Origin of the sequence: Enterococcus sp. DIV1368b (assembly GCF_050529595.1) — a bacterium.
Classification (GTDB): domain Bacteria; phylum Bacillota; class Bacilli; order Lactobacillales; family Enterococcaceae; genus Enterococcus_B; species Enterococcus_B mundtii.
Window position 1 is genome coordinate 3,057,844 of sequence record NZ_CP172883.1, and the last position, 57,671, is coordinate 3,115,514.

Here is a 57,671-nt window from a genome sequence, read left to right on the forward strand (position 1 = left end):
ACTTTGCATCACGATTGGTACACCAGCTCCGGGATGTGTACTGCTACCACAGAAATAAAGATTCTCAGCAGAAGCAAATTTATTGTGAGGTCGATAATAGTTACTTTGTTTTAAGGTTGGTTTCAACCCAAATGTTGCACCATTATAGGCATTGAAGTTTTTTTCAAAGTCTTTTGGTGTATAAAAACTTTCTGAAACGATATGCTCTTCAATATCAGTAAAGTCCGTCTTTTCTTTTAATAGCGTCAATACTTTTTGACGGTATTCTTGGACTTTCGCCTCTGACCAATCTTCATATTTTGAAAGTTCTGGAACTGGTACTAATACATATAAGCCTTCATGGTTTTCTGGGGCTAATGATTCATCCATGATCGTAGGTCGGTATAAATAAAAGGATGGATCTTCCGGTAAACGACCATCTTCAAATAAATCATCCACATTTCGTTTGAAGTCATCTGCGAAGTAGATGCTGTGGAGATAGTCCCCCGGATATTTTTTATCTAGACCTAAGTATAGTAAGAAACAAGAACAAGAGTATTCCATCTTATCGATTTTCTTATCCGTATATTTCCCACGATTCTTTTCATCAGGAATCAACTCTTTCATTGCATAAGGGAAATCAGCACCACAAACGACCGCATCTGCTTCTATTCGTTCCTGTCCGATTCGAACACCTTTTGCCACTTTATCTTCAATGATCAATTCATCAACGGGTGTATTGTAATGGATCGTTCCACCTAATTCTTCTAATAAGTTAGCTAGTGAGGTTGCTAAAGTATACATACCTCCCTTAATAAAATGAACTCCGTAGAAGAGTTCGATCATGGGGATGATCGTATATAACGACGGACCTTGGTATGGGGAAACACCGATGTATAAGGTTTGGAACGCCAATGATTTTCGCAACCGTTCATCTTTGACAAATTTAGCAATCGATGAATACGCATCACTAAAGGTTCTTAGACGAATCCCTGCCCATAGTGATTTAGGGTTATAGAAATCCCAAAAACCACGAAAGGATTTAGTAATAAATGCTTCTTTGGCTATGTTATAACGCTTGTAGATATCCGCTAGAAACGCATAATAGCCTTGTGCATCTTCTTGGGAAATCGCTTCGAGCGTTTTGGTCAATTCAATGAGATCATTTGAAAATTCGATTGGTTCTTCTTTATTGAAATAGAGTTTCAACATAGGATCGACTTTTTCCATCGGAATGTAGTCATCCGGATCTTTCCCACAAAATTCAAATACTTCGCGATAGATTTCAGGCATCATCACGATTGTTGGCCCCACATCAAACGTGAACCCATCTTTTTTGATTTGATTCATCTTGCCGCCAGGGCCACTTTCTTTTTCGTACAATGTTACTTCATAGCCTAATTTTTGCAAGCGTACAGCTGCACTTAATCCCGCAACTCCTGCACCTGTTACAATGACTTTTTTCATGACATCCACCTACTCAATTCTTGTTCTATAAATTTTTATCATCTGATAAATTTTAGGATATCATTAAATTTGTTATGTCATAAAATAAAACGCTCAAATAACATATGTTACATTAAATTTTCTTCATTTTTCTTTGTTTTTAATTTATTTTTTATCATTTTTCACTCAGTATTATTTACGCGTGAAATATACGATCTAGATAGCCATTGTCAGCTAACCCCGAATAAACAGCCTTCAAAAGCCAATTCATTAAAAAAGCTATGACATCCGAAAATATTTTCATATTTTTAGATGTCACAGCTTTTTTGGTTGATTACTTTTATCACAACCTCAACTGTTTATTCAGTTTTATGTTGAAATTCATCTAATCGTGCACGAACTTCATCCGTAGATTTCGTGTCCATCAATTGCACACGTAAATCGTTGGCTCCTGGAAATCCTTTGACGTAGATTTTGAAGAAACGATGTAAGCCTGTGATCGAACGTGGGATCTCTTGTGCATAATGGTCTTGTAAATCTAGTTGTAAGCGCAGTAAGTCAATAAGTTCTTCTGCTGAATGCTCTCTTGGTTCTTTTTCAAAGGCAAATGGATTTTTAAAAATACCTCGGCCGATCATGATGCCATCTACACCATATTTTTCCGCTAATTCAAGCCCTGTTTGGCGGTCAGGGATGTCACCATTGATCGTCAACTTCGTTTGTGGGGCAATTTGATCACGCAAGGCAACGACTTCAGGAATCAGTTCCCAATGTGCCGCAACTTTACTCATTTCTTTGCGTGTTCGCAAATGAACAGAAAGATTCGCGATATCTTGCTTTAGTAAATGACTGATCCAATCAACCATTTCAGCTTGCTCTGTGTACCCAATACGTGTTTTTACACTTACAGGTAAACCTCCAGCTTTTGCAGCTTCGATCAATTCTGCAGCAACTTCAGGGCGTAGGATCAAGCCACTACCTTTTCCACGCTCTGCCACATTCGGTACCGGACAACCCATATTGAGGTCTATTCCTTTAAAACCCATTTCAGCTAGTTGAATACTCATCTCTCTGAAAAATTCCGGTTTATCCCCCCAGATATGTGCCACCATCGGCTGTTCATCTTCAGTAAATGTCAAACGTCCTTTAACACTCTCTTTGCCATCCGGATGACAAAAACTATCTGAATTAGTAAATTCGGTGAAATACACATCCGGCGCGCCGGCTTTTTGGACAACATGGCGAAAAACCACATCTGTCACATCTTCCATCGGTGCTAATACAAAAAAGGGCGTAGGTAGTTCAGCCCAAAAATTATTCTTCATCAAGTACACTCCATTTCGCTATATACAAAGTTCCATCAAAAAACATTGTTGCCATTATACAAGGAAAAAGAAAAAGAAGCAAAGTAGAGGTTGTGAAAAAAGCGTTTTGACCTGAACAGTAAGATAGAAAATTGTAAAATAGCTTCTCATATTTTTTCAATTTTCGCCTTACTATTGAAGGAGTTGGCTTAACTCGTTCGTTTAGCTTCTTAACCCTCTACCTTTATTGATCAAGTACCAACACGTTGAATACAGCACTACGATGAACAGTACAAGGATCGCAATCGAAATGACGATTGGCACATCTGTGGTGCCTAAGAAACCATAACGGAAACTTGAGATCATATAAACAATTGGATTTACTTTCGAGATGGCTTGCCAAATCGGTGGCAACATCGAAATTGAATAAAACACCCCGCCAAGATAAGTCAAAGGTTGTAACACAAACGTTGGTACAATGGACACATCATCATAAGATTGGGCGAAAATCCCATTGATCAAACCAGCAAGCGAGAATAAGATAGCGGTCATCAATAGTGTTAATACAACGATCGTCCATGAATAGACATGTAATGGTACAAAAAATAGAGAAATCATTGTGACTAATGCACCGACCAAGACACTCCGTCCCAACCCACCGATCACAAATCCCCAGATGATGACATGTGTTGGGACAGGGGCAACTAAAATCTCTTCGATATTCTTTTGGAATTTTTGTGAAAAGAACGAAGAAGAAACATTTGAATAAGAGCTTGTGATGGCGGACATCATGATCAATCCTGGAACAATAAATTCCATGTAGGAGAAACCACCCATATCACCGATTCGGCCTCCGATCATTTTCCCAAAGATGATAAAATACAAAGACGTAGTGATCACTGGTGGTACTAGCGTTTGTACCCAGATACGCATATAGCGATTGGTTTCTTTGATTGCTAAACTTTTTAATGCAGTAAAATAAAGATTAAACATTTTTCTTCGTTGCCTCCATATGATAAGTTTCTTCCGTAATTTTCAAGAAAAGTTCTTCTAAGCGATTGGATTTATTGCGCATAGACAGGACTTTGATCCCTTGCGCACTTAACTGTTCAAAGATCCCATTCACTCCTTGATCACGCTCCACTTCAACCGCAAGTGTGCGTTCATCTTCTAAGATACTTGTATAGCCAATGATCTCTGGCTTTTTATCATAAGGTGCTAAGTCAAAGATAAACGTTTCAAACTGTAATTTGGAAAGCAAGGCTTTCATAGAAGTATTCTCAATCAGTTCACCCGATTGGATGATTCCAATATTCCGACAAAGCATTTCTGCTTCTTCCAAATAATGTGTCGTCAAAATGATCGTTGTTCCTGCGTTATTCAATTCACGTAGAAATTCCCACATTTCTCGTCTTAATTCAATATCGACACCCGCTGTGGGTTCATCTAGAATCAATAATTTGGGTTCGTGCATCAATGCACGGGCAATCATCAATCGTCGTTTCATCCCACCTGAAAGCATCCGCGCACGAACATTGCGTTTCTCCCACAAATTAGATTGTTTAAGGTATTTTTCACTACGTTTCAATGCTTCATTACGGGATACACCATAGTAACCCGCCTGATTCACGACGATTTGTTGCACCGTTTCAAACGGATTGAAATTGAATTCTTGGGGCACTAAGCCGATTTGTTGTTTTGCTCGTACTAAATCTGTATCCAGATCATAGCCAAATACTTTCACTTTTCCCGATGTCTTATTCACTAATGAAGTGATAATCCCGATCGTTGTTGATTTCCCTGCGCCATTTGGTCCCAGTAGTGCATAAAAATCGCCTTCTTCAACCGTCAGATCGATGCCTCGGAGTGCTTCCACACCTGTCCCATATATTTTTCTTAACTCATTTATCTCAAGAGCATATGTCATTTTTTACTAACTCTCCTTATTTTGTCTGATTTACTATTTTAGCATGTAAAGAGGTTGTGAGAAAGCCGTTAAGCTCCGAATAGTAAGGCGGAAATTGAGAAAATAGTTTCTCATATTTTTTCAATTTTTGACTTACTATTGAAGGAGTTGGCTTTCGAACACCGTTTATCTAGGTTGTGAGAAAGCCGTTAAGCTCCATGCAATAAGATGAAAATGAAAAAACCACAAGTCCTTCCAGAAAATAATTCTGTCGTCTCTGTGGTTTTCACTATCAATGATGGTTTTTAACTAAATACTTTCAGTTTGGGCTTATTTCTTACTCCACTACCCGCCATTGACGATGTTGATCAAAAAAGGCAGCTTCTGCTTGAGCCTCTTTCACGATTGCTGTAGGATACTTCAACACATCTAACAAGGCGATGGCATTTCTTGTCTTTGCAGGCCCTTGTTTTAATTTAAAGTCAAAGCTGATTCCTTTTTCAGGAGTTACTTGCTCTTCAAAATGGACATTGGCACAATCTTTTTTCAAGATCTCAGTCAGTTCGATATCGTGTGTTGCGACAAAGGCTAAAGAAGGGTAGTCGCTCAACCAATTCACGATAGCTGCCGAAGACGCGATCCGTTCAATGGTGTTTGTCCCTTTCAAGATCTCATCGACAAAGCAATAGCAACGTTCTTTGGTTTCCACTTGCTGTAATAAGCGCTTGATCGATTTGATTTCTGAAACAAAGTAACTATCGCCTTCAAATAAATTATCTTCGATCGCCATCGAGGTCAAGACATGACCGGGTTGGATCGTGAAAGATTCGGCTAAAGTAGTTTGGATCGTTTGTGCTAAGATACAGTTGATGGCAATACTTTTGACGTACGTTGATTTTCCTGAAGCATTCGAGCCAGTGACCAATGTGTTCTGTTGCCAATCGATTGGATTGACGACTGCCTCTGCAATCAGAGGATGATACGTATCCTCTGCCATGATCCCGCCTTCTGCAAAGACTGGTTGACAAGAATAGGGCATGTAAGTGCGATAATTCAACACTGCCGCAGCTACTTCTAACTCTCCTAGTAATTGCCATAATTGAATCGCTTGTTCCGTTTTCTTTTCCAATCGACTAATGACAAAATGATACGAAATAAATGGCAACATGAACATCATATTGAAGTAGTCAAAAAACAACTCCGCTTCTGAGCCATTTTTCACTCGAAATGAAAAACCGAACTTAGGGATTTCTTTTAAAGGCTGAACATTTTTTTGTAACTCTACTTGTAACGGTGTGGCAAACGTGGCAATTTTTTTCGCCGCAGAAATCGTAGAAACAAGATAGCTCATACTATTAAGTTCTGTTTCGAGTGTTTGCTTTTTTATCAAGTAATAAACCGTATTGAATAACACACTAATGATCGCGATATAAATGCCGATCACTTGTCCAAGTAAAAACAAGCCTAAACCAATGAGTGGTAACATGCCTAAAAAGGCAAATAGCCCAATATGACCAATTCTTTTGCTTTTGCCATCTGCTAAGTATTGTTTGGCAAAATTCCGGTCTTTTTTTCCAAGTCGTGCAAATTGATATTGGATTTCTTCTCTCAACTTAGGATTTTCTTGGTAGAAAGTAATCAACTTTTCTAGACGCTGATCTTGTCCAAAATCAAAATTACGCAGTCGCTGATAAAGCGCTTCTGAACCCACACTTGAATACGTATGATTGACTGTTTCGAATACTTCAAACATATCTAGGTCATACCAAGTCAAGTCATCGACTTCACTGTCCCACGTGCGAAACTTTTTTTCTGTCTGCCAAGCTTCTTTTAAGCTCTCCTCCTTATCAAATCGTACTTGATAGGGAAGCTTCCCCCATTTGTAACGGACATCTGCTCTTAATTTTTTTCGCGAATTGATTTCTAAGACAATTAAGATTCCAATGATGCCGACGATCAGGAGCATGATAAATTCTGTTTGACTCATAAATTTTCTCCAATCTATTGAATACTTTAAGTATAGCACTGATTGGAAACATAAATGGAGTTATAAAAAAAACTATCCTTTTTTTTCGCCGTATTCATGTTGATTCTAGACACCAACTGATTCCATCGAAAAGTACCTTTTGATTTCCTTCATGTTGCAATCCTTCTGAAAAATGTGCAGGAGTCATACAAAAAACTTTACCTTTGCCATACAGATGTCGCCAAGCGGCGATCGATTCACCATAGTGAGAATAGCTGTGCATCAGAACTTCCGTTTCTCCTATAGCTACTTCAGTGAAATAGTGTTCGTCCCATATTTTGTAAGACTTACCGTTTGGTTCTCGATAGGTTACTTCTGTAGGTTTGGGATGATGAAGGAAGCGCCCCCGCAACATCTCACTAAAAGCAGAGTGGATCGGGTAGCTAGAAAGTCCTGAATGATGCGCAATCAGACTTCCACCACCCGCCACATAGTCTGTAACCAACTGATCGTATGTTTCATCCAACCAAAAAGCGTCATTTGTTTCGGGCGCTAACCGATTTTCCTTTGAAAGGAGGAATAAATCAGGTTGCTCATGTAATGCTTTGGTTAGTTGCTCGATCGTCAGATCAGTTATCTTTAGTTCTTGTGGGAAGTGCTTAGAGATCCCCTGAAAATAGTTGACTAACGGATCATGCGGATGGTAAGAATCGCCTAACAACGTGATCATTTTTTTCACTAGGAACACACTCCTTTCACTTAGGTACTCGTTTATTATTTTTCATACATGTGACAAATTTCCTTTGTACATTCGTATACTTTACGATAACGCGCATACACCTTTTGGTAAACTTCCACTTGTTGCGGGTTCGGTTGCACAGGGGATTGGTAGGAAACAAAAACACTTGCACATTCGTTCAAATCAGTAAACCAGCCACAGCCTACTGCTGCTAACATAGCGGCGCCAAGCCCAGGTCCTTGTTCGGTGGTTAAAGTAACGATTGGTCGATTGAAAATGTCCGCTTGCATTTGGAGCCACGTCTGATTTTTTGCGCCGCCACCGACTGATACGATTGTTTCGATTTTTTGTTGTGTCATCTCTTCCATGATCTCTTGGGAGTCCTTTAGAGAGAAGGTGATCCCTTCTAGCACGCTACGGGTAAAATGTTTCAACTCGTGTTGCGTATCTATCCCAATAAAGCTTCCTCTGATTTGGCTATCACTGTAAGGCGTCCGTTCCCCTACGATATAAGGAGTGAACAATAAGCCATTACTGCCTGCATCAACGCTTCCGATTTCTGATAGCAACTCGCTGAATGAACGATCAGGAGCAAAGCGCTGTTTGAACCAACTCAAGCTGTCGCCAGCTGCTAAGGTCACACCCATGGAATACGCGGCGCCTGAGGCATGTTGGAAGAGATGAAGCTTTCCTTGATAGTCTCTGTCCACATTCTTTTCGTATCGTAGGAATACTCCGCTTGTACCGATGGAACATAGTCCCAGACCTTCTTCTAAAATACCAGCGCCAACAGCGCCACAGGCATTGTCGGCACCGCCTGCGATTACTTTGACTGGCTTGGTAAAGCCGTATCTTTCTTTTAATTCCTCTCTCAATGTCCCCACCACTTCAGTAGAAGCCACTAAAGAAGGTAAGATGGCTGGGTCGATCCCAAATACTTCTAAGATTTCTTCGTCCCACTGCTTCGTTTCTTGATTCAACAGTAGCGTTCCAGCCGCATCTGAATCGTCCATATGATACGAACCGGTCAACCAGAAACGCAAATAATCTTTCGGTAATTGTATGTGTTTAACCTTTTCCCAACTCGCTGGTTCGTGTTCTTGAACCCATAAGATTTTCGGTAGTGTAAATCCTTCTAAGGCTTTGTTTTTCGTGTGCTGTAACAACTTATCCCCCATTATTTCAGTGATTCGTTGACATTGTGCTGTCGTACGAACATCATTCCATAAAATAGCTGGTCTTACAACTTGATCTGCTTCATCCAAAAGAACTAAGCTGTGCATCTGTCCAGAAAAACTGATGCCTGCCAATTCCTCTTTAAGATCAGTCACTTCCTCTAATAATTCTTTCAATATTTGATCTGCTGCTTTGAGCCAATCCGCTGGTTGTTGCTCGCTATACCCCATCTGCGGATTGCTCATAGGGTAAGAAGCAACTGCTTCTGCCACTAACTTTCCTTTTCGATCAAACACTAGGCCCTTCAAGGCACTTGTTCCTAGATCTAAACCTAATACATACATGAATCGTTCCCCTTTCCGACAAAAACAAGCGAAAGAAACAGTCCGTTCCATCAAGACACCGCCTGTTCCTTTCCACTGATTACATACGCTTTTTATTCTGTTTCTTCTGTACTTTCTACCGAAGAATCTTCTACTGAGTCTGTTTTCACTTTACTTTTTTCTTTTCCATACTCTTCTAACTCTTCCGCTAACACATAGTTGACATCGATCGGAATCGTTGCGTCAATTGTTTCACCGTCGATTGCTTTCACTAAATTCTCGATCACTTGATAACCGATTTGGTACGCATCTTGGTCAACAATCGCTGTGATTCGTTCGTCCGCTACTCCGCTTAACCAAGTGTCCGTATAATCAAATCCATAATGAAGCACTTGTCCTGCTTTTCCTTGAGATTCTAACGCACTCATCACACCAACATTCGGCCCTTCTGAACCTAATGAAAAGACAGTGACTAAGTCTCTATTGGCCGCAATGTAGCCTTCTAATTGTTTTTTAGATTCTGATGGTTGATCATTGTCTTGAATCGTCGCTAAAAACTTAAAGTTCTCAGCATCTTTTCCATAGATCTCTGCAAAACCTTCTTTCAGTCCTTTTTCACGATCGATCATAGTTGGTTGTGCGACGTCCACACAAACGATTGCGATCGAACCGCCGGTAATGCCTTTTGCCTTCATTTCTTCAGCAGCACGTAACCCTAATTCTTTTCCAGCTGAGACATTGTCTGTACCGACGTAAGCTGTCCGATCTTCAGGATTTTCTAAATCGGCATCAAAGGTGATGACTGGAATATTTTTATCCATGGCTGCTTTGATTGGATCAACAAACGCTTTTTTCTCAATCGGTGCAATGGCGATTCCTGCTACGTTTTTGGCAACTGCTTCTCTGATAAAGCCGATATGTTTCTCTTTCTTACTTGGTTCAGCAGAAGGAGATGTTTTCGTGACCAATGTATAGCCCAATTCTTGTGCCGCATCTTCTGCTCCTTTTTTCATGGGGTTCCAATAAGCTCCGGTGTCTACGATTGGAATGAAATACAAGGTCTTTTCACTATCTGCATCCGCAGAATCACTCGTACTACATCCTGTACCAACTAATAATAACGCAACGAACATACTGATGACCCAAAATGATTTTTTTAACATGGTCTTTTCACTCCTTAGGTTGTAATTATGACTGACGACTTGCTCGACGTTTCAAATAATCAATGATGATTGCTAAAATAATGACTAGACCGGTCACTGTATCTTGTAAAAATGAATTTACCCCCATCAATGTCAAGCCATTTTTAAATACTTGTAAGGTTAAGATACCTGCTACCGCTCCACCAATCGTGCCGATGCCACCGCTAAATGATGTACCACCCATGATAGCAGCCGCCATTGCGAACAAGTCTAAGCCATTCGCATCTTTGGAAGCGCCACCATTTAAATTTGAAACAATTAACAAACCAGCAATGGCTGCTAACATTCCTTCAATCATAAACATCTTGATGATATGTTTATCCGTATCGATACCGGATAATCTGGCTGCTTCTTGATTTGACCCTACCACATAGGTATATCTTCCTAGACGCGTATTTTTCATTATAAAAGCAAATACAATAATGATAATTAAAAAAATCAAGGCATTGCTTTTGAACATATCCGTACCGATCGGCGTTTTCGCTAACCGATTGAACCACTCGTTTTCGGAACCGATAAATTGTTCGTCCGTGAAAAAGCCGAGCATCCCTTTGATGACATAACTTGTTCCTAACGTTAAAATAAACGAAGGCAAATCAAATTTCTTGATCAACAAAGCGTTCACCGCGCCTAACATTGCCCCTGTCAATAATGCTAGAAGCACAACGACTGGCGCAGGCATTCCTTGATTTGCCGCATATAAACCGAGCATTCCTGATGCCATTCCGACATAACCAATTGATAGATCCACATAGCCGCAAATCAAAATCATCGCATAAGCAACAGTTAAAATGCCTACCGGTGGAATTTGTTGGAAGAAATTTTCAATATTGAATGTGCTTAAAAAATTCGCATTTGCAATTGAAAAATATAGGACTAAAGCAATTAACACTAAATAAACAGAGTAGTTCATAAAAAGTGACTTGATCGTTAACTTGTTTCGTTTTTCCATCGTTCTCTCCTTTGTTTACATATCCTCTAACTGAAGAATCGTTAATGCTCATTAAGCGTAGCATAGGTCATAATCAATTCTTGCGCCTCATCTTTTCTGCCCTGATACTCAGCGACGACGACTTCTCCTGTAATCTCACCTTCACGAAAAACATGGATTCGATCGCAGATCCCTAATAATTCAGGGATTTCTGAAGAGACGATCAAAATCGTTTTCCCTTGGCGTGCCAACTCATTGATGATCGTATAGATTTCTGATTTTGCCCCCACATCAATACCTTTTGTCGGTTCATCAAAAATATATACTTGATTTGTGGTATTCAACCATTTTGCTAAAACGACTTTTTGCTGATTCCCACCAGAGAGACTGGCAACTGGACGCGCAATATTGCTGATCTTGATCTTCACGTCTTGTACAAACTGATGAGCCGTTTGATTAAGTGATTCATGTTTTAATACAAATCCACCTAGATTCGTTATCGTGATATTGTCTTGGATCGAGAGACCAAGAAACAAGCCTTGATGTTTACGGTCTTCCGTTAGTAGTCCAATTCCTTGACGAATCGCATCCACCGGTGACTTGATCACTACCGGCTGGTTCGCCAATTTGATTTCACCAGATTTTGCTCGATCTGCACCGAAAATCAATCGCATCGTTTCGGTTCGACCACTTCCTACTAACCCCGCAAAGCCCAATACTTCCCCTCGTCTTGCCTGGAAGCTAACATTTTTCACCCGCCCAAAAGAATCAGAAAGATTCAAAACTTGTAAGTAAGTTTCTCCTAATTGGGTAGGTTGTTTCGGATACAGATCGTTGATTTCTCGCCCAACTAAGCGAGCGATGATCGCTTCTTCAGACAAGTTTTTCACTTCATCGGTCAAGATATATTCTCCGTCGCGCATGATCGTGATTCGTTCACCTAATTCAAAGATCTCTTTCATCCGATGAGAGATGTAAATACTTGATACACCTTTTTCCTTCAATCTGCGAATGATAATAAACAAAACTTCGACATCTTTTTCAGACAAAGAAGTCGTCGGCTCATCAAAAATGATCACTTTAGCATTCAAACTAAGCGCTCTGGCAATTTCAACTAATTGTTTATTGGCAGTAGACAGCGAAGCAACCAGTGTAGTAGGAGAAATCGCAGATCCCACTAGATTCAGCCATTGTTGCGTGTCTTCATATAATTTTTTGAAGTCAACAATTCCTAGCGCCTTATTCTTATAGGGCAAACGACCAATAAAAATATTTTCTGCCACAGACAAATCTTCTGCTAGATTCAATTCTTGATGAACAAAGGCAATCCCTAATTCTTGTGCGAAGTCAGGAGTCATTTTAGGGATTTCTTTCCCTTCAAATATGATTTCTCCTTTGTCCTTATCAATCAATCCCGCAAGAATGTTCATTAAAGTAGACTTACCGGCTCCGTTTTCTCCCATAAAAGCATGGATCTCGCCTTTATTTATCTCAAGTCTTGCTTTTTTCAAGACGTGGACAGGGCCAAAACTTTTTTCAATATTAGACATTGAAAATAAACGTTCTTTTTCCATGAAAGATCTCCCCTCTTACTCCTGAAGCGACCACACTGTCCTATTCACTTTGCTTTTCCCGATAATCAAAATAATCAAAAACAGCTGGCAAATCATATCCTGAGTAATCGATGTTGACCATTCCCACAAACGCACCCGTAAAAAATCCACCATGGGTTTGGTTGACATATTCATCGGATAGTACTTTTGCGTCTAACTGGATCGCTAATTCGATCCATGTTTTTCCGTCAAACGAATAAGCATATGTGTAAGTTTCTCTTCTGACGATCGTTTTGAAATAAACAACTGTTACATCCTCTTGAATTGGAATGACCTGTTCCTGCAAATAACTTTTGAATACGCCTTGATTATTCTCAGTGAGTTCAATGACACGACCTTTTTCTTCATGCCAAGTCACTTGGATCATTGACCAATGTTGCGAATTGTAATAATTCGTCAGCCCTGCCATTTGCTGGAAGGTCGTTGGCGAATAGCTCAATGCAGTTTCTGCTTCAAACTCAAATGCTTGCCAACGTCTAGCAACTAGGGAGTTTCCATGTGTATTGGCTAAACTTCCGGCACCTCGTAATGTCAGCTTTCCATCTTTCAAGATGCCGATGTCCTTCGTAAAAGGAACACGTACTGTTTGAAATTGTGGTGGCAGTTCGCTTTGTTCGAAGTTAGTCCTTTCTGGCAGTTTTTCATAAGGGTGAGGTGTCACTCCTTTAGGTGCTTCCACCTCCATGCTCCCTTGTTTTCCACCAACAATTTCTGGCCACAATTCTTTAGACCATGTCACTTTTTGGATCGCTGTTTCTCTGCCTAATGTACACCAGCCACGAGGATCATGGATGGATTCATTTTTGTGATGCCACGGTCGACCAGTCAAATGGGCAAAATACCATTCGCCTTCTGGTGTATCGACTAATGCACCATGCCCGCATTTTTGCAGTGGATTTTCTGGAGAGTCATAGGCAGTTAAAAAGGTCTCTGCTTGGCTTTCAAAAGCTCCTTCTAAAGTTTTTGACCGTGCCACTACTTCTTGGTGCGTATAGACGGTGCCCCCTTCTGCACAAAACAAATAATAATAACCAAATAACTTATACAGATGTGGGCCTTCCACTAATTTCACGTCAGTCCCTTTCCAAATGATCTTACCTGTTTCCGGCAGTAGACGTTGCTCTTCTACTGAATATTCGGTGCATTTGATCCCGTTAAATGGATGATGGTATTCGCGATGATCCCATTCCATTTGAACTAGGTATTTGCGGCCATCGTCATCATGGAAAAGAGAAGCATCAAAGCCGACACCGTTCAACCGGATTGGTTGACTCCATGGACCAGTGATCTCTTCTGCGGTAGTCAAATAATTTGTACAATCTTTGAACGCTCCATTGACCACTTTGACATCGGTATAAACTAACCAAAATTTCCCATCCGCATAAGAGAGATCGGGCGCCCAAATCCCTCCTGAATCTTCATTGCCCTTCATATCTAACATCTCGACAGAGGCCAATGGACGTGCCACTAAACGCCAATTCATCAAGTCCTGCGACTCATAGATCTGAACGCCTGGAAACCATTCAAACGTTGAGTTGGCAATGTAATATGTTTCTCCCACACGCACAATAGACGGATCAGCATGAAAACCTGTTAATACTGGATTTTTAATTTTCATCGTACACCTCACTCTATTTTTTTAGGAGAATCCCTTTCAACCATCCAAAGGAGTCAGTGACATCTATCCTTAGCTAACTGAATGAGACTCTCCATAAGTTGGATTAAACTAAATAATCATTCAAACAAGATTTGACATATTCGATATGGCTTGATTCCAGCTCGATATCTTTCAACTTCAATGCATAGTCAGTCAAACTTTCCAAATCTTCCTTGTCGTTGATAATGGATTCCCCAATGCCTTCTTGGAACGTAGCATAGCGTTTCTCTTTTAAGGTATCGAAGAAGCGATCCTCTTTTAATTTCGCTGCTGCCTTCAGCCCTCTAGCAAAGGTATCCATCCCTGCGATATGTGCTAAGAATAGATCTTCCATGGCAAAACTGGAACGACGGACTTTCGAATCAAAATTGATTCCTCCTGGTGCGATACCGCCATTTTCTAAGACACCATACATGGCCAATGTGACATCATAGACGTTCGTTGGGAACTCATCAGTATCCCAACCAAGCAACACATCTCCTTGATTCGCATCTAGGGAACCTAACGCGTTGTTGATCCGTGCTACTTCGATCTCATGTTCAAACGTATGCCCAGCTAACGTAGCATGATTGGCCTCTAGATTCAGTTTGAATTTCTCTTGTAAACCATATTTTTGAATAAATTGTAAAGCCGTTGCGGCATCAAAATCATATTGATGTTTACTCGGTTCCATAGGTTTTGGTTCAATCAAGAATTGTGGCGTATGACCGATTTTTTCACTATACGCGATCGCCATTTTGAACAAACGTGCAATATTATCTTGTTCAAACGCCATATCCGTATTCAACAACGTTTCATACCCTTCACGACCACCCCAGAAGACATAATTTTGACCGTTGAGTTTTTTTGATATGTCTAAGCCTTTTTTGACTTGAGCAGCAGCATAGGCAAAGACATCCGCATGATTCGTTGAAGCTGCCCCATTCACGTAGCGTGGGTGGCTGAACATATTTGCAGTATTCCAAAGTAGTTTGATTCCCGTACGCTCCATCTGTTCCTTGATCAAATCTGTGATTTCATCTAAGTTTGCATAGAATTCTTCTAAACTATTCCCTTCAGGCGCGATATCGACATCATGGAAACAAAAATATTCGACACCTAATTTTTCTAAAATCTCAAAAAAGGCCGCTACTCGATTTTTTGCGGTTTCCATTTCAGTCGCACCTATCCACGTTCTTTGATTGACTGGTGAGCCGAATGGATCACTGCCATCTTGTGTCATGGTATGCCAGTAAGCAACAGCAAATCGTAAATGCTCCTTCATCGTTTGACCGGCAACTACCTCTTCTGGATTGAAATGGCGAAAAGCAAAGGGATTGGTTGTCGTTGTTCCTTCATATTGGATTTTTTCTATTTGTGGAAAATAGCTCATATCATATTCCTCCTAATTTATTCATTCTTTATTAGTTAGTTCATCTAACAAACTAACTTAACAAGCATATAGTATACGCTTTCATAATTATAGTCAAGTTATTTTTTTATTATTATCAAAGCATTTATATTCGAATGAAGTTAATTTATTTACTTTACAAAACGAAATAGCTATAGATAAATAACTAGAAAAATAATGAGATTACCAGTATACTTTAGAACGTATCCTCATTACATAATGAATAGGAAGTGATTTACTTTGAAAAATCCAACGTATACTCGACGGAGCCCAAATGAGTCTCTCTGTTTAGAATTGATTATGAATCAACCAGCTCTTTCTCGTGCCGAGCTTTCAGCCATAACTGGACTAACCAAAGCAACTGTGTCCTCCATTGTGAAAAAATTGATCGATGATCAACTAGTCATCGAGACCGGCATTGGAGAATCTAGTAATGTCGGTGGACGTAAACCGATCATTCTTCAATATAACGGAAAAGCTGGGCTCTCTATTTCCATTGACATCGGCTATAATTACATCCATGGTCTCCTTACTTATCTAGATGGGGAAGAGATCCAACATATCCAAAAAAAGCCAATCACATTAGATGAGGAAGCCATCCATCTATATCTTTCAGAAATCTTCACGTTATTTGAACAACATCTTCCGACGACAGAATATGGGATTATTGGAGTAGCAATTGCCGTGCATGGCCCTGTCTACCATGGTGAGCCAATTTTTGGCCCTCATTACAATTTCGATCACATTCCTTTTCGTAAAATAGCTGAAAAACTGAGAAACTATCCTGTCTATTTAGAAAATGAAGCAAATCTTGCAGCTTTAGGTGAGTATAGCTTTACCTCAGATTCGGAAAATCTTGTCAGTATCAATATGCACAGCGGCATTGGTGCAGGAATCGTCAAAAATGGGAATTTAGAGGTTGGTGCACATGGTTTTGCTGGTGAAATCGGTCATCAGATCATCGTGATGGACGGTAAGGAATGTCGCTGTGGCAACCGAGGTTGTTTGGAAATGTACGCTGCCAACAAAGTCTGCTACGATCGATTTGCTCAGAAAAAAAAGTTGGACTATGTCAATGCCATCATCCTTCGAGAATATGTTCAAAACCAAGATCGTGATGCATTACAAGTCGTGGAGGAAAATATCAACTACTTGACGATCGGTATCAACAACTTGATCGCCCATTATGACCCATCGATCATTATTTTGAATAGCTCACTTTATCGCGAAATACCTGATATGATCGAACAATTAAAAGGGAATCTGCACAATCATTTTTCGAATCAATTAGTCGTCCGCAACAGTTCCTTGAACGAAAAAGCGACACTTCTAGGAGGATTGGTCTTAAATCTCCAACACTTTTTAGAAATCAAACACCTGAAATTAAAATAATCATGAATCAATAAAAAAATCTGCCAAACCGGAAATCATTGAATTCCAGTTTGGCAGATTTTATCTAAATAAAGTACTCGTATCTTTAACTTGAAATTTTAAATAGTAAAAGAACAAAAATACCTTCTACAATTGATCAAACACTTCAACAACATGTTCCACTGTAAACTGATAATTTTGGATGATCGTTTCCCCAGGTGCGCTCGCGCCGAAACGATCAATCGCAATGATTGCCCCTGCTGTCCCTGTATAGCGCTCCCAGCCAAATGAAGCAGCCATTTCGATAGAAACACGTTTCGTCACTGCTTTTGGCAAGACACTTTCTTGATATTCCGCGGATTGTTGTTCAAACAAATCAAAACTTGGCATAGAAACCACTGAGACATCTTTTCCTTGTTCCGCCAATACTTTTTGCGCTTTAACAGCTAGATCCACTTCTGAACCTGTCGCGATCAAGATTCCTTCTGGTTGTTCCCCTTTAGCCGGAGACAAGACATAGGCACCTTTTTTAACCATATCATCTGCCACTTCTTTCGTTGTTGGAAGAACTGGTAGATTTTGACGACTCAAGACTAAGATCGTTGGTGTATCTGTGGATTCCATCGCTACTTTCCATGCCGCACGAGTTTCGTTCCCGTCCGCCGGACGTAAGACATGGACACCTGGCATACTTCTAACCGAAGCCAATTGTTCCACTGGCTCATGCGTCGGGCCATCTTCACCAACTGCTACAGAGTCATGGGTCAAGACATAAATGACTGGCGTGTTTTGGATCGCTGCTAAACGCACAGCTGGTCGCAAGTAATCCACAAAGACAAAGAATGTTCCCCCATAGATCCTGGTACCGCCATGCAATTGGATCCCGTTCATCGCTGATGCCATCGCAAACTCACGAACACCAAACCAAATGTTGCGGCCTTCATAGTGTTCAGGCGTGAAGTCTTTGTCTGCTGTGACCATCGTATTGTTTGATCCGGATAGATCGGCAGAACCACCCCAGAAACTTGGGATCGCTTTTGATAATGCTTGGATCATCTCTTTACTTGAGACACGACTGGCTTGGCTTTCACCTTCGTCGTATGTTGGAAGCTCTGCATCCCAATTCTCTGGTAATTTCCCAGCAAAGGCATCTTCGAATTGTTGCGCTAATTCTGGATATGCTGCTTTGTATGCTGCGAACATCTCACGCCAAGCATTTTCAGCTTTTTCGCCTTCTTCAACCATCGTTTGACGGAAGCGTTCCGCCACTTCTTCTGGTACGGTAAAGTCAGGGTATTCCCAACCATAGATCTCTTTGGCTTTTTGAATGCCTTCTAAGCCAAGTGGTGCGCCGTGGATCGCAGAAGTTCCTTGGTTTGGTGCACCAAATCCGATGACCGTTTTCACTTCGATCAATGTCGGTTTGTCTGTTTCGGCTTTCGCTTCTTCAATTGCTTTTGAGATGGCTTCTAAATCATTGCCGTCTTTGACCAAGAGATGTTGCCAACCGTAAGCTTCATACCGTACGCCAACATTTTCAGTGAAGGCTTTTGAGGTTGGTCCATCTAAAGAAATATCGTTTGAATCGTATAAAACGATCAATTTACCAAGTTTCATATGACCAGCCATCGAACTTGCTTCTTGAGACACGCCTTCCATCAAGTCGCCATCGCCACATAACGCATAGGTATAATGGTCAACGACGTTGAATTGGTCTTTGTTGTAGGTCGCTGCTAGATGCGCTTCTGCCATTGCCATCCCCACAGCCATCGCGATCCCTTGACCTAAAGGACCAGTCGTTGCTTCGACGCCGTCCGTATGGTTGACCTCAGGGTGTCCCGGTGTTTTTGAATCCCATTGACGGAATTGTTTCAAGTCATCAATCGTCACTTGGTACCCTGCTAAGTGCAACAAGCTGTACAACATCGCTGAACCATGTCCCGCAGATAAGACAAAACGGTCACGGTCTGCCCAGTTTTTAGAAGTTTTCGGATTCACTTTCAAGTGTTTCGTCCAAAGGGCATAAGCCATTGGCGCGGCACCCATTGGTAACCCCGGATGTCCTGAATTTGCTTTTTGTACTGCATCAACACTCAATGTACGGATCGTATTCACACCAAGCTGATCTACTTTATCAAACAATATAATTCCTCCTTGTTCATTTCTATAAAATAATGTCCATTCCTTAAATTTCACTTTGAAAATAAGACAGAAGAATCAAAAATGAATGAGGCATTCTCGATTTTCCTGTCTTATTACTCGATGGTGACCGACTTTCTCACGACCTAGATAAATGGTGTTCAAAAAGCCAACTCCTTCAATAGTAAGTCGAAACGTGAAAAAATATGTGAAGCTATTTTCCCACGTTCCGCCTTACTATTCGGAGCTGACCGACTTTCTCACGACCTCTGATAAACGGTGTTCAAGGAGCAACACCTCGGTCATAAGTCAGGAACATCAAAAATGAAAAAGCCATTTTCGATGTTCCTGACTTATGCCTTAGTGCTGAACGCTCCTTTCACAACCTCTTTTTACCCGATCGTTTTCCCAGTCATTTCTTCATAATCGGTTTTCATGATTTCCCATGACTTTTCGATTTTTTCATCTAAACCAAACAAGCCACTGCGACCGACGATATAAATATCTGGCCCTGCTGCATCGATTCGTTTGAAGGATTTACGGTTAGAAGAGCCGTCCATTTCAATCACATAGTTATACTCTTTTTCTTCGCGTAGTTCGCGTAAAGCAACGATCTTATCCAGTGTACTTTCAATAAACCGTTGTCCAGCAAATCCTGGATCGATCGTCATGATCGTGATTTTATCGACCAATTCGATGTATGGGAAGATGGCTTCGATCGGTGTTTCTGGGTTCAAAACGACGCCAGCTTTTAACCCTGCATCATGGATTTGATCGATCAAACGAAAGGCTAAACCATCTAATAGTTCGGCGTGCATACAGATCCATTCACACTTTTGCTCGATTAATTGATTCACCCAAAAACTTTGATCCTTAACCATTAAGTGCACAGACATTGGTAGATTACTGATTTTACGTACCTCGTCAATGAACCATGGAGATAACGTGATATTTGGTACATAATGACCATCCATGATATCGATATGGTAAGAATCGACATGATCATTTAAAAATTCGATTTGTTCTTTGAACTTATCTAAGTCCATCGTCATCAATGAAGGTGAAAATTCCACTTTTCCCATTTATTTGTTCCCTCCTTGAAAGCTTTCCCAGTCCGCCATGAATTGAGCAATCCCTTTATCTGTCAACGGATGGCTCCACAACGTCTGGTACAATGATGGCGGTACAGTAGCAATATGTGCACCAACTAAACTTGCTTTTTCCACATGTTCCGAATTGCGAACACTTGCTGCAATAATTTCTGTAGAAAACCCGTAAGTATCAAGTACTTCACGTAGTTTTGCGACAAGCTCGATCCCGCTCGTTCCGGTATCATCTAATCGTCCTAAAAATGGTGAAATAAATGTCGCACCTGCTTTTGCTGCTAGCAACCCTTGTGCCACAGAGAAAATCAATGTGACATTGGTCTTGATCCCCAATTTAGATAATTCGTTCGTCGCTTTCAATCCTTCTTCTGTCATAGGGATCTTGATCACAATGTTTTCCGCCCATTGGACGATTTCTTTCGCTTCTGCGACCATACCGTCTGCTTCCAAACTAGTCACTTCTGCTGAGACAGGTCCGTCAACGATCGAACAGATTTCTTTGATGACTTCTTCAAACACGCGTCCTTCTTTGGCAATGATCGTCGGATTAGTTGTCACCCCATCGACTAAACCTAGCGCATTGATTTTTTTGATTGCTGTTACATCTGCTGTATCTAGAAAAAATTTCATCGATTTTGCCCCTCTTTTTTACGCACTTATTTTAAAAAATCTGAATATCATCTAAACTGATATCTTCTTCCTCTTTCTCTACTACTAAATCCATTTCTTCTTCCGGCACGTTCTTTTTGATCACAGCTAAAACGACGGCTGTAACTAAGACGTTCACTAAGATCGCGATCACACCTGCCCATGGTCGAGACATCGTTGGGATCATCAAGACACCACCGAAAGGAACCGTTGCATCCGCACCTAAGATCATCGTTGTTGCACCACCAGCAAATCCACCGATAGCTGTTGCGACTACGCCACGTACGATATCGTTCATAACTAAAGGAATCACACCTTCAACGATATTGATGACACCCATTGGTACGGCTGATTTCAGTGTTTCTACTTCCACTTTTGTATAGATATTCTTGCGGAACATTTTTGCGATAAAATAAGCTAACCCAAAACCGATCGGTGTGGCTGTATTCACCAATTGCAATGCGGTGATTGGGCCATTCAACCCTTCCGCTTGCATCGTCAAAACAAAGGCAAATACGGTTTTGTTGATTGGACCACCGTAGTCGATCCCACTTAATAAGCCGATCACACCACCAAAAATCAATAAGGAAGAATTGCCTAATCCATCTAAGAAATTCGTTAATAATAGCGTTAATGCTGCGATTGGCGCGCCAATGATATACACCATGACCAAGCCACCAACAATTGAAGCAATAAATGGAATAATCAATGTTGGCATCAATCCTTTTGCCCATTTTGGTACTTTGACATGTTTTAAAATACCTAAAACCAGATACCCTGCTAAGTAACCACCTAAAATCCCACCGATAAAACCAGCACCAATTGCATTTGCTGTTAAACCAATAATGAAACCTGGTGCGATCCCTGGTTTAGCTGCAATGGAATAAGAAATCCCAGTAGCGATCACAACTGGTAATAATCCTAAACCAGCGCCACCCATCGTCGCTAACGCATCCCAAATCGAAAACTCGCCTTGTACAAGCGTTCCTTGACTTGTTCCGCCAAATGCCATGCCGATTGCAATTAGGAATCCGGCACCGCATACGATTGGAATCAAATATGAAATCGCTGTCAATAAATGTCCTTTTAAATTTAACTTTTTAATTGCCTCCATTTTTTTGTCTCCCCCATTCTGGTAATTATTGTTGTACGACTACTTCTTCTACTTTTTCAATCAACTTACTCGGTGATTTTACAGCAACTTCTGTCGGTACTTGTACGATTCGTTTTCCTTCAAAACGTTCACGACCACTGATTTTGACATCTACAGCTAAAATCACGACATCTGCTTGACTGATTTGCTCTGCCGTCAATTCATTTTCGATCCCGATCGTTCCTTGTGTTTCTACATGGATCTCATGCCCTGCCTTTTTTGCGGCATTCTCCAACTTTTCTTGCGCAATGTACGTATGAGCGATACCCACCGTACATGCTGCTACTCCAACGATTTTCATTTTTTTCTTCCTCCTCACTCTCTAGCCAAATGCAGCAACTACTTCATCGATTTCTCTTGCAGCAATTAAACGTTCCACCACTTCATCATTTCCTAACTTACGGGCAAATAAGGACAACAATTTTAAATGTTTTTGCGCGCCCTCCGTATCGTCTCCGACTGCAAACAAGATGATCCCTTTCACGCCCTTACCATCTAATGTTTCCCAAGGGATTTCATTTTCGGTCACCCCGATCGCCACACCGACCTTCTTCACATACGCACTTTTTCCATGTGGAATAGCGATATAATTACCGATCCCTGTTTGACCTTGCGCTTCTCGCAAATAAATATCTTTCACAAATGCTTCGACATCCGTAATGTATTCTTGTTCATATAAACGATTGGCTAATTCATACAAGACCTCATCTTTCGTTTTTCCGTTTAAGTTCGTTTTGATGATTGTTGGATCAATGATTTCTTTGATCTCCATTTTCCTCACTCCTCATTAGTTACTGACAACTTCCATTGCTTTTTCGATTAATTTGTTTGGTGATTTTACCGCGATCTCTGTTGGTACTTGGATGATTTTCTTTCCTTCGAAACGTTCCCGTCCACTGATCCTGACATCCACTGCTAGAATCACGATATCGGCTTGATCGATGGCTTCTTGTGGCAATTCATTTTCAATGCCGATCGTTCCTTGGGTTTCGACATGGATCTCATGACCCGCTTTTTTCGCTGCATTCTCTAATTTTTCTTGTGCAATATACGTATGGGCAATACCCACTGTACATGCTGCTACTCCAACGATTTTCATTATTGGTTCCTCCAATTTTTGATAGTATGTTTATCGTTCTGTGAAATTACCTGCTTTCAATTCATCTAGATAGTCAGGATCAGCCAGTTGTCGCATAAAATCAGCAAGCTGTCGTTTGACTGCCAGTGTTTCGTTTTCTGCTAGTAAGACAACGATGATCAATTCCACTTGTAAGATTCGTTCCGACCATTCAGTAATTGGCTGTTGGGGACGAATCACCCAGACCTGTGTTTTGGCTAACGCTGGATGTTCAAGATGAGGCAAAATCACGCCTTCCTCAATTTGGATATCTCCTGCCTCTTCTCGCTCAAACAATGCCTGTTGGATCGCTTGTGCCTTTTCTTTTGAAGCAGGAAAGACTTGTTGACTGACCCATTCATAGGTTTCTGCCTTTGACGTTAATGCAATCTGATCGAATGTTTCCACGAAATTATCTATCATGATAAATATCCTCGATTTTCTTTTGGATTCTTGACTGATCATCAGCGGTCAACATCGCACTAACGATCAGAGATTGAACAGGAAACGCTTCTTTCAACCCAACTGTCGTTAAAATCAACTCGATTCCTGGCGTCTTTTCTAACACCGATTGGTAATTTTTAGTACTGATCACATCTACGATTTCTAATTCCGGGAATTTTTTGGCTAACTTCACTTTCAATAATTCAGAAGTCCCTACGCCAGTTGTACACATGATCAGTGTTTGGATTGGAAATTGGTGCGTCTCGATGATTCGTGCAAAATACAAGGTGATAAACCCGATCTCATCAGGTGTGATCGTTGGTAACTGAAACGTTTGACTCACCTGTTCCGACACTTCAGCGACAGTATTAAAAATCGTTTCATACGTTAATTGGATTTGATCCAACAAACTATTTTTCACTCTGATTTGATGACGCAATCGATTGACCAAAGGTTTGATATGATTAGCAAGATCTGTAAAAATCATCTCATTCGCTACATTGAGATTCAGCTTCTCACCTACTTGGTACAAATAATAAGAAGTAATCTCCAACACTTCTTCTGTAAACGTTTGCGTTTTAGCTTGGTTATTATCCGTTCTGGAAGAAAGTAAATATTGATAGAGATAGTAGATCTCACTTACTGGTAATTTCGTTTTCAAATACACTTCCACTTGGCGGATCACTTCGATGGCAATATCGCGAATCAAAGATTCATTATCTAAAACTTGTAATTGTTCCATCGTTAATTTTTCTCCAGTGGCTTGATAATTCGTTTTTCTTGCGCGGCGTACCGCAATGTATAGATGGGAGAAAATATTGATATTATATGGGTAAGGAATCGTGCCATTTAATTTCTTTTCAATCAGCTTGATCTGTTCGATGACAAAATTCGCATCATACCGATTGAAGTCGAATTCATCCGATAAAGCGATTTCATCAATATCGAAAATATTCAATCGTTGAATCAACTCAGTGATCGCTCGACGGATATTCTCTTCCTTTCCTTCGATGGCTAATGTCCGATTTTTACGGATCAATTGCAGATCATACGCTGAAATCCGTTCCGCAATGATTTTTTCATCATTCGCGATCGCTGAATCACCAACATAATAGGTTTGATACAAATCAATGACTTTTAGTGCTTTAGGCGAGGATAATAATAATTCTTCCATCACATTATTTTGCCGTTCTGACGGTAGAACTTCCACAGAAGACACAATTGTTTGGTTCGTCTGTGCAATATATTTTTCATAATCAAGTTTGTACCCCCGACCCTTTTCAGACAAAATCAGTGGCCCATTCGGAAACTCGTCATTTATTTTTTTAACCAAGCGGTAGACCGTCTTGGTAGAGGTACTCATTAACTCTGCCAACACTTCAGCAGTAACATAATCTCTTTGCTTTGATAAAAGAAGCGTTAATTTATTCCCTCGATCCATTTGACTAGTCATAGCTCTATCCCCCCCGTATCTTTATCATAAGCGATTTTTTTTATTCTGCTTCACTACATAATGTCCCTTGCAGCGGACAAAATGTATTCGGTTACACAAGGTTGTGAAAGAAGTGGTCAGCACTGAGTAATAAGACAGAAAAATCGAAAATGGCTTTTTCATTTTTGATTTTTTTGGCTTATTATTGAAGTGTTGCTTCTTGAACACCGTTTATCATAGGTTGTGAGAAAAGCGTTTTGACCTGAGCAGTAAGATGGAAAATCAGAAAATAGCTTTTCATATTTTTTGATTTTTCAGCTTAATGTTGAAGGTCAGCTTTTCGAACACCGTTTATCAGGTTGTGAGAAAGCCGGTCAGCTCCGAATAGTAAGGCGGAACGTGGGAAAATAGCTTTCCATATTTTTTCACGTTTCGACTTACTATTGAAGGAGCTGGCTTTCGAACACCGTTTATCTAGGTTGTGAAAGAAGCGTTCAGCACTGAATAATAAGACAGAAAAATCGAAAATGGCTTTTTCATTTTTGATTTTTTTGGCTTATTATTGAAGTGTTGCTTCTTGAACACCGTTTATCTGAGTTGTGAGAAAAGCGTTTTGACCTGAGCAGTACGATAGGAAATCATAAAATAACTTTTCATATTTTTTATTTTTCAGCTTCCTCTTGAAGGTCAGCTATTTTAACAACCAAATAGTTATATTTTTTGAAACTAAAGATAACTATATGAAAACATAACATTTTGCTCATCAATTTTAAAGCGAACATCAAAAATATCCTTTTGAAATATTTTTGATAAGAGATTTTATTTCCCTCATTTGGCTTGATTTAATCGTAATTCCAACTTAAATCACTTGAACAACCTCACAGCTTTAAAATAACTATCACTATTAAATAAGATAACTTTCTTACCAAACTCATGATTTACAAATAAGTTAAACAAGTGGACTCACAAATCACGTAATGTCTTTACTATCGGATACACAATCTGTCACAGAGATAGCTTCCATGCAAATAAGGCGATATCCATAAAAATTCCAATGATTTTTATGGATATCACCTTATTTATTGAGATTAACAACTACCGTCCCACCTCAATTTTTTGATTGTTAAATATTGATTTTTTGAGGATTACCGCTTTTAACAGCAATGAAAAACGGTATTTCTCATCAATTTGCTGGTACATCACTTAATGACCAATTGATGGTCGCTTGGTAAGGTTTTCCTACCGCTATTTTATCGCCATCGACCTGCAACTGGACATCTTCATAACTTAACTCCCAAGCACCTTGACCAGTTCCAGCGGCGGCATCCATGACAGAAACCGCAGCACCATCTTCTTGTAATGTAAAGTCAAGCGCTTGAGGTGCTTTTGCAGTATTCTCTGTCGTTGTGTTTAAAGTGCCTGCATGAAAACTGATACTTGCACCTTTTAAGAATGTACCGAACGGTGCAGTCTCCAAATCAGCCATTGTATCACTCGTAAATTGTTGTGACATTGATGCTGTAACGTGCCAACCTTTGTTTGTATAGGATTCATCGGTGACTTTTAAACCCGTCTGTGTCTCACTGCCGTATGAGTGAGTTCCCGATTTCAATGTCTGTGTGCCAAACTCAACAGTTGGTACTTCATCAAGTGTTGGCATAGCTGGCGGCGCTGTGACATTTAGAGTAAAAGCTACCGTGCCTGCTTGGTAGTACTTATTCGCGTCAACGGCTAAAGCCTCACTCAGACTTCCATACGTGTTTCCATCAGGTGCTGTCACATCTTTGATTGTGACACCTGCAGGAAGTTCAGGTAACTGCTCGCTAGGATCTTTGATGACCCCACCAGTTATACCTACCTCAGAAGGAATGTCTGGTAAACTTGGTGCTACAGCTCGCGTACTATCGACATAATTGTAGGAAAAGCTCGCAGAGGCACGTTCAGCTGTCAGATAAATACTAAAATGGTTTGCCCACTTGTTATTCGATAGGTCATCAAATGTAGGATTAGCTACAATCGCAGAAGCTAGATCTGGATATGTCTGCCCATTCTTTCCATCTGGCCCCACGATATGATCCACTTTATAGCCAGCTGGTACAGTCAACGAAGGAATATTCGTAATTGAATGACCAAAATCACCGGTAACCAATGCTGGATTTGGGACCGGTAAAGTTGCCGCTACTCCTTCTGTTACTATCATAGTTGAAGACGGATCGCCTCCAGTTAACCCAGTGATAGCATCTGTGACAATACCCGTTCCTGGTGTTTTTTCAGTGTAGTATGTCTTAAAATCCGCCGTTTCGGCTATCGGTGAATAGTACACATTGATTGCATTAGGGTTTGCTTCATTATATTCATCATAGTTTGCGACTTTGATTGAAGTAGAAGAAGAAAAATTATAGCCATTGATTCTAGGCACAACAAATGTGTAATTATCTGATGCATTTGCGAGACTATTTGTTACACCAATCGTATCCCCAGTATTCGCAGTGATTTTCGCAGCAGTTACACCTTTGATTGGCTGATTCGTCGTTTTATCAATAAAATTCACCGGGAAAGTAACTGTTCCGCGTGTTGCAGAGAACGATGCATTCTTAGAAGCATTCGCTCCTTGAATGACTCCTGTATTATTTCCGGTAATGGCTAAACTCCCAAATGACATGTTCTTTTTTAGGGTGATTGTTCTTGAAATTGTTTGTGGTTTGTATGCGCCATTGTTGTTATACCCACTATCTGGCGCTGCAGTAAGACTCAGTGTACCCGTATAAGTACCATTTTTATTATCCACAATATTTGACCATGTCATTGTTTGCGTTTCAGAACTCCATCTAGTACTTCCTGAACCTTGAAATTGTAACGGTGCCGATATTTGTACCCACGGCACAGTGGTAGAACTTGATTGTTCGATTGCGCCATTAGCATCTGTTTTACGAATTTCAATTTTATCTTGTCCTTTATTGGTGCCACTTGGTCCATCAAATGTTCCGTTATACCAAATATCACGTCCTATAAAGAAACTATCTTTCAAGCCTGCAATTCCTAGCTGCTGTCCTGTTGCATTGGGTGCATTTTGTTTGATCATGTCATTATTTGCCGGAGTCAAAAAGAATCCCGATGCATCCCCCATTTTCCAGACATCTGCTTTATCATACCAATAGGGCGTTTTGATTGTTAATGGTTTAGAAAAATCAAGTGTTGCTCTGATTGATTGATACACCCATGAATTTTTAACTGAGTTCGCTAACCATAAATAATTATTTCCCGAAGGATCCCATTTCCACCATTTGCTGTCACCAGCTAAGATATTCCAGTTATTAGCATTCTGTTGGAATCCGCTATCCAATTCATGGTTGCCTGTATCGGAATTTCCCCCAGGTTCTAATGCTCCCGAAGTAATTACAGCAGCTTCGACCTTCAGCTCAATTCTATGGCTCAAAAGAGTAAGGGTTGGTAGGAAAAAAATTGACATTCCAACAATCACTCGAGCCAGTATTTTTTTCTTTTTGTACATAAATGTTCTCTTCTTTCTTTGGGATAGTTAACCCACTTCATAATTCACTTAGACTATGGTATGTATTCAACAACAAAAAAATATCTAATAAATCACTTGATTAATCACTATATAACGTTACCTGTCATCTACTTTTTCATCTTCATTTTTAGATGTTCATGTAAAGAAATGATGTCTCGCATGAATATTTCTTATGTTCCCTAATACTTACCATATTTAAAACTCATCTTGATTTATAGTAGCAGAAAAGACTCGGTCATTATTATATTTTTTTTGAAAAAAAAGGAAAATATCACACAGATATTCATTTTAAAAAGATTCAAATCCTTCCTACAAAAAACATTCGAACAAACGATATAATATAAACATTCCAGAAAAGAAATACCATTTTTTTGAAGTTGGTAGTAGCACACATATTCCCTTATGAGAATTTTTTTATTAAGTGTAGATTACATTAGGATTTCCCTTCATATATCTATATAATATGAGTAAAAGAAAACTTATTTTCAATTAGATATAAACTCAATGGGGGTGAGAGCATGAGAGAGTATTTTTTCAACTATAAAGAAAAGGAAATCATACAATTCTTCCAATATTGTTACATAAACAAAAAAGAATACTATCCTAAAAAAAGTATCCAAGAGGCACTCAATATTTCAGAATATCGCTATAAAGCGATTGGTAATAGTGTGGAAGAAATCAAATTAAAATACCCTACTTTTCAATTTCAATATGACAAACATGGATTGTCTATTCATTTTTCAAAAGAATTTTTATTGCTCAAAGTTTATATTCTACTGTTTAAAGAAACCGTAGGATTTAAATTTCTCCTCTCTATTTATAATGAAAATTTTCAGAATTTGGATCGTTTTGCTGAATCCGTCCACCTGCATCAACAAAGCGTTCTACCTAAACTTAAACCCATTCGTATGTTATTAAAAGAATACTCACTTGAATATTTATTGTTTAAGAAGAAAATCAGTGGCGATGAATATCGTACTCGTCATTTTTTCTTTACGCTGTTCTGGCATTTACATGACGAAGAAGATCCAATTATCCCTGAATATCCTGAAAGTTTTCAGGCTCTAGCAACTATGATTCATGAATGTCTCCCCATGCATTCTCATGAAGACATACGTAAACTTTATCTATTTATGAAAATCACGCAACATCGATTGAAAAATGGCTATATGATCACTGAATTGCCAGAAGTGATTGCTAAAGTAAGAAATCCTTTAATTTCTTATGAGGTTTTTAAACAACAAATACAAGGAAAAGAAATAACTAATCTTTTTTTCAAAAAAAATCTGAATGAAGTTGAGATCAATTATCTGTACTATGTGTTTACCGTCGTACCAACTTATACTTGTTTTGAAGAAAAATTACCACCTTTTCGTGACTTTTATAACAAAGAATACAACAAAATTGAACAAACGATTTTCCACCAGTTATCTCAACATATGAAACGAAAATTAACGATACAAGAAGAAGATTTTCTTTCCGTCAATATAATCTATCGAACGACTTATTTTCTCAGTTATGGCAGTGACGAGTTTGTGCCTCCTTATTCCGACTTAGAGTACTTTGATTTTAATGATCCGACTAGAAACCATTACCATAAAATCATAGATGAGATCATCGCACAAATGCCATTGAAGGAAGAAAAATGGCAACGGATCATTACTAGTCAGTCTTTTCGTTCGTCGCTTTTCCAACTATTGTCGTGTGTTCTTGAAATACACCATGAACCGGTAAAAGTAGCAATACTATCTAAATTCGGAAAAATCCATAAGACAGAGCTAAGTAGCTACTTGATAAAACTCAATCCTCGACCGATTGAAATAGTTGCGTATGATCAATCTCCTGATATTATTTTTTGTGACTTTCCACTAAAAGAGGGACGAATACTCAATCCACAGGCAGAAATCTTTTTTATAAGTGTGAAACCGACACCGTCTCAATGGCTTGAAATAGTGAATTTCATTGATGCAGTTCGAACAAAAAAACAATTTGGTTATTTGTTATAAAATAAAAAATAAGCTGCCAAAACCTAAGTTTGGCAGCCTAATCTATCTAAAATCTCGATTATCCACCGTCCTGTACAACTGAAACCTTATCAAACGAAAGGGCAATAACGCTGATAAACTTTTTTGGAGTGTCTTCAGTCACGTACGCCAAACGAAAATCAAGAAGAAAGTAGCTATAAGAATCAAACTAATGAATGGTAGCAGAAACGTAGTGATATATTGCTGACCTTCTACGTTTTTTATTGTTGCAGCCGTTTGGCTGAACTGGCTAGCATTCGGTGATTTCCCTTTGACCTTTCGCGCTTGAATAAACACGCGTCTTGAGGTTTGCTGCACTTGATCACATGTTACTAAGAAAAGGTAATCTGCTCCCTTATTCGCAAGTTGATCAATGTCTTTTTCATCAATCACCGTATTTTCTTCTACCAAGTATTGGTAATAGTGATCAAAATATTGAACATAGATCACATCTCCCTTTTTTAGCTCATCGATTCGAGCAAACAAAAGATTATACTCACCTACATGGTGTCCAATAAGTGTCAATGTCCCTCTTTCAGGTTCACGTTCAGGAAACAAGTCGACAACACCATTGATCATATTTTTTGTCGTTAGTCCAACAAAAATCGGTTGTATGATCTTTACATTTGGAATCACTATCTGACCAATTGCTGAGGTATTTTTTTCTGTTGTATGCGTAAAGATATCTTTAACATTCAAGCGCTCGATCTTCTCTGGTACGTCAATTATTTTTGGTAAATTTGTTCGAAACGCCGTCTGTGTCAATTGTGCATGTGTCGAAATCATAAAATATTTTGAAAATGGAATAGCAAAAAGTATGAGTGAGAGCATCAACAGAAAACTGATCACAAGTTTTAAAGTAACATTGCTCTTTACATATCCCGTTGGTCTATACTTGCTACTCATTGTTTCTACCTCCATTCGTTCAAAAATAAGCTAACTGCAGTTTATTGTCATTTTTTACATGTGATTTCAGCAGAGTGATTTCGAAAGATTTTTTAAGGCGCTAAAATCAAGGACCAGCTGAGAGTTCCAGTAAAACGAGTATTCGTTTTTTGATTAATTACAGGAGCTTCTAAGAAAAATCTTTGATTGACCCAACTATCTGATATATCTGTAAGACCAGTAGATGGTGCATTTTGATTAAAAATGATCAATGGACTACTACTTAAAAATTGATTGCTTGTTCCATCATAAAATCCTAGCCTACCATCAAAAGAGATCCCATTCAAAACAGTTTGGCCAGTTGCATCTACTTCATGAATTGCTTCCCTTTGAGCCACTGCCACAGACCAATTCGATTGATAACTTGAATCTCGACTGTCATTTACCGCAATCTTATCGTCTAGCTTTCCTACGAGTCGCTGTGTTTGGCTCGTTACTTCATTAAGACCAAAGTCAATCGTATGTGGCACAGTCAAGTTAATCTCCCCGCGATCAAGCAAATGGACAATAAATTCGCCTTGATCGACAAAATACGGATTTTCCGTTTGTGCATCAGTTATATTATCGTAGGTCTTGCCATTAGGACCAGTTACTGTCTTGATTATTAAGTTGTCTTTCACTTGATCATTCACATCTTTAACAATGTCTGGTAGGTTTTCCCCAGTAGTTCCTTTGTACGATATAATTTCAGGCAACGCAAAATTTTGCGACGGATCTATTTTCGCAAAAGTAATTTGTACCATACTATCTGTACGTGGAGCTAACTGGACAGTAAACGTATTTTTCTCTTGTGTCATCGACGGATAGCTCTTCAATGCTTCAGCAATTGTCTGTTTCTCACTGCCGTCTGGACATGTTACCTTTGCCACTTGATACCCAAGAGGTACATTAGTCATAATTTGTGCTTCTGTCGTCGAAATCTTATCGCCGACATACCCATTTTCAAGAATACTTTTTGGAATACTTGGTGTATGTTGCGCTGTCGGATCATAAGCAAAATCAAAAGTGGTTGTTGCAGGTGATGACTTTTGTTCATACGTAATGGTCAGCACGTTCTTATCCGTTTTACTTACCAATACATCTTCTGCACGAATTGGGCTATAGCCGCTGATTGGCTTCGCATCATACGACCAGCGCGCATTGGCTGCATCCGGTGACAAGCCGTTTACTCCGATCATTGTGTCAACATTTGCTTTGATCGTCGTATTAGTGGCAATGCTTTTCCCACTTTCATCGACATAGTGGACTTCAACAGATGAAGTCGCCACCCCAAATGAGTAATCACCAACCTTAACCGAAGTCGTTAGCGGTTGAGAAGGATAATCTGGAAATGACTGACCGGCAGAAGAGACCGCTTTTCCATGTCCAATTCCTAGCGTCCAATAAGTATTTCTGCCAATACCCAATGAATATATCTGACCTTTTAACTGAGAAGGTATGGTTGTTTGAAAAACAGGCGTCGATCCGACTGCCGCAGATGCTAGATTCCCTATTCCAGTAAAACCTTTGGGAAGTTTCGCACTAGAAGTAATCGTGAGTAAACCGGAGCTTGCAGTATATTTGACACTATAGGTAGCACTTGTAAAATCTTCTGAAGGAGTAGCAATTTCTACACCATTTTCTGCAATAGTCTGGCTATAACCACTAGCTAAGGTGGTTGAACTTCCTCCTTTTTTCCAAATAAATGTCTTTCCTGGATTCTTTGGATCGAACATAGTAGCGCCGCCTTCATAATAAGTCACTCCCAATCGATCGACATTTACATAAGCCATTCTCATGGAGCTCAATTGATCTCCTGAGGCATTCAATCCAAATGCATTTGGGATTTCTGATATTAGATATCCTAATGTAGGGCCTGTTAGGGTAAGTGTTGGCAAGACCGTGCCGCCCATCGGAAATGGCACAGTCCCACCATTCTCATAATTTAACCAATCTTCTGCTCGTAAAGGAGCAAAGTATAACCCTGTTCCTTTGTTACCATAACCCGTACTTCCATCAATCCCATAGGTCATTGTAAAATCAGATGTCCAATCAATCATCGCATCTAAAAAAATGGCTGCTTGCCCGTAAGGTCCTTTTTTTTGTTTGGTGTTGATCTCCGAATTGACGGTCATTCCTGGTGGATTATCCGTACTTGTCAATACGGCTTTTCCAGTTGAATCAAATACCGGATCGACTGCTTTTAGCCCAACGGACGTCCCATTAATATCTGGCATATTCCCTGCCTCATATTCATAGTTTCCAGATCCAAATTTCTTTCTGGAAGAATAGGACATCCAATCTCTCGCAGCCAGAGAACCATCTCCTGTAATTTCCCCATAATCATCAGTTTGTGTGATTGTACTAATATCCTGATTCACTACTTCCTTCGTCTGTGCATTGACTTGCATTGAGATCAATGGTGCAGAAATAAATACAACCGTACTTAACACTAAACCAGTTAGTCGATTTCGATTTTGTCTTACTCTTTTTTTCCCTATCTTCATTTTCATCTCCGTACTTACCTTCGTATGTTTAAATTAGTATTTTCAATATCATCTAAACTTGTCTTACACCCACAAGAATCAAGTATCTCAACAATGTTGGATAAACCAGTGCTGAACTGGCTGACTTATCTTTAAATAAATGGTAACTATCAAACATCATCCCAACTTTATCTACATTTTTGTACTAGCAGCAACTGGCCATTTTGGTCACGTCATCTTTCCCCACTATCCGTCAATACCAAAGAGCATTTTTCCGGACAATGCTGCTAGCATCATCCCCGTATTCGTTTTTCCCACTCTTGCATCTTCATTCGATCCAGCAGTAGAGTGCGTTTTTTTATTTAGTACCACACGCTCTACTGGACGAAAAAAATCATCTTTCTTCACTACTGCTTTTGATTCTTTCAATTGTTTTTGCTGGTTCACATGAGGTTGTGGGACTTGTTTTGTTTCCTCATTTTTTTCTATTTGTTTTTTCTCAGGTGAAGTTACTGTTGCTTCCTCTGGAAGTTGAATATGTTCTGGATTTTTTGGTGTAACCGATTCGGAAGGATTGACTGGATTAAGTATTTCTTCCTCTGCTAGAGCTACCGTGTAATTCGTCTGAAGAAAAAGAACCAAAAAGATACCCGCATAAAGATAACCTTTACTAATTTTATTCATTGATACTTTCGGTTTGTTTTTCATCATTCTTCCCACTCTTCTTTATTTTGACATGTACAATCAAATCGCCCAATTTTTCCCAATCAGAAGATGTAGGAGGTGATAACCAAATCACCTGATGACGATGACTATGAAGCTTTAACATATCTGAAATATAAATATCCGCTTCTTCTTCTGTCGCTCCAATATACGATTCGATATTCAACTTACCGAAAGCATCCACTTGTTCTTGAATGTAGCGGCTGTAACTTTGACCAAAGGAAAAATCGATCACGATTTTTACTTTAGGCGAAAGTAGTTCGATAGGTAAACTAGATAAAAAAAGAAATATATATTCTTTTGCTAATTCATCATAATTTGCCTTAACAGTATCCGTACACCATTCAAATTCTAATAATTCTTGCACGATTCGGTAAGCAAGTGTTTCTGCTAATTGATAGTTTTCTTTGATAAATGAAAATTGTTGAATCGTTGAATTTTCAAAATTTGTCCGCTTCTGAAACAACAGTTTATTATGAATCAATGAAAGTTCCTTAGTCACCTCATGCGTGACACCCCAAGAGGTAATTGCTTGAAATTCAGTTAAGACGCTATGAATAACTTTCTGGTTCAAGATCTCTATTGTTTCTGTTTGCACCAGTTGACAATAAGGAGACAAATTTTCACTACTAATGAAGTATAATAATTCGTAAACTTCTGATTCTTGTAAGTTTTGGAAATATGGATTCAATACTTCTGTGATATTTTGTACTAATTCTTTTTTTTGACAGGTTGATACGATTTTTTCCCCATGATGACCAAAATGATTTCTGACCTTTAAAACAAACAAACGATACAGCAACTTAACCTGCTGAGAATTTGAAAGATCATCGTCAAGAAAGTGAGTGATTAAAGAAAGTTGATGAATGATTTCGACCAATTCATCTTTCATACTATCTGTAAAAGGATACGCATTTACTCCATAAAGCGTGTAGTAATAGCCATACAAAAACGATTGGATATCTCTTTCTTTTCCCACGAATTGACAACTGCTAGAAATTTCTATCTCAAAAATTTCCAATAATTCATTTGCTTTAGCCATAATCTTATAAACAGTTGCCCGCGAAGCATACAGTACGTCTTCTAGATCAAACGTATTTTCCACTTGTTCCATAAGTACTGCCTTGATTAACGGCGTCAACTTACTTTGGCTCGCATAACAGCTAATCAAACAAGAGATGTTCGCAAATGTCTTTCGTGTATATTTTACAGTCTTGGGCTTTACCCCAGTTTCGATCACGAACTGATCGGCTAAATCAAATTCTTTCACATCTGCTTGAACATCTTTTATGCAACTTTCTAACTCGTATCTATTCATCTTCAACTCCTCCATTACATTGGCTTGTAACAGAGGAACTGAAGCATGAGCATCCAGATAGAAGAGGAGTCTAAGTCTGCCTATGGATTTTTTATCTAGAAATTCCAACATCATTTTGTGTCACCTTTTCTAACTGACAGAATCAACTTACGGCAAGGAAATTTTATCTTCTTCATCTTCTTCGTCCTTTTTGCGACGTTTCCAAAGAATAAAGAACAAAAGAAACGCAAGTAATGCCAGAAGGATGCCACCAATCAAGAAGTAAATCCAAGTATTATCCTTTTCGACCGTCACATCTTTTGCATTTAATTCTTTTGCTTTTTCAGCAGTGATAGTAAAGTCTTTTTCAAAATGCCATTTGTAGACATAATGAATATCCGTTTCCTTGCCTTCTTGATCTTTTTCTGTTTGGACATACTCTCCACTAGGATCTTTTTGCCCATACACATCCATGGCTAAATGGTACGTTCCCGCCTTCATCGGTTTGGATGGATTACCACTATCCAACATCCCTTGATTACTGATTGCAATAGGATAATCAAAATTTGTATTTGGTGCCATTTGCATCATTTCTTTGACTGAAGTGAACGTCATGTTTGGATCGTCAACATTGGTGACTGTTGCATCCACTTTCATTTGGTTTAAATAGCCCATTTTTGAATTTTGAAGATTGGCATTGATCACGTTACGAGCATTAACTTGAGAAGGAGCAACATCATTTAACGTTAAAGATGGCGCAACTTTCGTGTTTGTTTGTTGCAACACAAGCGCTTCGACATAACTGTATTCATTTTTCAATGAAACACCTTTTTTATCTGTTGACGAGGTATCTGTTTCGGAGGACTTTTGTTTGAACGTCAAACCGCCCGCAATTACACCATCAAATTTTTCAGAAGGCATAGTTACCTCGATTGCAATACTCGTTTGTGACTGCGGTTGTAAAGCAATTTCATCAGGCATCTTCACATACTCTGCCAAATCATACTTCAATGTTTTATCTTTTTTGTTTTCAGTCGGACTGTATTCGACCACCCCATTGATGTTGGTGGTAGCACTTGCTACACTTGCTTCGACAGTAACTACTTTATCTGTTGAATTATCTAACAAGACTTGGATTGTTTGTTTTTGCCCTGGCGTCATCAATAAATCAAAATAAGAAACATCTTCTGCTTGGTTTTCTGGTAAGACTGGTGTCATTGAAAATTGAAACTCGTTGGCTTTGACAACTTGATTAGTTATCATCATTACCATCACCATTACGAACATCGTTAAATAAAATTTTGCCCTTTTCATTTCTGTTGCGCTCTCCTTCGTTTCTATATGTAGAAAAGTTGTGCCAAAAGCTTCCGAACTTTTCGGATAAACTTTCGACACACTCTCTTCTTTTAAAGATTTATTTTTTTCAAATATGTTGTATTCAAAAAATACTGGAGAATGACGAAAATAGGGGGGTATTTCCGGGTTCTTCCTTTTACTTCCCGAATTCGGACATATCTGGTTTCATTTGTTTTCTACTATTTTTAGTTTGCTGGTGTATCACTTAATGACCAAGTCATTGTTGCTTTGTAGCTGCTTGCTAATTTTGTTGAAGCACCTGGAATTTCCAATTTTACAGAAGAATCTTTTGTTGCATCGTTACCAAAGTCTACCAAGTTTGTACCAGCACCATTTCCATCTGTCGCACCCATGACGATGTCTGATTGAACATTTGGATCTAGTGTAGTGATTGTTTTTACTTTATCCGCAGGTGTTTTAGATGCTGAAGCAATCGTTGCATTAGTCAAGTACACTTTAGCACCATCTAAAGTTGCTCCAGGTTTACCAGCAGAAGCTGAATCTGTCGAAGCAAAATCACCCATTTTAACAGTTAAAGACCAACCAGCTAGTGTCCCACGATTATCTGTCACTTGGACATAGTTTGGACCAGTAGTTGCATTACCTGTAGCATCTTTGTACTTTTGTGCTGCTGCACTATAAACCATATCTTCTGATGTGATTTCTTGTGTTCCAAAATCAAATGATGAAGCAAAGTCGATAGATAATGGTCCAGGCGTTCCAGGAACAACCGGGATAGTTGGATCAGGATTTTCTGGTGTCACTGGCTGTGTTGGGTTCAATGGATCAATAGGGTCAGTTACGTTAGTAGATGGTGTATATTTGATTGCTCCATAGGCATCGTAAGTTGCTACTTCGTCGGCTGATGCAGTTGTTGCTATACCTGTTACGATCAATGACGCTAATACGGCTGTTGTATACAATGTTACTTTTTTCATGTGAATTTCTCCTTTTTGATGACTCATTTTTTATTTGTTTGTTGGTAGATCCGAAAGAATCCAGACCAAATTCGTTTTATAGCTCACTGGATCTTTAGGGGTTGATCCAGGAACAAACAATTGAATCGCGGAAGTGAATGTAGTCGTTTTCTCTTTTCCTTCAATTATTTCTTTTTTTTCGGATAAATCTGTTAAATCTCCCCATCGAGTGATCCATGTCCCAGCTCCTTGATTGAACTCTGCCCTGGTTATTACACTTTCTTGATTGGGAACCATTCCTAATACTTCATAGGCAGTTGGGTTTGGAGAGTTACTGTTACTTACCAGTTCTGGTTTTAGAAAGAACAACGTTGCACCAGTTAATTCTTTGTATTGGACATCTTCTTCAGTGTGAAACTGTTGAGTTTCTTTTACTTTCAGCGTCCATCCAGTCAATGTTCCGCGATTATCTGTGACTTGAACAAAGTTTGGGGTGATTAAACTCGGATCATTAAAATACTTTTGTGCCTGGGCTTCATAATACTCATCTTTATTGGATATTTGATTCATCCCAAAATCTAAACTACTGGCAAAATCAATTGACAACGCCCCTCCTGTTCCAGGATTAGGCTTAGAACCGTCAGGATTCATGGGATCAACTGGAATTTCCGGGTTGGTGGGATCTACAGGAAGTGTCGGTTTTTTCGATGATTGAAATCTTACCGCATCATACTCTCCTAAATCTTCATGATGTTCTGCATCAACCATTTGAGTGGTAGTAACACTAAGTAGCATAGAAAGTACGCTTGCCAATAAAAACTTCTTCATATAGTCCTCCTTCCTTGGAAAATATCTAAATGTCATTAGTTTGCTGGTGTATCGGATAGTGTCCAATTAAGGTTCGTTGTGTAAGTTCCCGCTTTTTTTACTGTGGCACCTGGTACAGATAATGTGATTGGTGATTTTGTTGCTATAGCATCTGCACTTGTTGCGGTTGTATCATAATCTGTTGGTGTACCCAATCCGTAAGTCCATGTACCCATCCCTTGGTTTTTAGCTGCTGCAACGATTACTGTTTCTGCGGTAGAAACTGCGTACGAACCTGTTTTTACTTCTTTAGGATAGATAGACGCATCTATGCCTTTTTCTGTATTCACATGACCACCACTGAAAGATAATTGTGCTCCGGTTAAATAGTCACCTACTTCAGCACTGCTTTCATCTGTCACACTTGGGTCCACTGTGTCTAAATGGAATTGTGCATCTGTCGCTACTGATAATGTCCAACCAGCGAAATTCCCACGGGTATCCGTTACCTGTACATAGTTTTCAGTCGTATTTCCATTGTCAAATGCTTGAGGATGCGCATAGTAAGTTTCATCTTTAGAAGTAATCGATTGTTCGCCAAACGCTAACGAGGAAGCAAAGTCAATCGCTAGTGGCCCACCCGTGCCAGGTCCTGGAGGATTTGTTGGATCAGTTGGATCAATCGGTACGACCGGAATACTTGGATCTGGGTCTTCTGGATCGACTGGGGGTGTAACAGTTGTCCCTTGTTTAAATTCAACCGAAGACTTTGAATCGTACTGCCCAACAGCTGCTGCATTGACAAGTGTTGCTCCGTATGTAGAGATCATTCCAACACCGGCAAGCATTACTAAAGAATATTTTTGTATTTTTTTCATTTTTTTTGTTCCTTCCTTTTTTCGCTTAGGCGATTTTTTTATTTAGGCTCAATTTTCGGTATAAAATCAAGCTAGCCAACATAGTAATAACAGTTAGAACGTACATTAGAACATTGGAGCTATCACCGGCAGCTGGTATTTTCATTTGTTCGTCTGGAGCTATCAAAAGAACATTTTTCTCATCCTCTGTTAAATGTCCGGAGCTAGGGGGAGTCATATATTCGTATTTACCATAAAATCCGGTCTCTCCATAACTTCCATAAGATTGAGTATCTGCCCTACCGACAGTTGCATTACTGCTTAATAACAGCAAAAGCAAAACCAAACAAGTCATCCATTTTTGCTTTGACTTAAACATCTTTCCCTGCTTCCTCCTCCTTAGTACTGGTTCATCATACCTTTCTGCGGTTTCTTCATCATCTTAATTTTCTGTTAGTTCCTGAAAAAAAATTAAACAAAAAGTCACCTCTGTAAAAGCCTTGGAAAAATATACACTATTTTATCGAGTCACTCTTATAAAAAATTTTAAAAAAAATATAAAATAACTATTAAATTTGTATAAACAAGTTGTCTAATATTTATTTCTTCTGTATTAAATAATTTACAAATCCTTTTATTAATAGAATAATTGGTATTGTCCATTTCATATTTATTAAAATAAAACTTGTAATTAATTAAAATAAATAATAAATAGTATAAAAAAAAAGAACAAAATAATTAAATTTTGATAACTATGAAGATAACTATCTGAAAAATTTCATTCTTTGATCATAGAATGTAGATGCTTACATTCGATCATCCACTCACGTCTTATGTATCCTAATAAATAGATATAAAAAAAGAGGCTACTTCTGTTCCCACCGTTTTTTTGGTTTCAGGAGGTGCTAAAGGACGATTGTCCCAGTCTCTTTATGTGCTGAAGTAATCGCTCTAACACTATTTTTTTATGATCCCATTATTTTCTCTATACTTGTAATCCACCACTTCAATAGATATTCAGATAAATACTGCTCAATGACAAAAAAAATAAATTATCCCTTTATTTTAGGTGGAAGATCTCCAATTTCAATAGTCTTGAACCTTTGTTTTTACTATAATTTTTCACTTAATTAAATTTATTAAAGATATTGTTTGTTATATCAACAATAAATATATTGTTGTTACATTATAATCTAATTCGTTTTCCATAAACTGCAATTGCAAGCGCTTGCTAAAAAAAGTGAGGATAAGTTAGTGAATTAATGAAAAAAGTTTTTAACCAAAAAAGTTTTTTTAAATTTCTATTTTTCTTTTCAGTGTGTTATCTATTATTATGGTTACTCAGAGTATTGTCTATAGTGATCAAATGGCTCCTGCTAATGAAATAAATATTGATACAACAATAATAAATAGAAGAGATTTACCTTCAAATATACTTTAGAACAGGCTACAATAAACTTAAATAAAGAAAAAAATGCTAAACTGGATAACAATAGCTTATCTAAAGGCATCACCGTTGTTTCAGGATATATAATTAGAATGAGCGGAACCACCTGTCAATTATACATTGCTTGGTCGGTACAGACCCAATTAATATATGGCGTGCCAGCAATATTAGAGTAACGAATTTGAGCTTGCTAAATCTATATACTTACTTAAATGTAAATAATTTTTATCAAGGAACAACTGCTGCAGCTACTGGAACCTGTTATGTTAGTACGATGAGTATTCCTACAAGCGAGTCCCGTGCAAATGTTTATGCTTCGACATTACAAGCTTATTATCTTTCTTTTGGCTGGAGATCCGCATTGATAAATAACGGTACTGTAGTAATAAATTGATGACATTTCAGGAGGAACAGAATATTGCTAGATTCGGATTTTCTTTTTGAAAAATATAAAGAAAAAATACATTGTGTGAAAACGAGAAATGAACCTTTAGCTACATTGAAAGAACTAGTTGATGTAAAAGAGACCCCTATTTCCATTATTTATAAAGAACATCTTGAAATGTTAAAAATCAATGTTCTTCACTCGATCTATGCTCGAAAAGAAAAAAAGATCGAATTTCGCCTATTTTATGTAGCAGACAATTCAAAAAACAACATCTATTATCAGTCATATGCAAAAAATCCAATCACACTCCCTGGATTAAAGAAAGAAACAATTTATATTATCTTCGAAGAGTCACTCGGGATTATGGAAACAAATTGCAATTTATTAGCTATCGACTTTAGAATACGCCAAGGAATCGAACAAGAGCACTTAGATAATAGAGATATTTATTTTTTAGACTATGTTTCAAACTTTGAGAATCGCTCTCTTTTTGAATGATTTAAAGAATAAAAAACCAGAGCATACCTAGCAAGCTGAGTATGCTCTGGGGAGTGGTGGAAGAAGTACGGTGGATTTTTGTTCTTCTTCCAGTAATAGGTAGTAATTCATATTTTACTATTTAACATCATTTGATAGTTGATACTTAGTCGAACGACCTCTTCCGATTTTTTGAATCTTATTCTCTGTTTGTAGCTCAGCTAGAGCCCGTTCAATCGTCCGCTGGCTAATATCCGGCAATAAGTTCTCTAGGTCAGTTCTTCTCAAAGGTTCAAAAGACTTTTCCAGTTCTTCTATTACCCGCTCTACTGGTGTTAGCTCACGATTGATAATGATCTCAAAGCGTTCCGAGAAATTTTCATATGCTCGCAAAATGATGCCAACAAGATAGCGAACAAACGGCGTATAATCTTGTTCATTTTCCAACCAACCAACAGAACTTGCCTGTAACGATTCATAGTAAGTTTGTTTTGATTCCTCAATCAGCATCTCAATACTGATGTACTTGCCAACTAAATACCCTGACTTATACAGCAACAACAATGTCAATAAGCGCGACATCCGCCCATTTCCATCACTAAATGGATGAATCGAGAGAAAGTCTAAAACAAAGCAAGGGATCAATAGTAACGGGTCTATCTCAGCCTTCTGAATAGCTTGATTGTATTGGTAACATAGCTCTTCAATTAAATCTGGTGTCAGATAAGCTGGTGCCGGTACGAATCGAACACGTTCGTTACCATCCTGATCTTTTTCCGTAATAACATTATCGCCACTTTTGAACTTTCCTTTATAACTTTTAGCTGAGTAATTATAAAGATTCTTGTGTAACGTCAAAATATCATTCGGCACTACTCGGATATGCTCATAACTATCATGAATTAGTTTCAAAACATCTCGATAACCGGCAATTTCTTCTTCATCTCGATTACGAGGCTTAATTTTTTCCGCCACAATTTGCTTTAAGCGACCGTCAGTTGTCGCGATCCCTTCAATTCTATTGGAAGCCTCTGTACTTTGAATCAATGCTAAGTCCGTCAGCTTACTTAAAATCTCTGGTTTTGTTGCAATATAGAGTTCTTGTTTTCCTTTATATTCATGAATCTTGGTCAGCATATTCAACAAGTCATGACTGATAGTAAGTTTATGTAACTCACGATAATCAAATTCTTTCACCGCCATCCACCTCTTTTCTCCGCCATTTTATATCATTTGGCGGAGAAAAACAACTAATGGCGGAGTAATCGGCTAAATATATCTTAGTTTCTTTAAATTGACTAGATCTTTTTTGCAGTCGCTTCTTTCTGCTTCGATTGATTCTCAATAAAATCACTTCCATTTGAACTCACCAACACTACTTGTCGAAGAGCCAAAAAAAGACACTCCCCAAATTTGGAAAGTGTCTTGAAACGATACAATTGATCGGTACTCGATTTCCTGAGAAATCTCCGTCCCATACTGTATTCGTAAGCGAATATATTCGCAACGACTCCAGCAATATTAACGTTTTGAGAACTGTGAAGCTTTACGAGCTTTCTTAAGACCTGGTTTTTTACGTTCAACCATACGTGCGTCACGTGTAAGTAACCCAGCGCGTTTAAGAGCTAAACGGAAGTCAGGATCAACTTCTAGCAATGCACGAGCGATTCCGTGACGGATAGCTCCTGATTGTCCAGCGTATCCTCCACCGTTTACGTTAACAAATACGTCATATGCGCCTTTTGTTTCAGTAACGCCGAAAGGTTGATTGATAACTTCACGCAAGTCAGCATGTGGAATATATTCTTCAACATCTTTTTTGTTGATAGTAATTTTACCAGTTCCTGGTACTAAGCGTACGCGAGCAACTGCATTTTTACGACGGCCTGTGCCGATATATTGAACTTGTGCCAATGAAATTCCCTCCTATTAGATTAAGTTTGTGATGTCTAAAACTTCTGGTTGTTGTGCTGCATGTGGATGTTCTGCTCCACCGTATACATTCAATTTTGTAAATTGTTTGCGGCCTAAAGTATTTTTAGGTAGCATGCCTTTTACAGAAGTTTCGATCAAACGACGAGAATTTTTAGCACGCAATTCACCAGCTGAGATTGATTTCAATCCTCCTGGGTAGTTGCTGTGACGGTAATAAATTTTATCAGTCGCTTTTTTACCTGTTAATTTCACTTTATCTGCATTGATAACAATGACGAAATCGCCAGTATCCAAATGAGGGGTGAAAGTTGGTTTATTTTTTCCACGTAGTACAGATGCAACAACTGTTGAAAGACGTCCCAATGGAACATCAGTTGCGTCTACTACATACCATTTACGTTCTACTTCGCCTGGTTTGGCCATATATGTTGTACGCACGTTATTTTCCTCCAATTTAAGTTCTGATGTTTGACATACACTTCGAGTTTCCGGGGCTCTTTGTGGGGCAAACAATACCATTTAACATATTACCTGCAAATACCGATAATGTCAACGTTTTTCTGTGCTTCTGAAAAATTTAATTTTCCTTTCATTTTAGATTTCTCACTAGTTTGATGTCTTTTAAAAAGATATACCCGGTTGTATAAAAAACTGTTTATTTCTATATTTATTGAATATTATTTTTATTTTATCTTTATTTATGTATATTTATTTAATTTATTGATTGCTTTTTTATTTTTATGGTGTTATCATTTGAAACATCTATTTTGAAAACACTTAAAAATAAAGGGGCGATTTTATGAAAGAAAAAATTATATTGGCTTACTCAGGTGGATTAGATACCTCTGTAGCAATCAAATGGTTGGCAAAAGATTATGAGGTGATTGCTTGTTGCCTAGATATTGGTGAAGGCAAAGATACAGCTTTTATTAAAGAAAAAGCACTTCAAGTTGGCGCAATTGCGTCTTATGCCATCGATGCTAAAGAGGAATTTGCTCAAGAATTTGCATTGATCGCGCTACAAGGTCATACGTTTTACGAGCAGTCTTACCCACTGGTTTCTGCGCTTTCTCGCCCCTTGATCGCAAAAAAATTAGTGGAATTAGCTCGAAAAACTGGTGCAACGACGATTGCTCATGGCTGTACAGGAAAAGGCAATGACCAAGTTCGTTTTGAAGTAGCAATCAATGCCTTGGCACCTGAAATGAAAATCATTGCACCGGTTCGTCAATGGCAATGGTCTCGGGAAGAAGAAATCGCCTATGCAAAAGAAAATGATGTGCCGATCCCAGCAGATTTGGAGAATCCATATTCTATCGACCAAAACTTGTGGGGACGTGCTTGTGAGTGTGGTGTATTAGAGGACCCTTGGGCGACTCCGCCAGCAGGTGCTTATGATATTACGACAGCCTTGGAGTATACACCTGATCAGCCGGATATCATTGAACTCAGTTTTGAACAAGGCGTTCCAGTTGCTTTGAATCAAGAAAGTTTATCTTTGTCTGAATTGATCTTGTCTTTGAATCAATTAGCCGGCAAGCATGGAATCGGACGGATCGATCATGTGGAGAATCGTCTGGTAGGGATCAAATCGCGGGAAGTGTATGAATGCCCTGGAGCGATCACTTTGATGCAGGCACACAAAGAGCTGGAAGATTTGACCTTCGTTCGTGAATTAGCACATTTCAAACCAATGATCGAGCAACAGTTGAGCCAAATGATTTATGATGGTCTCTGGTTCAATCCATTGACCGATGCGTTGATCTCTTTCTTGAAAGCAACACAGACTGCGGTCAATGGGACTGTCCGTGTCAAACTATTCAAAGGAAACGTCATCGTTGAAGGACGTAAATCAGCCAATAGTCTGTATAACGAAGAACTAGCAACGTATACTTCAGCGGATACCTTCGATCAACAAGCTGCGGTCGGTTTTATCAAGCTTTGGGGTCTACCATCGAAAGTCTATGCGGAAGTTCAAACAAAGCAACAAACAGCCGTAGGATCAGAGTAACGAGTAAAGCCATCAAAAGAAAAGTAAGGTAAAAGCTGAGTGCGAACTCAAACAGGAACTTTTACCTTCTTTTCTTTCATTCAAAATATAGGAGGAATCACATGGATAAACTTTGGGGTGGACGGTTTCAAGGAAAAAGTGAACAATGGATCGATGCATTCGGCGCTTCGATCTCCTTTGATCAAAAATTAGCTGAACAAGATATTTTAGGTAGTCTCGCCCATGTGAAAATGTTGGCCCATACTGGGATTTTGTCCGAGGAAGAAGCGCAACAGATCATCGCTGGTTTGGAAAAACTGCAAACACGCTTAACGAATGGCACTTTGCATTTTTCGGTGGAAAATGAAGACATCCACTTGAATATTGAAAAATGCCTACATGAGGAAATCGGACCTGTTGCCGGGAAACTACATACTGCTCGTAGCCGCAATGACCAAGTCGCAACAGACATGCACTTGTACCTAAAAGATACGGTACTTGAACTGATTGAAAAGCTTCATTCGTTACGTCAAACGTTCGTGGAAAAAGCAGCAGAGCATACGGCTACGATCATGCCAGGATATACTCATCTGCAACACGCCCAACCGATTTCCTTTGGCCATCATCTCTTAGCGTACTATCAGATGTTTACTCGTGACCATGAACGCTTCACAGAAAGCCTGAAACGAATCGATATTTCCCCATTAGGCAGTGCGGCATTAGCAGGCACGACATTCCCTATCGATCGTTTATTCACCGCGACTGAATTAGGCTTTTCTGATGTTTATGCAAACAGTTTAGACGCCGTTAGTGACCGTGATTTTATTCTGGAATTTTTAAGCAATGCTTCATTATTGATGATGCACTTGTCTCGTTTTTGCGAAGAAATCATTTTTTGGTGTAGTTATGAATGCCAATATATTGAACTTTCGGATACTTTTTCAACAGGCAGTTCGATCATGCCCCAAAAGAAAAACCCAGATATGGCAGAATTGATTCGTGGAAAAACTGGTCGAGTATATGGGAATTTATTTGGTTTGCTCACGTTGATGAAAGGTTTGCCTTTAGCTTATAACAAAGATTTTCAAGAGGATAAAGAAGGCATGTTCGATACGAGTGAAACGATTTTAGCTAGTCTCTCGATCATGGAAGGCATGGTCAAAACCATGGAAGTGAACAAAGCCCGAATGTATGCGGCCACGCAAAAAGATTTCTCCAATGCGACTGAGTTAGCCGATTACTTAGCTGCGAAGGACTTACCTTTCCGTCAAGCACATGAGATCGTCGGTAAACTCGTCTTACAATGTACACAACAAGGTTGTTCATTACAAGACATCCCACTAACAGAATTCCAAGCAATCAGCCCGCTGATCAAAGCCGATATTTACGACACCTTACTTCCGGAAACTGCCGTAAAACGTCGCAATTCATTAGGTGGTACAGGTTTTGACCAAGTAGAAAGGCAAATTGAACAAGCACTACATCAGTTGAAAATAGACAAGAACTAAAAGAACATCTTGAGACAATGTTTCCACACGTTGTCTCAAGATGTTCTTTTTTAGTTTACATTTTTCAAAAATATGTAAAAAAAGTTCAATCTTTCAAGAATAAACATGTCATACTTTAGTTTAAAAAACTTTTTCATACAGAAAGGAAAAACTATTATGCATTTCTTCCCCTTTGTCGATCCCAACCGTCGACCACAAGCAGAGATCAAAAAAATGAAAGAAGAACTCACACAAAAATTTCATGCAATCGATCCAGATTTGACCTTGATTCACAATGATAACTTTATTGATTATGGTCCAGAGGTTTTTCCACAATTTTCGTCGATTTATTGGGACCCTCGTGTGCCAGATCATCCGATGGAACATTTTGTGTATTCGGAGTATCGATTGAAATATCAATTTTATACGCTCTATTGTTTTACACCTTATGGCGAACAAATTGATGAACATTACGGAAAAGTAAATCATTCGGATCGAAAAACGCTACAAGCAATTGACGATTTGATATTAACTGTTATTCACGCTTATCAAGCAAAAAACTTATCTTACTGGAAAGATTTATTTCCAGAAGAACAATTCCAACAAACAATCGCATCTCATTATCAAAGAACTTCACAGATGATCGGTGAAGGTAGAAAAAGTAGTCGACTAATCACCTTCACTGACCCTAAGCATCGACCTTTGGCCGCTGTAGAAAAGAATACGGAATTTCTAGAAACTCAGTTAAATCAATTAGATTCTCGACTAACTGTGACCCATGATGATTCATTTATTGATTTTGGTCCAAGTGATGGATATTTTCTTGCTGAGTGTCCTTATGATCCAGAGGAAGACGACCTAGACGACGATAGACGTGGTCTATCGGAGGAAGAATATGAGATTTGCTATGAAGATATTCCTCTATTTGGTTGTTCTCCCTATAACATAAGCTTTGGTATATATGGAGATTTTTACAGTAAATGGATGTTGAATATTGATTATCTTGATTTAAGAGAGCGATTGAATAACCCTACTTTAGCTATTATTCATCAATATCAGTTACATAATCTATATTACTGGCGTGATCATTATTCCACTGAAAAATTCCAATCTGAAGCCCTTGATTCCAAAGAACGCGGGCTACGACAAATCCACTCCTGAATATTCAAAAGGGTGTACTCAATGCTCAGTCAATTACAAAAAAATGACAGAAAGACTCTTGTAAGGGTATCCGTAAATCCTCGGAGTTTTACCCATTCGTTCCATGTTTTTTCATCTTTTGCTGGCGATGTGCCACTTAAATCAATCTCAACAGCCGGACGTGAGGTTGCTTCTTTGAAGGATCGATCACTCGCAAAGGCTAAGAGTGTCGGTTGGAAAACCGACGACAACAACATTACAACCATCAACAACGAGAACCATTTCTTTTTCCCATTCTCAGAAAATAAATTTCTGCTGTAATTAATAGAAAAAATAACACCCTGTCGAAACACGTCTCAAAGGATGTGTGTCAACAGGGTGTCTCTTATAGTTGTGATTCGCTTGTTTATGCGTCAATTCCTGGTGCTTTACCTAGATGTGCTTGTATCATCCAGATGCGTTTTTCTGTTGCTGCTTTAAAATCAATGAAGATATCTTGTGTTGGATCGTCGCCTTCTTCACCAGCAGCTTCAATTCCTTTTTGGAAAAGATCTGCTAAATAGCGGTAACCTGCGACTAATGTTTCTAAACGTTCTTCCATCGTGCGATCCCAACGACCAACTTCATCAGGGATTTTTGTGTTGTCTGCAAATTCACGTAACGTTGAATAAGGTGAACCATCTAATGTGATCAAACGTTCTGAGATTTCATCTAATTGTTCATTCAAGTCGTCCATGAAGCTGTCCATCATTGGATGCAATGTCAAGAATCCAGGACCTCTCATATACCAATGAGTTTGGTGGACGATCACCGACATTTGGCTTAAATCTGCTACTAATTGATTCAATACTTCTTTTGTTTGTTGAAATTTCATGTAATTCTGCCTCCTCGCATTTGCCTATATTAAAATCATAGTAAACTTTGAGGGAAAAGTACACTAAAATCCTTTAGATGAGAACGATTTTCATCCCCAGAGTAATGCTTTTTTTAAATAGCAAAAAATCCGCCAACCAAATAGAAAATATAACTAATGTCATCATTTACGATTCGCCTTCTTCATCTATCATCTCTATTGATAGATCCTCTCGTAGTTCCGCAAATAACTGAGAATAGCGGCTTAATTCTTGTTGTGTCGAAACAAACAAAGGATATATTTTGTTGTATATGCGGCTGGCTTTTTTCTGAACAGCCACTTGTTGTGCTAATTCAATATATGCGGAAGCTTCACCTAATGTTTCGATTCTGCCTTGACTCTGCCAACCTAATATGACTGCCCCTAACGCTGAGGCTTCTTTAACTTTTGGAAAACGGATAGGTTGTCCCAATACATCTGCCATGATCTGCCGAAATAACACTGATTGAGCAAAGCCACCAGTTGCACGTAACTCAATCACTTGATCGGGTGGACAGATACCTCGCAAAATTCGTTTGAGATTAAAACAAACCCCTTCCAGGACCGCTCGCATCATGTCTTTTTCTGTATGCCATCGTTGCAGACCAATAAAACTTCCAAATGCCTCCGCATCCCACAAAGGTGCTCGTTCACCCAATAAATACGGTTGAAAAATCAGCCCATTGGCGCCAGGCGGGACAAAAGCGATTTCTGAAAGGACTGCTTGATACGGATCTTCTCCTTGTTCCTTAGCTCGTTGAACGACATCTTGCATCAATGTATGGACCGCCCAATCAAAGATCCCTGCGCCATTACTTGTTGCTCCTCCGATGACCCAGTGTGTTTGATCCAAAACGTAACAAAAGGTTTCCATTGTTGGATGGAGCTTTGGGCGATTCGAAATAAATCGTAATGCGCCACTGGTACCGACAGTCAGCGCTGCCGTCGTCTCACCAAATGCACCTAAGCCTAAATTGGATAATGGCCCATCGGCTCCACCTAAAATAAATGGAATTTCTTGATCAAAATGAAATCTCGTACGAGCTTGTTCTGTTAATTTCGTGAACTGGGTAGTCGCAGGTGCTACTCTCGGTAATTGCTCTTCTTGTATCCCTAACTCTTCAAGAATAGGCTCTGACCATTGGAAACGGTGGATATCGAAGTACCCTGTGCCAGAAGCAGTACTATAATCACTGACTAATTCAGCAAACAGCTCATAAAAAAGATAGTCTTTGATCCCTACAAAATAAACCGCTTGCTCAAATAAATCAGGAAACTCGTTTTTCAACCAATTGATTTTGATCAATGGTGTCATTGGATGGATCGGCGTACCCGTCCGTTCATAGATCACTCGACCTTTTTCAGTTGCTTTTAATTTTTCTGCTTCATTGACGGCACGAGTGTCTGCCCAAGTAAACATACGAGTTAAAGGTTTTTTATTTTTATCTAATAAAATCAAGCTGTGCATGGCTGTTGAAAATGAAATGAATTGGATTGTCTGTGCTGGCAATTGTTGGATCACTTCATTGATGACCGTATACACTGCATGGACGATCAATTCCTGATCTTGTTCAGCCATCCCTTGGATTTCTTGGATCAGCGGGTAATGAAAGTAGGCTGTAGCTACTTCTTCTGCTTGTTCATTGAATGCAACTGCTTTCGTTTGCGTAGTACCGATATCGACCCCGACTGCAATCATTATTTTTTCCACCTCTCTTCTCCTTTTTTGCGTATCTTAATCAAAAGGAGGTTGGTCTGATGTTTCTTTATTTTATCATTGGTTGTTGCTTTGGTTCTTTTTTGTGCTTGGTCGCACAACGCGTTCCTCAAGACCTTTCTATTATTTCCCCTCGTTCACATTGTGTCAACTGTCACCAAACATTGCGTTGGTATGAGTTGATTCCATTACTTTCGATCCTCATGCAACGATTTCGTTGCCGCTCTTGTCAGACCAAACTTTCACCCATGTATCCACTGGCCGAGTTGATCAGCGGTACGCTATTTATGTATGCAGGATGCTATTCGCCAGATACAGTTCATTTGATTTGGCTATTCACTGCTTTTTTATTTTCGTTGATGGATATTTTTTACCTTGCGATCGACACTCGCATTCTTTACTTCTCATGGACTTTCTTATGGGCCTACTGGGTGCTGACTGAGCAGTTTCACTTAGAAACCAGCTTTGCGTTCGGCTTGATCAGTTACGGTTTGCTGCGTTATGGGCAAGCTTATTTAGGGGCAGGTGATACGTTACTCTTACTTAGTTGGAGTGGTGGGTTAGCCTCCACACATTTTCTCATGCTTATGTTTATCGCCAGTTGTCTTGGTTTAAGTTATTTTTGTGTCACTGCTTTACTCCATAAGAAAAGAAAGCATCTCCCTTTTGTTCCTTTTCTGAGTATTGCCTTATGGTTGGTCCTCTATTTCCGCTAGTACACAAAAAAGAAGAAGCATCTAGAACAAAATGTCCGACCTTCCTCTTTTCTTATTACTTAAAATTCATATTTTCTAGTAACTTATACTGCTAGTCTTTCCAGTTTTTTCTAAGGAATCCCGCCCGACCAGAGCCTTCACGATACAACTGATAATGGATCTTGTTTTTCTTGTAGTAATCTTGATGATACTCCTCTGCGGGATAAAAGGTCGTACGAGGTTCGATCTTTGTGACGATCGGTTGATCGAAACGGCCACTTGCTTGTAACTGTTGTTTTGAGTTTTCTGCGGCTTCACGTTCTGCTTCATCACTATAATAAATGACCGGACGATAAGAGTCCCCACGATCAGCAAACTGCCCTAAAGCATCTGTCGGATCGGTCTGTTGCCAATAAATCTCGACCAATTGTGCATAGGTGATGATTTCAGGATCATATTCGATTTCTACCGCTTCAGTATGACCAGTTGTTCCAGTCGTCACTTGTTCGTAGGTTGGATTTGGTACATGTCCTCCAGTATAACCGGAAGTAACGGAGAGGATACCTGGTTGTGTTTCAAACGGTTTGACCATACACCAAAAACAGCCACCTGCAAATACAGCTTTTTTCACTGCCATTTCTTATCAGCTCCTTTGGTTTTATCATACTCGTTTTCATTGAAATAAATAGTAATATGCTTGTTTTACCCCCTACCGGTATTTTTAGCCTATTTTTATTGTTTTTCTTTTATTATTTGAAAACTTGTGGATAAATTTTGGTACACATAATAATTATCCCCTGTGGATATCTATTGCCATTTCTTTTATCCACAGTTACCTTTTACTTTCTTGATTCTAGTTTATCCACAAAAAAAAAGGTCAAGTCCCTCAAACAGGAACTTGACCTTCTTTATGTGAACTCATGGTTTATCGCGTTTGCTCGTTCATCGCATCTTCAGCAGCCATTTGTGCTTCGATGTCAGAAATGCTATACACGTTTTCACTTGCAACGCCAACTTCTTTTGGTTCCATGTTGCGGTAACGTGGCATACCAGTACCAGCTGGAATGATCTTACCGATGATAACATTTTCTTTCAAACCAAGAAGTGGATCTTTTTTGCCTCGAATCGCAGCATCAGTCAAGACACGAGTTGTTTCTTGGAAGGATGCAGCTGATAAGAAGCTGTTTGTTTCTAATGATGCTTTTGTGATACCTAGCAAGACTGGACGAGATGTCGCAGGAACGCCACCAGCAACTAACGTATTGTAGTTTTGGTCTTTGAAGTCTGCGATATCTAACAGTGTACCTGGCAAGATTTCTGTATCGCCTGGGTCCATGACGCGCACTTTACGAAGCATTTGGCGAACCATTACTTCGATATGTTTGTCGCCGATTTCTACCCCTTGCATACGGTAAACGCGTTGTACTTCACGTAATAGATAGTTTTCAACAGATAGAACGTCACGTACTTGCAACAATTGTTTTGGATCGATTGATCCTTCTGTCAATGGTGCACCACGATGGATCATATCGCCTTCAGCGACTTTCATACGTGCAGTGTAAGGCACTGTATACGTACGTGTATCTGTTTTCCCTTTGATTGTTACTTCTTTGGTACGTGTAGCAGGATCTTCAGAGATATCGATGACATCCCCTGTTACTTCAGTGATCACTGCTTGCCCTTTCGGATTACGTGCTTCAAAGATTTCTTGGACACGAGGAAGACCTTGAGTGATATCATCTCCGGCAACCCCACCCGTATGGAACGTACGCATTGTTAACTGAGTACCTGGTTCACCGATTGATTGAGCGGCGATCGTACCAACTGCTTCTCCGACTTCAACGTCAGAACCAGTTGCCAAGTTACGTCCGTAACAATGTTTGCAGACACCATGTTTTGTGTTACATGTGAAGACAGAACGGATCGTTACAGTTTCAACACCTGCATCAACGATTTGTTTTGCGACATCTTCAGAGATCAATTGATTTCCGGCGATGATCATTTCGTTGGTTTCAGGATGACGAACTTCTTTACGAGTGTAACGTCCAATCAAACGATCTTCAAGAGATTCGATGATTTCATTTCCTTCACGGATTGCTTGGATCTCAAGACCGCGGTCAGTGCCACAATCTTCTTCACGAATGATGACATCTTGGGCAACGTCAACTAAACGACGTGTCAAGTAACCAGAATCGGCTGTCTTCAAGGCTGTATCGGTCATTCCTTTACGAGCCCCGTGAGTTGAGATAAACATTTCCAAGACAGAAAGTCCTTCGCGGAAGTTCGAAATGATCGGCAATTCCATGATACGTCCATTCGGTGCGGCCATCAATCCACGCATACCAGCAAGCTGAGTAAAGTTGGAGATGTTACCACGGGCACCAGAATCTGACATCATGAAGATTGGGTTTTTCGCTTCCAAACCTTCCATCAGTTTTTGTTGGATGCTGTCTTTCGCAGAGTTCCAAACAGCGATTACTCGTTCATAACGCTCGTCGTCAGTGATCAAACCACGACGGAATTGCTTCGTGATCGACTCTACTTGTTTATGTGCTTCGTCAATGATCACTTGTTTTTCATTCAAGACACTGATGTCGGCAATCCCTACAGTGATACCTGCATGTGTTGAATGTTTGTATCCTAAGTCTTTCATACGGTCAAGCATCTTAGATGTTTCAGTTACTTTGAAACGTTTGAAGACTTCGGCGATGATGTTTCCTAAGTTTTTCTTCTTGAATGGTAAAACTAGTTCTTGTTCTTTGATGTGAGCAGGAATATCTGTTCCAGCTTCAACAAAGTATTTGTCCGGTGTTTGGACAGTCAAGTTGAAGTCAGTTGGTTCATTCAAGTAAGGGAATTCTGGTGGCATGATCTCATTGAAGATGATCTTACCAACAGTCGTGATCATCGTGCGTTCTTTCTGCCATTCTGTAAATGGTTTGTCCCCTAATGTCGTTGGGTTCACACCAATACGTGAATGTAAATGAACGTAGCCATTACGCCATGCGATGACTGCTTCGTTTTGGTCTCTAAAGACCATTCCTTCGCCTTCACGACCTTCTTCTTCCATTGTTAGGTAGTAGTTTCCTAAAACCATATCCTGAGAAGGTGTAACAACTGGTTTACCATCTTTTGGATTCAAGATGTTTTGAGCAGCTAACATCAGCATACGTGCTTCTGCTTGTGCTTCTTCGTTCAACGGTACGTGAACGGCCATTTGGTCTCCATCGAAATCGGCATTGTATGCTTCACATACCAATGGATGCAAACGGATCGCACGACCTTGGACAAGAACTGGTTCAAATGCTTGGATACCTAATCTGTGAAGCGTAGGTGCCCGGTTCAATAGAACTGGATGTTCTTTGATGACGTCTTCTAAGACATCCCAAACTTCATCTTCTTGACGTTCGATTTTGCGTTTCGCATTTTTGATGTTTGAAGCAAGTTCACGTTGAACTAATTCGCGCATCACGAATGGTTTGAACAATTCGATCGCCATTTCTTTTGGTAATCCACATTGGTACATTTTCAAGAAAGGACCTACGACGATAACTGAACGACCAGAGTAGTCGACACGTTTACCAAGTAAGTTTTGACGGAAACGACCTTGTTTCCCTTTCAACATATGAGAAAGAGATTTCAATGGGCGGTTACCTGGTCCTGTAACAGGACGGCCACGACGACCGTTATCGATCAACGCATCTACCGCTTCTTGTAACATCCGTTTTTCATTTTGAACGATGATTCCTGGTGCATTCAAGTCTAACAAACGTTTCAAACGATTGTTACGGTTGATCACACGACGATATAGATCGTTCAAGTCACTTGTTGCAAAACGTCCACCTTCTAATTGGACCATTGGTCGTAGATCTGGTGGGATGACAGGGATAACGTCCATGACCATCCAGCTTGGTTCATTGCCAGAAGCACGGAATGCTTCTAAAATGTCCAAACGACGGATCGCGCGTGTACGTTTTTGTCCTTGTGCAGATTTCAACTCTTCTTTCAATTCAGCCGCTTCGCCATCCAAATCAACGTTATCAAGTAATTGTTTGATTGCTTCCGCGCCCATTGCTGCTTGGAATTCTTGACCATATTGTTCACGTTTTTCGCGGTATTCGCGTTCAGTCAACAATTGTTTTTTCTCTAAGCTTGTGTTTCCTGGTTCAATGACAACATATGAGGCAAAGTAAATGATTTCTTCTAATGCGCGTGGGCTCATGTCTAATACAAGACCCATACGAGAAGGAATACCTTTGAAATACCAGATATGTGAAACAGGTGCTGCTAATTCGATATGACCCATACGTTCACGACGAACTTTTGAACGAGTCACTTCCACACCGCAGCGATCACAAACGATTCCTTTATAACGGATACGTTTATATTTTCCGCAGGCACATTCCCAGTCTTTTGTAGGACCAAAAATCCGCTCACAGAACAACCCTTCGCGCTCAGGTTTTAAGGTACGATAGTTAATCGTCTCAGGTTTTTTTACTTCACCGTAAGACCAGCTTCTGATTTTTTCGGGAGAAGCCAAACCTATTTGCATACTTTCGAATTTATTTACATCGATCAAAAGGGGTTCCCTCCATTTCGTTTAATGGCAAAACCGTAAGGCGGCTGATCTTCGACCGCCTCACAGTATCTCAGACCGGATTAGTCTAAATTATCTTCTGCGGTTTCAAAGTTTTGGATGATATCTTGTCTTTCATCTTCGACTTGTTCAGCAGCTTGTTTTTCTAGTTCTTTTGCTGTTTGTTGTTCAGCGAATTTTGTCAAAGCATCCACTGTGATCAAATCATCGTCTTCGTCATCCATGTCGCGAAGTTCGATCTCGCTGTCTTGGATGTCTAGGACACGCATGTCTAATCCTAGTGATTGTAATTCTTTGACTAATACGCGGAAGGATTCAGGTACACCTGGTTTTGGAATTGGTTCACCTTTGACGATTGCTTCGTATGTTTTCACACGTCCGACTACGTCATCTGATTTGTATGTCAAGATTTCTTGTAAGGTATAAGCCGCACCGTATGCTTCCAGTGCCCAAACTTCCATTTCCCCAAAACGTTGTCCACCAAATTGCGCTTTACCACCTAATGGTTGTTGCGTAACTAGTGAGTAAGGTCCAATTGAACGTGCATGTAACTTGTCGTCAACCATGTGAGCAAGTTTGATCATGTACATCACACCGACAGACACACGTCCGTCAAATGGTTCACCTGTACGTCCGTCATAAAGAACAGTTTTCGCATCGCTAGCCATACCAGCTTCACGAACTGTTTCCCATACGTCTTCATCACTTGCACCATCAAATACTGGTGTTGCAACGTGGATGCCTAATTGACGTGCAGCCATCCCTAAATGCAATTCCAATACTTGTCCGATGTTCATACGTGATGGTACCCCTAGTGGGTTCAACATGATGTCGATCGGTGTTCCATCAGGTAAGAATGGCATATCTTCTTCCGGCATAATACGGGAAACAACCCCTTTATTACCGTGACGTCCGGCCATTTTATCCCCTTCATGGATTTT

48 protein-coding genes (2 of these 48 only partly in view) are annotated in these 57,671 nt (G+C 39.4%); 7 read left to right on the forward strand and 41 right to left on the reverse strand.

The window, feature by feature from the left end; translation table 11 throughout:
• The 12 genes from IGJ19_RS14030 to xylA all read right to left on the reverse strand — a co-directional run.
• A protein-coding gene (locus IGJ19_RS14030) for a phytoene desaturase family protein (protein ID WP_074801476.1) crosses the window boundary here: on the reverse strand, window positions 1–1,446 show its 5' portion. Its footprint begins 45 nt before the window's first position; only the first 1,446 of its 1,491 coding nucleotides appear in the window; the start codon lies at window positions 1,444–1,446; its stop codon lies off the left edge, out of view.
• A gap of 338 nt (window positions 1,447–1,784) precedes the next feature.
• On the reverse strand, window positions 1,785–2,750 hold the full coding sequence (locus IGJ19_RS14035) for a tRNA dihydrouridine synthase (protein WP_430604241.1): 966 nt from the start codon (window positions 2,748–2,750) through the stop codon (window positions 1,785–1,787).
• A 201-nt stretch (window positions 2,751–2,951) separates the two neighbouring features.
• Window positions 2,952–3,722 (reverse strand): ABC transporter permease, encoded by a 771-nt coding sequence (locus IGJ19_RS14040; RefSeq protein ID WP_071866502.1) that lies wholly within the window; start codon window positions 3,720–3,722, stop codon window positions 2,952–2,954.
• A complete protein-coding gene (locus IGJ19_RS14045) occupies window positions 3,715–4,656 on the reverse strand; it encodes an ABC transporter ATP-binding protein (protein ID WP_034688663.1) in 942 nt (313 codons plus the stop codon). Before IGJ19_RS14045 ends, IGJ19_RS14040 begins: the two co-directional genes overlap by 8 nt.
• Before the next feature lie 316 nt (window positions 4,657–4,972).
• Window positions 4,973–6,622 (reverse strand): MutS-related protein, encoded by a 1,650-nt coding sequence (locus tag IGJ19_RS14050; RefSeq protein ID WP_430604242.1) that lies wholly within the window; start codon window positions 6,620–6,622, stop codon window positions 4,973–4,975.
• A 94-nt stretch (window positions 6,623–6,716) separates the two neighbouring features.
• A complete protein-coding gene (locus IGJ19_RS14055; protein ID WP_229078144.1) occupies window positions 6,717–7,331 on the reverse strand; it encodes a ThuA domain-containing protein in 615 nt (204 codons plus the stop codon).
• Between the two features lie 44 nt (window positions 7,332–7,375).
• The gene (gene xylB / locus IGJ19_RS14060) at window positions 7,376–8,911 is read right to left on the reverse strand and encodes a xylulokinase (RefSeq protein ID WP_430604243.1); all 1,536 of its coding nucleotides are present in this window, start codon (window positions 8,909–8,911) and stop codon (window positions 7,376–7,378) included.
• A 41-nt stretch (window positions 8,912–8,952) separates the two neighbouring features.
• Complete coding sequence (locus IGJ19_RS14065) at window positions 8,953–10,002, reverse strand: sugar ABC transporter substrate-binding protein (RefSeq protein ID WP_010734026.1); 1,050 nt, start codon at window positions 10,000–10,002, stop codon at window positions 8,953–8,955.
• 25 nt (window positions 10,003–10,027) lie between these two features.
• Window positions 10,028–10,993, reverse strand: a complete 966-nt coding sequence (locus IGJ19_RS14070; protein ID WP_023520548.1) for an ABC transporter permease — start codon at window positions 10,991–10,993, stop codon at window positions 10,028–10,030.
• A 41-nt stretch (window positions 10,994–11,034) separates the two neighbouring features.
• Window positions 11,035–12,546, reverse strand: coding sequence for a sugar ABC transporter ATP-binding protein (locus tag IGJ19_RS14075; RefSeq protein WP_430604244.1), 1,512 nt, complete (start codon window positions 12,544–12,546; stop codon window positions 11,035–11,037).
• 40 nt (window positions 12,547–12,586) lie between these two features.
• On the reverse strand, window positions 12,587–14,203 hold the full coding sequence (locus IGJ19_RS14080; protein WP_430604245.1) for a glycoside hydrolase family 43 protein: 1,617 nt from the start codon (window positions 14,201–14,203) through the stop codon (window positions 12,587–12,589).
• A 103-nt stretch (window positions 14,204–14,306) separates the two neighbouring features.
• A complete protein-coding gene (gene xylA, locus IGJ19_RS14085) occupies window positions 14,307–15,614 on the reverse strand; it encodes a xylose isomerase (RefSeq protein ID WP_195514546.1) in 1,308 nt (435 codons plus the stop codon).
• A 258-nt stretch (window positions 15,615–15,872) separates the two neighbouring features.
• Here xylA and IGJ19_RS14090 point away from each other — a divergent pair, with 258 nt between their 5' ends.
• Entirely contained in the window at window positions 15,873–17,024 is a 1,152-nt protein-coding gene (locus tag IGJ19_RS14090; protein WP_086335471.1) for an ROK family transcriptional regulator, read from the forward strand.
• Between the two features lie 126 nt (window positions 17,025–17,150).
• On the opposite strand, the gene tkt is transcribed toward IGJ19_RS14090, so the two are convergent.
• The 10 genes from tkt to IGJ19_RS14140 form a co-directional block, all read right to left on the reverse strand.
• Window positions 17,151–19,145, reverse strand: coding sequence for a transketolase (tkt, locus tag IGJ19_RS14095; RefSeq protein WP_430604246.1), 1,995 nt, complete (start codon window positions 19,143–19,145; stop codon window positions 17,151–17,153).
• Window positions 19,146–19,534: 389 nt separating this feature from the next.
• Entirely contained in the window at window positions 19,535–20,224 is a 690-nt protein-coding gene (gene alsE, locus IGJ19_RS14100; RefSeq protein WP_195514417.1) for a D-allulose 6-phosphate 3-epimerase, read from the reverse strand.
• On the reverse strand, window positions 20,225–20,878 hold the full coding sequence (gene fsa, locus IGJ19_RS14105; protein ID WP_074800904.1) for a fructose-6-phosphate aldolase: 654 nt from the start codon (window positions 20,876–20,878) through the stop codon (window positions 20,225–20,227).
• Between the two features lie 31 nt (window positions 20,879–20,909).
• Window positions 20,910–22,010: a PTS fructose transporter subunit IIC gene (locus tag IGJ19_RS14110; RefSeq protein ID WP_010734015.1), complete on the reverse strand. Its 1,101-nt coding sequence runs from the start codon at window positions 22,008–22,010 to the stop codon at window positions 20,910–20,912.
• A 25-nt stretch (window positions 22,011–22,035) separates the two neighbouring features.
• Window positions 22,036–22,350, reverse strand: coding sequence for a PTS fructose transporter subunit IIB (locus tag IGJ19_RS14115; protein WP_010734014.1), 315 nt, complete (start codon window positions 22,348–22,350; stop codon window positions 22,036–22,038).
• 21 nt (window positions 22,351–22,371) lie between these two features.
• The gene (locus IGJ19_RS14120) at window positions 22,372–22,821 is read right to left on the reverse strand and encodes a fructose PTS transporter subunit IIA (protein WP_071867927.1); all 450 of its coding nucleotides are present in this window, start codon (window positions 22,819–22,821) and stop codon (window positions 22,372–22,374) included.
• A 15-nt stretch (window positions 22,822–22,836) separates the two neighbouring features.
• Window positions 22,837–23,148 (reverse strand): PTS fructose transporter subunit IIB, encoded by a 312-nt coding sequence (locus IGJ19_RS14125; protein ID WP_430604247.1) that lies wholly within the window; start codon window positions 23,146–23,148, stop codon window positions 22,837–22,839.
• Window positions 23,149–23,178: 30 nt separating this feature from the next.
• Complete coding sequence (locus tag IGJ19_RS14130) at window positions 23,179–23,589, reverse strand: PTS sugar transporter subunit IIA (protein WP_430604248.1); 411 nt, start codon at window positions 23,587–23,589, stop codon at window positions 23,179–23,181.
• A complete protein-coding gene (locus IGJ19_RS14135; protein ID WP_430604249.1) occupies window positions 23,579–25,063 on the reverse strand; it encodes a BglG family transcription antiterminator in 1,485 nt (494 codons plus the stop codon). The genes IGJ19_RS14130 and IGJ19_RS14135 overlap by 11 nt, the downstream gene beginning before the upstream one ends.
• 1,162 nt (window positions 25,064–26,225) lie before the next feature.
• Window positions 26,226–28,553 (reverse strand): WxL domain-containing protein, encoded by a 2,328-nt coding sequence (locus tag IGJ19_RS14140; RefSeq protein ID WP_430604250.1) that lies wholly within the window; start codon window positions 28,551–28,553, stop codon window positions 26,226–26,228.
• A gap of 539 nt (window positions 28,554–29,092) precedes the next feature.
• On the opposite strand from IGJ19_RS14140, the gene IGJ19_RS14145 reads away from it, so the two are divergent.
• Complete coding sequence (locus IGJ19_RS14145; protein ID WP_430604251.1) at window positions 29,093–30,580, forward strand: helix-turn-helix domain-containing protein; 1,488 nt, start codon at window positions 29,093–29,095, stop codon at window positions 30,578–30,580.
• A 138-nt stretch (window positions 30,581–30,718) separates the two neighbouring features.
• On the opposite strand, the gene IGJ19_RS14150 is transcribed toward IGJ19_RS14145, so the two are convergent.
• The 9 genes from IGJ19_RS14150 to IGJ19_RS14190 all read right to left on the reverse strand — a co-directional run bounded on the left by IGJ19_RS14150 (window position 30,719) and on the right by IGJ19_RS14190 (window position 40,344).
• On the reverse strand, window positions 30,719–31,504 hold the full coding sequence (locus tag IGJ19_RS14150) for a class A sortase (RefSeq protein ID WP_071867932.1): 786 nt from the start codon (window positions 31,502–31,504) through the stop codon (window positions 30,719–30,721).
• 92 nt (window positions 31,505–31,596) lie between these two features.
• A complete protein-coding gene (locus tag IGJ19_RS14155) occupies window positions 31,597–34,029 on the reverse strand; it encodes a hypothetical protein (protein WP_430604252.1) in 2,433 nt (810 codons plus the stop codon).
• Between the two features lie 225 nt (window positions 34,030–34,254).
• Window positions 34,255–34,719 (reverse strand): hypothetical protein, encoded by a 465-nt coding sequence (locus tag IGJ19_RS14160; RefSeq protein WP_086335462.1) that lies wholly within the window; start codon window positions 34,717–34,719, stop codon window positions 34,255–34,257.
• Window positions 34,685–36,049, reverse strand: coding sequence for a helix-turn-helix domain-containing protein (locus tag IGJ19_RS14165; protein WP_176285334.1), 1,365 nt, complete (start codon window positions 36,047–36,049; stop codon window positions 34,685–34,687). Before IGJ19_RS14165 ends, IGJ19_RS14160 begins: the two co-directional genes overlap by 35 nt.
• Before the next feature lie 147 nt (window positions 36,050–36,196).
• On the reverse strand, window positions 36,197–37,342 hold the full coding sequence (locus tag IGJ19_RS14170; RefSeq protein WP_071867941.1) for a DUF916 and DUF3324 domain-containing protein: 1,146 nt from the start codon (window positions 37,340–37,342) through the stop codon (window positions 36,197–36,199).
• A gap of 227 nt (window positions 37,343–37,569) precedes the next feature.
• A complete protein-coding gene (locus tag IGJ19_RS14175; RefSeq protein ID WP_115358402.1) occupies window positions 37,570–38,322 on the reverse strand; it encodes a WxL domain-containing protein in 753 nt (250 codons plus the stop codon).
• A gap of 30 nt (window positions 38,323–38,352) precedes the next feature.
• Window positions 38,353–39,129 carry a WxL domain-containing protein gene (locus IGJ19_RS14180; RefSeq protein ID WP_430604253.1) on the reverse strand — a complete coding sequence of 259 codons (777 nt, stop codon included), beginning with the start codon at window positions 39,127–39,129 and terminating at the stop codon, window positions 38,353–38,355.
• A 35-nt stretch (window positions 39,130–39,164) separates the two neighbouring features.
• A complete protein-coding gene (locus IGJ19_RS14185) occupies window positions 39,165–39,986 on the reverse strand; it encodes a WxL domain-containing protein (protein ID WP_065095622.1) in 822 nt (273 codons plus the stop codon).
• A 25-nt stretch (window positions 39,987–40,011) separates the two neighbouring features.
• The gene (locus IGJ19_RS14190) at window positions 40,012–40,344 is read right to left on the reverse strand and encodes a hypothetical protein (protein ID WP_071867939.1); all 333 of its coding nucleotides are present in this window, start codon (window positions 40,342–40,344) and stop codon (window positions 40,012–40,014) included.
• A 1,486-nt stretch (window positions 40,345–41,830) separates the two neighbouring features.
• Here IGJ19_RS14190 and IGJ19_RS14195 point away from each other — a divergent pair.
• Window positions 41,831–42,298, forward strand: a complete 468-nt coding sequence (locus IGJ19_RS14195) for a hypothetical protein (RefSeq protein WP_115358404.1) — start codon at window positions 41,831–41,833, stop codon at window positions 42,296–42,298.
• Between the two features lie 117 nt (window positions 42,299–42,415).
• Here IGJ19_RS14195 and IGJ19_RS14200 read toward each other — a convergent pair whose 3' ends face one another.
• The 4 genes from IGJ19_RS14200 to rplM form a co-directional block, all read right to left on the reverse strand.
• Entirely contained in the window at window positions 42,416–43,480 is a 1,065-nt protein-coding gene (locus tag IGJ19_RS14200; protein ID WP_430604254.1) for a Fic family protein, read from the reverse strand.
• Window positions 43,461–43,637: a hypothetical protein gene (locus IGJ19_RS14205; RefSeq protein WP_176285333.1), complete on the reverse strand. Its 177-nt coding sequence runs from the start codon at window positions 43,635–43,637 to the stop codon at window positions 43,461–43,463. The genes IGJ19_RS14200 and IGJ19_RS14205 overlap by 20 nt, the downstream gene beginning before the upstream one ends.
• A gap of 161 nt (window positions 43,638–43,798) precedes the next feature.
• A complete protein-coding gene (rpsI, locus tag IGJ19_RS14210; protein ID WP_010733940.1) occupies window positions 43,799–44,191 on the reverse strand; it encodes a 30S ribosomal protein S9 in 393 nt (130 codons plus the stop codon).
• A 15-nt stretch (window positions 44,192–44,206) separates the two neighbouring features.
• A complete protein-coding gene (rplM, locus tag IGJ19_RS14215) occupies window positions 44,207–44,635 on the reverse strand; it encodes a 50S ribosomal protein L13 (RefSeq protein ID WP_153830627.1) in 429 nt (142 codons plus the stop codon).
• A 376-nt stretch (window positions 44,636–45,011) separates the two neighbouring features.
• On the opposite strand from rplM, the gene IGJ19_RS14220 reads away from it, so the two are divergent.
• The 3 genes from IGJ19_RS14220 to IGJ19_RS14230 all read left to right on the forward strand — a co-directional run bounded on the left by IGJ19_RS14220 (window position 45,012) and on the right by IGJ19_RS14230 (window position 48,850).
• Complete coding sequence (locus tag IGJ19_RS14220) at window positions 45,012–46,223, forward strand: argininosuccinate synthase (RefSeq protein WP_430604255.1); 1,212 nt, start codon at window positions 45,012–45,014, stop codon at window positions 46,221–46,223.
• Between the two features lie 101 nt (window positions 46,224–46,324).
• The gene (gene argH / locus IGJ19_RS14225) at window positions 46,325–47,710 is read left to right on the forward strand and encodes an argininosuccinate lyase (RefSeq protein WP_430604256.1); all 1,386 of its coding nucleotides are present in this window, start codon (window positions 46,325–46,327) and stop codon (window positions 47,708–47,710) included.
• A gap of 156 nt (window positions 47,711–47,866) precedes the next feature.
• Window positions 47,867–48,850 (forward strand): hypothetical protein, encoded by a 984-nt coding sequence (locus IGJ19_RS14230; protein ID WP_430604257.1) that lies wholly within the window; start codon window positions 47,867–47,869, stop codon window positions 48,848–48,850.
• Window positions 48,851–48,879: 29 nt separating this feature from the next.
• Here the strand turns inward: IGJ19_RS14230 and IGJ19_RS14235 are convergent, their stop codons facing one another.
• The 3 genes from IGJ19_RS14235 to IGJ19_RS14245 form a co-directional block, all read right to left on the reverse strand.
• Entirely contained in the window at window positions 48,880–49,095 is a 216-nt protein-coding gene (locus IGJ19_RS14235; protein ID WP_233433741.1) for a hypothetical protein, read from the reverse strand.
• A 140-nt stretch (window positions 49,096–49,235) separates the two neighbouring features.
• A complete protein-coding gene (locus tag IGJ19_RS14240) occupies window positions 49,236–49,703 on the reverse strand; it encodes a Dps family protein (protein WP_062805959.1) in 468 nt (155 codons plus the stop codon).
• Between the two features lie 166 nt (window positions 49,704–49,869).
• Window positions 49,870–51,423, reverse strand: a complete 1,554-nt coding sequence (locus IGJ19_RS14245) for a gluconokinase (RefSeq protein WP_071867595.1) — start codon at window positions 51,421–51,423, stop codon at window positions 49,870–49,872.
• A gap of 56 nt (window positions 51,424–51,479) precedes the next feature.
• Between IGJ19_RS14245 and IGJ19_RS14250 the strand changes: the two genes are divergently transcribed.
• Window positions 51,480–52,154 (forward strand): prepilin peptidase, encoded by a 675-nt coding sequence (locus IGJ19_RS14250; protein ID WP_071867570.1) that lies wholly within the window; start codon window positions 51,480–51,482, stop codon window positions 52,152–52,154.
• Window positions 52,155–52,245: 91 nt separating this feature from the next.
• On the opposite strand, the gene msrA is transcribed toward IGJ19_RS14250, so the two are convergent.
• From msrA to rpoB, 3 genes are all read right to left on the reverse strand, one after another.
• A complete protein-coding gene (gene msrA, locus IGJ19_RS14255; RefSeq protein WP_010733927.1) occupies window positions 52,246–52,770 on the reverse strand; it encodes a peptide-methionine (S)-S-oxide reductase MsrA in 525 nt (174 codons plus the stop codon).
• Window positions 52,771–53,058: 288 nt separating this feature from the next.
• Entirely contained in the window at window positions 53,059–56,712 is a 3,654-nt protein-coding gene (gene rpoC, locus IGJ19_RS14260; RefSeq protein ID WP_019722521.1) for a DNA-directed RNA polymerase subunit beta', read from the reverse strand.
• Between the two features lie 80 nt (window positions 56,713–56,792).
• A protein-coding gene (gene rpoB / locus IGJ19_RS14265) for a DNA-directed RNA polymerase subunit beta (RefSeq protein ID WP_010733925.1) crosses the window boundary here: on the reverse strand, window positions 56,793–57,671 show its 3' end. The gene runs 2,739 nt beyond the window's last position; only the last 879 of its 3,618 coding nucleotides appear in the window; its start codon lies off the right edge, out of view — the gene reads right to left on this strand; its stop codon occupies window positions 56,793–56,795.

Coding starts and splice junctions, on each gene's coding strand:
- IGJ19_RS14035 (WP_430604241.1), bottom strand. CDS start 2,750: ATGAAGAATAATTTTTGGGCTGAACTACCTACGCCCTTTTTTGTATTA.
- IGJ19_RS14040 (WP_071866502.1), bottom strand. CDS start 3,722: ATGTTTAATCTTTATTTTACTGCATTAAAAAGTTTAGCAATCAAAGAA.
- IGJ19_RS14045 (WP_034688663.1), bottom strand. CDS start 4,656: ATGACATATGCTCTTGAGATAAATGAGTTAAGAAAAATATATGGGACA.
- IGJ19_RS14050 (WP_430604242.1), bottom strand. CDS start 6,622: ATGAGTCAAACAGAATTTATCATGCTCCTGATCGTCGGCATCATTGGA.
- IGJ19_RS14055 (WP_229078144.1), bottom strand. CDS start 7,331: ATGATCACGTTGTTAGGCGATTCTTACCATCCGCATGATCCGTTAGTC.
- xylB (WP_430604243.1), bottom strand. CDS start 8,911: ATGGAACGGACTGTTTCTTTCGCTTGTTTTTGTCGGAAAGGGGAACGA.
- IGJ19_RS14065 (WP_010734026.1), bottom strand. CDS start 10,002: ATGTTAAAAAAATCATTTTGGGTCATCAGTATGTTCGTTGCGTTATTA.
- IGJ19_RS14070 (WP_023520548.1), bottom strand. CDS start 10,993: ATGGAAAAACGAAACAAGTTAACGATCAAGTCACTTTTTATGAACTAC.
- IGJ19_RS14075 (WP_430604244.1), bottom strand. CDS start 12,546: ATGGAAAAAGAACGTTTATTTTCAATGTCTAATATTGAAAAAAGTTTT.
- IGJ19_RS14080 (WP_430604245.1), bottom strand. CDS start 14,203: ATGAAAATTAAAAATCCAGTATTAACAGGTTTTCATGCTGATCCGTCT.
- xylA (WP_195514546.1), bottom strand. CDS start 15,614: ATGAGCTATTTTCCACAAATAGAAAAAATCCAATATGAAGGAACAACG.
- alsE (WP_195514417.1), bottom strand. CDS start 20,224: ATGGGAAAAGTGGAATTTTCACCTTCATTGATGACGATGGACTTAGAT.
- fsa (WP_074800904.1), bottom strand. CDS start 20,878: ATGAAATTTTTTCTAGATACAGCAGATGTAACAGCAATCAAAAAAATC.
- IGJ19_RS14110 (WP_010734015.1), bottom strand. CDS start 22,010: ATGGAGGCAATTAAAAAGTTAAATTTAAAAGGACATTTATTGACAGCG.
- IGJ19_RS14115 (WP_010734014.1), bottom strand. CDS start 22,350: ATGAAAATCGTTGGAGTAGCAGCATGTACGGTGGGTATCGCTCATACG.
- IGJ19_RS14120 (WP_071867927.1), bottom strand. CDS start 22,821: ATGGAGATCAAAGAAATCATTGATCCAACAATCATCAAAACGAACTTA.
- IGJ19_RS14125 (WP_430604247.1), bottom strand. CDS start 23,148: ATGAAAATCGTTGGAGTAGCAGCATGTACAGTGGGTATTGCCCATACG.
- IGJ19_RS14130 (WP_430604248.1), bottom strand. CDS start 23,589: ATGATAGATAATTTCGTGGAAACATTCGATCAGATTGCATTAACGTCA.
- IGJ19_RS14135 (WP_430604249.1), bottom strand. CDS start 25,063: ATGACTAGTCAAATGGATCGAGGGAATAAATTAACGCTTCTTTTATCA.
- IGJ19_RS14140 (WP_430604250.1), bottom strand. CDS start 28,553: ATGTACAAAAAGAAAAAAATACTGGCTCGAGTGATTGTTGGAATGTCA.
- IGJ19_RS14145 (WP_430604251.1), top strand. CDS start 29,093: ATGAGAGAGTATTTTTTCAACTATAAAGAAAAGGAAATCATACAATTC.
- IGJ19_RS14150 (WP_071867932.1), bottom strand. CDS start 31,504: ATGAGTAGCAAGTATAGACCAACGGGATATGTAAAGAGCAATGTTACT.
- IGJ19_RS14155 (WP_430604252.1), bottom strand. CDS start 34,029: ATGAAGATAGGGAAAAAAAGAGTAAGACAAAATCGAAATCGACTAACT.
- IGJ19_RS14160 (WP_086335462.1), bottom strand. CDS start 34,719: ATGATGAAAAACAAACCGAAAGTATCAATGAATAAAATTAGTAAAGGT.
- IGJ19_RS14165 (WP_176285334.1), bottom strand. CDS start 36,049: ATGAATAGATACGAGTTAGAAAGTTGCATAAAAGATGTTCAAGCAGAT.
- IGJ19_RS14170 (WP_071867941.1), bottom strand. CDS start 37,342: ATGAAAAGGGCAAAATTTTATTTAACGATGTTCGTAATGGTGATGGTA.
- IGJ19_RS14175 (WP_115358402.1), bottom strand. CDS start 38,322: ATGAAAAAAGTAACATTGTATACAACAGCCGTATTAGCGTCATTGATC.
- IGJ19_RS14180 (WP_430604253.1), bottom strand. CDS start 39,129: ATGAAGAAGTTTTTATTGGCAAGCGTACTTTCTATGCTACTTAGTGTT.
- IGJ19_RS14185 (WP_065095622.1), bottom strand. CDS start 39,986: ATGAAAAAAATACAAAAATATTCTTTAGTAATGCTTGCCGGTGTTGGA.
- IGJ19_RS14190 (WP_071867939.1), bottom strand. CDS start 40,344: ATGTTTAAGTCAAAGCAAAAATGGATGACTTGTTTGGTTTTGCTTTTG.
- IGJ19_RS14200 (WP_430604254.1), bottom strand. CDS start 43,480: ATGGCGGTGAAAGAATTTGATTATCGTGAGTTACATAAACTTACTATC.
- IGJ19_RS14205 (WP_176285333.1), bottom strand. CDS start 43,637: ATGGAAGTGATTTTATTGAGAATCAATCGAAGCAGAAAGAAGCGACTG.
- rplM (WP_153830627.1), bottom strand. CDS start 44,635: ATGGCCAAACCAGGCGAAGTAGAACGTAAATGGTATGTAGTAGACGCA.
- IGJ19_RS14220 (WP_430604255.1), top strand. CDS start 45,012: ATGAAAGAAAAAATTATATTGGCTTACTCAGGTGGATTAGATACCTCT.
- argH (WP_430604256.1), top strand. CDS start 46,325: ATGGATAAACTTTGGGGTGGACGGTTTCAAGGAAAAAGTGAACAATGG.
- IGJ19_RS14230 (WP_430604257.1), top strand. CDS start 47,867: ATGCATTTCTTCCCCTTTGTCGATCCCAACCGTCGACCACAAGCAGAG.
- IGJ19_RS14235 (WP_233433741.1), bottom strand. CDS start 49,095: ATGGTTGTAATGTTGTTGTCGTCGGTTTTCCAACCGACACTCTTAGCC.
- IGJ19_RS14240 (WP_062805959.1), bottom strand. CDS start 49,703: ATGAAATTTCAACAAACAAAAGAAGTATTGAATCAATTAGTAGCAGAT.
- IGJ19_RS14250 (WP_071867570.1), top strand. CDS start 51,480: ATGTTTCTTTATTTTATCATTGGTTGTTGCTTTGGTTCTTTTTTGTGC.
- msrA (WP_010733927.1), bottom strand. CDS start 52,770: ATGGCAGTGAAAAAAGCTGTATTTGCAGGTGGCTGTTTTTGGTGTATG.